Origin of the sequence: uncultured Rikenella sp. (genome assembly GCF_948810725.1) — a bacterium.
Lineage (GTDB): Bacteria > Bacteroidota > Bacteroidia > Bacteroidales > Rikenellaceae > Rikenella.
Genome location: NZ_CAQIVA010000011.1, coordinates 1 through 48,944 on the forward strand (window position 1 = coordinate 1; position 48,944 = coordinate 48,944).

The 48,944-nt window shown below is 56.6% G+C and carries 46 protein-coding genes; 12 read left to right on the top strand and 34 right to left on the bottom strand.

Annotation, left to right across the window (positions count from 1 at the left end):
• A partial coding sequence (locus tag Q9S52_RS05340; RefSeq protein ID WP_304708403.1) for a DUF1343 domain-containing protein occupies positions 1-1,083 on the top strand: 1,083 nt, incomplete at its 5' end.
• Between the two features lie 719 nt (positions 1,084-1,802).
• On the opposite strand, the gene Q9S52_RS05345 is transcribed toward Q9S52_RS05340, so the two are convergent.
• The 16 genes from Q9S52_RS05345 to Q9S52_RS05420 form a co-directional block, all read right to left on the bottom strand.
• Positions 1,803-2,561: a hypothetical protein gene (locus Q9S52_RS05345; RefSeq protein WP_304708404.1), complete on the bottom strand. Its 759-nt coding sequence runs from the start codon at positions 2,559-2,561 to the stop codon at positions 1,803-1,805.
• Positions 2,562-3,002: 441 nt separating this feature from the next.
• A complete protein-coding gene (locus Q9S52_RS05350) occupies positions 3,003-4,220 on the bottom strand; it encodes a class I SAM-dependent rRNA methyltransferase (RefSeq protein WP_304708405.1) in 1,218 nt (405 codons plus the stop codon).
• Positions 4,180-4,947, bottom strand: coding sequence for a 3'-5' exonuclease (locus Q9S52_RS05355; RefSeq protein ID WP_304708433.1), 768 nt, complete (start codon positions 4,945-4,947; stop codon positions 4,180-4,182). Before Q9S52_RS05355 ends, Q9S52_RS05350 begins: the two co-directional genes overlap by 41 nt.
• 168 nt (positions 4,948-5,115) lie before the next feature.
• Positions 5,116-6,174, bottom strand: coding sequence for a DUF2971 domain-containing protein (locus tag Q9S52_RS05360; RefSeq protein WP_304708406.1), 1,059 nt, complete (start codon positions 6,172-6,174; stop codon positions 5,116-5,118).
• A 226-nt stretch (positions 6,175-6,400) separates the two neighbouring features.
• Positions 6,401-7,918, bottom strand: coding sequence for a peptidase G2 autoproteolytic cleavage domain-containing protein (locus Q9S52_RS05365; protein WP_304708407.1), 1,518 nt, complete (start codon positions 7,916-7,918; stop codon positions 6,401-6,403).
• A gap of 20 nt (positions 7,919-7,938) precedes the next feature.
• Positions 7,939-10,584: a hypothetical protein gene (locus tag Q9S52_RS05370; protein ID WP_304708408.1), complete on the bottom strand. Its 2,646-nt coding sequence runs from the start codon at positions 10,582-10,584 to the stop codon at positions 7,939-7,941.
• A 58-nt stretch (positions 10,585-10,642) separates the two neighbouring features.
• A complete protein-coding gene (locus Q9S52_RS05375) occupies positions 10,643-11,620 on the bottom strand; it encodes a hypothetical protein (protein ID WP_304708409.1) in 978 nt (325 codons plus the stop codon).
• The gene (locus tag Q9S52_RS05380) at positions 11,610-16,466 is read right to left on the bottom strand and encodes a phage tail tape measure protein (protein WP_304774187.1); all 4,857 of its coding nucleotides are present in this window, start codon (positions 16,464-16,466) and stop codon (positions 11,610-11,612) included. Before Q9S52_RS05380 ends, Q9S52_RS05375 begins: the two co-directional genes overlap by 11 nt.
• A 9-nt stretch (positions 16,467-16,475) precedes the next feature.
• Complete coding sequence (locus Q9S52_RS05385; protein ID WP_304708410.1) at positions 16,476-16,640, bottom strand: hypothetical protein; 165 nt, start codon at positions 16,638-16,640, stop codon at positions 16,476-16,478.
• A 32-nt stretch (positions 16,641-16,672) separates the two neighbouring features.
• Positions 16,673-17,149: a hypothetical protein gene (locus Q9S52_RS05390; RefSeq protein ID WP_304708411.1), complete on the bottom strand. Its 477-nt coding sequence runs from the start codon at positions 17,147-17,149 to the stop codon at positions 16,673-16,675.
• Positions 17,150-17,151: 2 nt separating this feature from the next.
• Positions 17,152-17,757, bottom strand: coding sequence for a hypothetical protein (locus Q9S52_RS05395; RefSeq protein ID WP_297628694.1), 606 nt, complete (start codon positions 17,755-17,757; stop codon positions 17,152-17,154).
• Positions 17,758-17,759: 2 nt separating this feature from the next.
• On the bottom strand, positions 17,760-18,290 hold the full coding sequence (locus Q9S52_RS05400; RefSeq protein ID WP_304708412.1) for a hypothetical protein: 531 nt from the start codon (positions 18,288-18,290) through the stop codon (positions 17,760-17,762).
• Positions 18,287-18,694, bottom strand: a complete 408-nt coding sequence (locus Q9S52_RS05405) for a structural protein P5 (RefSeq protein WP_304708414.1) — start codon at positions 18,692-18,694, stop codon at positions 18,287-18,289. Before Q9S52_RS05405 ends, Q9S52_RS05400 begins: the two co-directional genes overlap by 4 nt.
• Positions 18,600-18,989 (bottom strand): hypothetical protein, encoded by a 390-nt coding sequence (locus tag Q9S52_RS05410; protein ID WP_297628700.1) that lies wholly within the window; start codon positions 18,987-18,989, stop codon positions 18,600-18,602. The genes Q9S52_RS05405 and Q9S52_RS05410 overlap by 95 nt, the downstream gene beginning before the upstream one ends.
• Before the next feature lies 1 nt (position 18,990).
• Positions 18,991-20,022, bottom strand: a complete 1,032-nt coding sequence (locus Q9S52_RS05415) for a phage capsid protein (RefSeq protein ID WP_300725905.1) — start codon at positions 20,020-20,022, stop codon at positions 18,991-18,993.
• 22 nt (positions 20,023-20,044) lie between these two features.
• On the bottom strand, positions 20,045-21,154 hold the full coding sequence (locus Q9S52_RS05420) for a head maturation protease, ClpP-related (RefSeq protein ID WP_304708415.1): 1,110 nt from the start codon (positions 21,152-21,154) through the stop codon (positions 20,045-20,047).
• A 118-nt stretch (positions 21,155-21,272) separates the two neighbouring features.
• Between Q9S52_RS05420 and Q9S52_RS05425 the strand changes: the two genes are divergently transcribed.
• The 6 genes from Q9S52_RS05425 to Q9S52_RS05450 all read left to right on the top strand — a co-directional run bounded on the left by Q9S52_RS05425 (position 21,273) and on the right by Q9S52_RS05450 (position 27,298).
• Complete coding sequence (locus Q9S52_RS05425; RefSeq protein ID WP_304708416.1) at positions 21,273-21,719, top strand: YfeC-like transcriptional regulator; 447 nt, start codon at positions 21,273-21,275, stop codon at positions 21,717-21,719.
• Entirely contained in the window at positions 21,716-23,242 is a 1,527-nt protein-coding gene (locus Q9S52_RS05430) for a hypothetical protein (RefSeq protein ID WP_304708417.1), read from the top strand. The genes Q9S52_RS05425 and Q9S52_RS05430 overlap by 4 nt, the downstream gene beginning before the upstream one ends.
• Positions 23,243-23,253: 11 nt before the next feature.
• Positions 23,254-23,667 carry a phage protein Gp36 family protein gene (locus Q9S52_RS05435; protein WP_297628710.1) on the top strand — a complete coding sequence of 138 codons (414 nt, stop codon included), beginning with the start codon at positions 23,254-23,256 and terminating at the stop codon, positions 23,665-23,667.
• A 9-nt stretch (positions 23,668-23,676) separates the two neighbouring features.
• Positions 23,677-26,172 carry a DUF935 family protein gene (locus tag Q9S52_RS05440; protein ID WP_297628712.1) on the top strand — a complete coding sequence of 832 codons (2,496 nt, stop codon included), beginning with the start codon at positions 23,677-23,679 and terminating at the stop codon, positions 26,170-26,172.
• Between the two features lie 140 nt (positions 26,173-26,312).
• Positions 26,313-26,831, top strand: coding sequence for a phage virion morphogenesis protein (locus Q9S52_RS05445; RefSeq protein WP_297628715.1), 519 nt, complete (start codon positions 26,313-26,315; stop codon positions 26,829-26,831).
• A gap of 23 nt (positions 26,832-26,854) precedes the next feature.
• Complete coding sequence (locus tag Q9S52_RS05450) at positions 26,855-27,298, top strand: hypothetical protein (RefSeq protein WP_297628716.1); 444 nt, start codon at positions 26,855-26,857, stop codon at positions 27,296-27,298.
• A 16-nt stretch (positions 27,299-27,314) separates the two neighbouring features.
• Here Q9S52_RS05450 and Q9S52_RS05455 read toward each other — a convergent pair whose 3' ends face one another.
• From Q9S52_RS05455 to Q9S52_RS05515, 13 genes are all read right to left on the bottom strand, one after another.
• Positions 27,315-27,617 carry a hypothetical protein gene (locus Q9S52_RS05455; RefSeq protein WP_297628718.1) on the bottom strand — a complete coding sequence of 101 codons (303 nt, stop codon included), beginning with the start codon at positions 27,615-27,617 and terminating at the stop codon, positions 27,315-27,317.
• A 31-nt stretch (positions 27,618-27,648) separates the two neighbouring features.
• Positions 27,649-27,873, bottom strand: a complete 225-nt coding sequence (locus Q9S52_RS05460) for a hypothetical protein (protein WP_297628720.1) — start codon at positions 27,871-27,873, stop codon at positions 27,649-27,651.
• 70 nt (positions 27,874-27,943) lie between these two features.
• Complete coding sequence (locus Q9S52_RS05465) at positions 27,944-28,171, bottom strand: hypothetical protein (protein ID WP_304708418.1); 228 nt, start codon at positions 28,169-28,171, stop codon at positions 27,944-27,946.
• 4 nt (positions 28,172-28,175) lie between these two features.
• Entirely contained in the window at positions 28,176-28,676 is a 501-nt protein-coding gene (locus Q9S52_RS05470; RefSeq protein ID WP_304708419.1) for a hypothetical protein, read from the bottom strand.
• Between the two features lie 10 nt (positions 28,677-28,686).
• A complete protein-coding gene (locus Q9S52_RS05475; RefSeq protein ID WP_304708420.1) occupies positions 28,687-29,106 on the bottom strand; it encodes a hypothetical protein in 420 nt (139 codons plus the stop codon).
• 2 nt (positions 29,107-29,108) lie between these two features.
• The gene (locus Q9S52_RS05480) at positions 29,109-29,321 is read right to left on the bottom strand and encodes a hypothetical protein (RefSeq protein WP_304708421.1); all 213 of its coding nucleotides are present in this window, start codon (positions 29,319-29,321) and stop codon (positions 29,109-29,111) included.
• Positions 29,318-30,427, bottom strand: coding sequence for a DNA cytosine methyltransferase (locus tag Q9S52_RS05485; protein ID WP_304708422.1), 1,110 nt, complete (start codon positions 30,425-30,427; stop codon positions 29,318-29,320). Before Q9S52_RS05485 ends, Q9S52_RS05480 begins: the two co-directional genes overlap by 4 nt.
• Positions 30,424-30,909 (bottom strand): DNA N-6-adenine-methyltransferase, encoded by a 486-nt coding sequence (locus tag Q9S52_RS05490; protein ID WP_304708423.1) that lies wholly within the window; start codon positions 30,907-30,909, stop codon positions 30,424-30,426. The genes Q9S52_RS05485 and Q9S52_RS05490 overlap by 4 nt, the downstream gene beginning before the upstream one ends.
• 117 nt (positions 30,910-31,026) lie before the next feature.
• Positions 31,027-31,419 (bottom strand): hypothetical protein, encoded by a 393-nt coding sequence (locus tag Q9S52_RS05495; protein WP_304708424.1) that lies wholly within the window; start codon positions 31,417-31,419, stop codon positions 31,027-31,029.
• 2 nt (positions 31,420-31,421) lie between these two features.
• On the bottom strand, positions 31,422-31,634 hold the full coding sequence (locus tag Q9S52_RS05500) for a hypothetical protein (protein ID WP_299457677.1): 213 nt from the start codon (positions 31,632-31,634) through the stop codon (positions 31,422-31,424).
• A 14-nt stretch (positions 31,635-31,648) separates the two neighbouring features.
• The gene (locus Q9S52_RS05505; protein WP_304708426.1) at positions 31,649-32,260 is read right to left on the bottom strand and encodes a hypothetical protein; all 612 of its coding nucleotides are present in this window, start codon (positions 32,258-32,260) and stop codon (positions 31,649-31,651) included.
• Positions 32,244-33,131 (bottom strand): ATP-binding protein, encoded by an 888-nt coding sequence (locus tag Q9S52_RS05510; protein WP_304708427.1) that lies wholly within the window; start codon positions 33,129-33,131, stop codon positions 32,244-32,246. Before Q9S52_RS05510 ends, Q9S52_RS05505 begins: the two co-directional genes overlap by 17 nt.
• A gap of 19 nt (positions 33,132-33,150) precedes the next feature.
• Positions 33,151-35,151 (bottom strand): Mu transposase C-terminal domain-containing protein, encoded by a 2,001-nt coding sequence (locus Q9S52_RS05515; RefSeq protein WP_304708428.1) that lies wholly within the window; start codon positions 35,149-35,151, stop codon positions 33,151-33,153.
• 47 nt (positions 35,152-35,198) lie between these two features.
• Here Q9S52_RS05515 and Q9S52_RS05520 point away from each other — a divergent pair, with 47 nt between their 5' ends.
• Positions 35,199-35,543, top strand: coding sequence for a hypothetical protein (locus Q9S52_RS05520; RefSeq protein WP_297628009.1), 345 nt, complete (start codon positions 35,199-35,201; stop codon positions 35,541-35,543).
• 179 nt (positions 35,544-35,722) lie between these two features.
• Here Q9S52_RS05520 and Q9S52_RS05525 read toward each other — a convergent pair whose 3' ends face one another.
• Together Q9S52_RS05525 and Q9S52_RS05530 are read right to left on the bottom strand one after the other, a co-directional pair.
• Positions 35,723-35,923, bottom strand: coding sequence for a hypothetical protein (locus Q9S52_RS05525; protein ID WP_297628007.1), 201 nt, complete (start codon positions 35,921-35,923; stop codon positions 35,723-35,725).
• Positions 35,924-35,936: 13 nt separating this feature from the next.
• Positions 35,937-36,149: a hypothetical protein gene (locus Q9S52_RS05530; RefSeq protein ID WP_297628005.1), complete on the bottom strand. Its 213-nt coding sequence runs from the start codon at positions 36,147-36,149 to the stop codon at positions 35,937-35,939.
• A 73-nt stretch (positions 36,150-36,222) separates the two neighbouring features.
• On the opposite strand from Q9S52_RS05530, the gene Q9S52_RS05535 reads away from it, so the two are divergent.
• From Q9S52_RS05535 to Q9S52_RS05545, 3 genes are all read left to right on the top strand, one after another.
• Positions 36,223-37,059, top strand: a complete 837-nt coding sequence (locus tag Q9S52_RS05535) for a S24 family peptidase (protein ID WP_297628003.1) — start codon at positions 36,223-36,225, stop codon at positions 37,057-37,059.
• A gap of 698 nt (positions 37,060-37,757) precedes the next feature.
• Positions 37,758-38,663, top strand: a complete 906-nt coding sequence (locus Q9S52_RS05540) for a GNAT family N-acetyltransferase (RefSeq protein WP_297626362.1) — start codon at positions 37,758-37,760, stop codon at positions 38,661-38,663.
• Between the two features lie 64 nt (positions 38,664-38,727).
• A complete protein-coding gene (locus Q9S52_RS05545) occupies positions 38,728-38,880 on the top strand; it encodes a hypothetical protein (RefSeq protein WP_304708429.1) in 153 nt (50 codons plus the stop codon).
• A gap of 670 nt (positions 38,881-39,550) precedes the next feature.
• Here the strand turns inward: Q9S52_RS05545 and Q9S52_RS05550 are convergent.
• On the bottom strand, positions 39,551-42,232 hold the full coding sequence (locus tag Q9S52_RS05550) for a valine--tRNA ligase (protein ID WP_304708431.1): 2,682 nt from the start codon (positions 42,230-42,232) through the stop codon (positions 39,551-39,553).
• Between the two features lie 208 nt (positions 42,233-42,440).
• On the opposite strand from Q9S52_RS05550, the gene lon reads away from it, so the two are divergent.
• Complete coding sequence (lon, locus tag Q9S52_RS05555) at positions 42,441-44,864, top strand: endopeptidase La (RefSeq protein WP_294594129.1); 2,424 nt, start codon at positions 42,441-42,443, stop codon at positions 44,862-44,864.
• Between the two features lie 1,797 nt (positions 44,865-46,661).
• On the opposite strand, the gene Q9S52_RS05560 is transcribed toward lon, so the two are convergent.
• A complete protein-coding gene (locus Q9S52_RS05560) occupies positions 46,662-47,546 on the bottom strand; it encodes a DNA/RNA non-specific endonuclease (protein ID WP_294594957.1) in 885 nt (294 codons plus the stop codon).
• A gap of 769 nt (positions 47,547-48,315) precedes the next feature.
• Positions 48,316-48,648, bottom strand: coding sequence for a hypothetical protein (locus Q9S52_RS05565; RefSeq protein ID WP_304708432.1), 333 nt, complete (start codon positions 48,646-48,648; stop codon positions 48,316-48,318).
• Positions 48,649-48,944: the final 296 nt, after the last annotated feature.

Consider the following 48,944-nt stretch of genomic DNA (forward strand, 5'->3'; position numbering starts at 1 on the left):
ATTTTGGACAGTGCGGCACGGAGGGGGATGTTCGAGCTGGCGGCGCTCTACGGGCCGGAGCATGGGGTGCGGGGGGATGCGGAGGCGGGGCAGGCGGTGGCGTCGGGGGTGGACAAGCGGACGGGGGTGAGGGTGTTCAGCCTGTACGGACGAACGACGAGGCCGACGAGGGAGATGCTGGAGGGGGTGGAGGTGCTGGTGTTCGACATTCAGGACATCGGGACGCGAAGCTACACGTACATCTCGACGATGGGACGGGTGATGGAGGGGGCGGCGGAGGCGGGGGTGCCGGTGGTGGTGCTCGACAGGCCGAATCCGCTGGGAGGATGCCGGGTCGAGGGGCGGGAGGAGATCGAGGCGGGATACGCATCGTTCGTGAGTGCGTATCCGATACCGTACATTCACGGGATGACGGTGGGCGAGCTGGCGAGGATGCTCGACGGGGAGGGGATGTTGCGGGGAGGGGCGCGGTGCGGGCTGACGGTGATTCCGATGGAGGGGTGGCGACGGGAGATGGGGTGGGAGGAGTGCGGGCTGCCGTGGGTGGCGACGTCGCCGCACATTCCGACGGCGGAGGGGGCGCTCTACTATCCGGCGACGGGGACGATCGGGGAGCTGGGGACGCTCCATATCGGGGTGGGATACACGTTGCCGTTCCGGACGGTGGCGGCGGGGTGGATCGGGGATGCGGAGGGGTTGGCGCGGAGGCTCAACGGGTTGCCGGAGCTGGCGGGGTGTCGCTTCCGACCGATTCACTACCGGCCGTTCTACGGGGCGGACAAGGGGACGATGATGCACGGGGTGGAGATTTTCCTGCCGAGGGAGGCGGGGGAGGCTGATTCTCTTCTCTTTACGCTGGTTCCTTTCTACATCCTACAGGAGCTGGCGGCGATGGCGCCGGGACACAAGCCGTTGGAAGAGGCGGCGGAGGGCCGGTTGGCGATGTTCGATAAGGTACTGGGAACGCGGCAGTTAAGACGGTTGTTTCTGGAGGCGGGGTGTCGGGTGACGCCGCAGATCAGGGGGTTCTGGAGGCCGTCGAGGGGGTTTCTCGAAAAACGGGGGAAGTATCTGATATACTGACCTTTATTATTATCCTGAATCTGGCCGCCCCGGGCTTCCGCGAGAGAGCCGATGGCGGGCTGAGCTACGTCGGCAGTCACGGGTTCAGTTATTCGTCGTTTGTGAACGGAATCAATGGGGTGTACTTGGATTTCTACGTGACGTACCTCAATCCCAGCTACGCGAGCAGCCGCGCCTACGGTCTTCAGTTGCGCTGCCTCTCGGAATAAACGGACGCACGGCGTCTTTTAATGGGCGCCTCTATCTCCATTCTCTGTTCGCGCGCCGGGGGAAATCTTGTCAAAACGTGCAAGCAAGTTTTGACGATTTCCCTCCTAAGGCGTGGCGCGCGGTCGAGCTTCGACCCGGATGAAACTGCCCTGCGCGGGCGGCGTCCGGTTAATAAGGCAAAGAGAACCCTAGCAAAACGCCCGATGGGCGCCCCGGCGGGACGGAGCGATACTGCGTATCGCTTAACCGCCTCAGCCCAACTCTTTGTTCGCGCGCCTGGGGAAATCTTGTCAAAACGCACAAGTGCATTTTGACGATTTCCCTCCTAAGGCGGGGCGCGCGATGATTTGAGGGTACTGTTCTTTTTCTGAAGAAAAAGAACCAAAAAGACTTCAGACGGATGCTGCGCATCCTAAAACTGCCGGCGGCGCAAATCTTTGTGAGGCGGTGACAAAGAACTCGGTTCTGACGCGAATAGCCAAACGAAAATCGATGGTTTTACACTCGTCCTATTGCAGGGTCACGGCGACTTCCAACGGGGGAAGGCTGTCGCGACGAGGCGGACGAGGGTGAGGAGGACGAAGTACCGGCAAGGACTGACGGTCGGGTTCGTACTTCGGACGCATGGTCGAACGGATGTTCTCGTCGGTAAAACCGGCCCACGCGGGGGTCTGGTTCCGATAACGACGCTCGGCTTCGGAGCGGGTCATCCCGTAACGCGGCTGTTCGCTCACGGCTTTGCCGTCGCGAATGGCTTGCTGTTGCTCGGAAATAGACTGCCGGGTATTGGCGTCGACGGACTCTTGGTGGAAACCCATCGAGGGGATATCGGTGGAGGTGCCGGGACGGCCGAAGGAGAAGACGACGGTGCGTTTCTTGGCCGATTTCGAGGCGCGGATCCGGCTCATATCGAAAGCGGGAATGCGACGCATCCCTTCTAAAACGGCGTCGCGAAGCCACATCTCGGTGCGGCTTTTCTCTTCGAAAAAACCGGTCCAGCCGTCGGTCTCGTTCTCGATCTCCAGCTGGCGAAGGGCGCCGTCGGGGGCGATCACGAAGGTGCAACGAACGGCGGCGTCGATGTCGCCGACGGTGCGGCCGTCGGGGATGGTCAGAACGAAGTACTGGGCCACGTGCAGCAGGATGGCGTTGTACTCTTTGTCGCCTTTGAGCACGGGACGGGCGCGGATCTGCTGGAGGGCCGAAACGGGCTGGGACAGCTGCTGTAACCCGATGAGGATCAGAAGGATCAAATAACGGCGTTTCATCTTGCTCGGGGCTTTCATGGTAAAACGTGGCGCGGGGGGCGTTTAGTATCTCGCGGTGGGGGTTTTTAGGGGTTGGAAATCAAAATTTTAGGGGGCCGAAAAAAGGCCGAAAAAAAGCGGAGGGAGGGTTCTCGGGCTCTGCTGGTCGCGGGGGAGGAGGGAGGGCTTCGGATGCCGGGAAAATCGGCAATCTATCACTCTATTTATCAGTCCGTTACACAAGTCGAAACGAAATGGGTCGGGGCGATTCCGTTGCTGCATTATGTTGCATTTTTACAACACAATATTTAAAAGTTACTACATTATATTTAAATTCGATTGAAACTTAAAAAGTGAAATCGCCTCTAAAAGTATCTGTAAGAGGGTTTCGATTTAAAAAATTACAATAAAATGTATAAAAACCGGTTGAAACACGCAAGGGGTGTGCCGAACAAAAAAGGGTCACTCGACGTAGAGGACGAGGCCTTTCAGGTATTCGCCTTCGGGGTGGTAGATGTTGACGGGGTGGTCGGCGGGCTGGGTCAGCTGGTGGAGGATGCGGACGCGGCGGCCGGCCTGGGCGGCGGCGCTGAAGACGGCTAAACGAAACTGTTCGCGCGAGACGGCTTGGGAGCAGCTGAAGGTGAAGAGGAGGCTGCCGGCGGGCATCTTCTCTAGGGCGGCGGCGTTGAGCCGTTTGTAGCCCTGGAGGGCGTTGGGGAGGGCTTTTTGGTGTTTGGCGAAGGCGGGAGGGTCGAGGATCACGAGGTCGTAGGCGTCGGGGGGCATCTGGCGGACGTAGGCGAGGGCGTCGGCGACGAGTTCGCGGTGGGGAACGGTGGGGGTGCTCAGGGCGATGTTCTCGGTGCAGAGGCGGATGGCTTTCTCGGAGCTGTCGACGGAGTCGACGGAGAGGGCGCCGCCGCGAAGGGCGTAGACGGAGAAGCCGCCGGTGTAGCAGAAGGTGTTCAGGACGCGGCGGCCGCGGGCGTAGTGGCCGACGAGGGCGCGGTTGTCGCGCTGGTCGAGGAAGAAGCCGGTCTTCTGGCCGCCTTCCCAGTCGGCGCGGAAGGGGTGGCTGTTCTCGAGCACGAGGCGGGGGTCGAGGGGATGAGGGGTGGGGTCGTCGGTGCGCCAGAGGTAGCTGTCGACGGGGTCGAGGCCGCTCTTGGGGGGAAGGGTGCCGGAGCTTTTGTCGTAGACGGCGTGCAGCCGCTCGGGGCCGTAAACGGTGCGGAGGGCGTGGGCGAGCTGGTGGCGGACGAGGTACATGCCGACGGAGTGGGCCTGGATGACGGCGGTGGTGCCGTAGATGTCGATGACGAGGCCGGGTAGGTTGTCGCCTTCGCCGTGGACGAGGCGGTAGCAGGTGGTGGAGGGGGTGTCGGTCAGGCGGAGGGTCTGGCGCAGGCGGTAGGCGGCCTGGAGCCGGCGGTGCCAGAAGTCGGGGTCGATGGTCTCGGCGGGGTCGAAGGTGAGGATGCGGACGGCGATGGAGCCGATGCCGCAGTGGCCGCGGGCGATGAAGTCGCCGGTGGAGGTGTAGAGGTCGACGAGGTCGCCTTCCTGGGGCTGGCGGTCGGCGCGGGAGATGGCGCCGGAGAAGACCCAGGGGTGGCGTCGCTGGAGGGATTGTTCTTTACCGGGTCGAAGGGTCAGACGGGGAAGGGGTTGTGTCATGGTTGTTGTCGGATGTGTTGTGGGTGGAGTGGGAACGGGGGCGGCGGCGAGGGCGGCGGGCGGGTTTACGCCCTACGGCTGCGGCGGCGGAGGGTTCGGGACAGATGGGCTGCTGACGGAGGTGCTGTTCCTGAAGGCGTTCCATCAGGCGGGGGTCGTCGGCGCGCAGGCGGAGGTAGATTTCGCGGCAGACCCAGGCGTCGAGGGCGGCGTAGTCTTGCTGGGCGGGGGTGAGGGGGTCGGCGTCCCAGTTGGTGAGGCGTTGGGCTTTGGAGATTTTGCGGCCCAGGACGATGGCGGCCATCTTCTTGACGCTGAGTTCCTGGATGCCCCAGTGGGGGACGAGGGTCTGGAGGTCGAGAAAGCCGGCGGGGAGGAGGTCGGCGACGCGGCGCATGCTGCGGAGGTCGTCGCGGAGGGCGGCGCCGATTTTCAGAACGTCGGGGGAGGAGAGGAGACGGCAGAGGGGGGCGGAGAGGGGCTGGAGGCGGACGCGGAACAGGAGGGCGGTGTCGGCGGTGGCGATCTGGATGAGGGAGAGGGGGTGGCGGATGCCTTTCTCGAAGGAGGGGCGGGTCTCGGTGTCGTAGCCGAGGAGGGTGGCGCCGGAGAGTATCCGTTCGGCTTCGAGGAGGGTCTCGGGGCTGTCTACGACGAGGATCCGGCCGGGAAAGTGGCAGAGGGGGCAGGTGTCGAGTTGGTCGGTGCTTATGGTGGGCTGGTACATCGGTACAAAGGTACGCTTATTTTTCGGGATGAGGTGCGGGGGTGGGTTTTCGCCGAAAGTTACGGGGGGGGTGGGGGCGATTTCTTTTGCGATATGTGATTTATCGTATAATCGGCAAAACGGAAAGTACCGACTTTGCAAAACGAAAAGTACGAAAAATTTTATATGCTATTTAATTGCTGTTATCCTTAAATCATATTTACGGCTTTCAGTGTCAATATCTACCTTATACTCCTCTAATCCCTTTTTAATGGCTATTTCATGCAAGACATCTCTATTCTCTTGAGTTATATCTGGGCCATAATATATTGCTGTTAGGCATCCAACGTCTGGTATTGACTCATAATCATGTTCGTTCTTGAGGTTGTAATAAAGCATTCTCCATTCACGCTCGTGTTCGTATTCGTTTTTATCTTTATAAAGATAAGATTTATACCAATGCAACTCATTAATTGACATACTGGATATCAGAGCGTTAAGCAGAGGATGCTTGTCGTCGATTTGTTTAAAATATTCATATGTATAGATAATCCCTTCATCTAATGTAACATCGGGTCTTAAGTCTGTATATATAACAGGAAATAAACATACATTTAATGCCTGTTGAACATATCTAAAGATGCAATCTTTCAAATTGTATTCCAATGCGAAACCCTTATATCCGTCAGCATATCTGTCCCACATATATTTGGATTGTACGCTTTCTGTGAAGCAAGCGATTTTGGCACTATTGCGGGGAGTACGAAAACGAGATTCTTGTTTTTTTACTGCGGCCTGAATGTGGTTGCAAAAACCAATATATTCATCTTTAAATATCTTGTCTACGATTTGATCATCCGTATATCCACATTCCTTGTAGTAACTGATTAAAGCTGCTTTTTCTGCCTTTATATTGGGCGATTTTTGTGCGATATGTGAGAGAACCATTTGCAATCCGTCTCTCAATGACCTTTCAAGGTCTTCACGTATTTTGTCTTGATTTACATATACATAGGAATCATATTTATCAGGAAACATTCCGGCATGACACAACGATAGGGTTCCGTTCTTAAAATCTTCAACAGAATAGTTATTCACGCCTCTATAGCGAAATAGTTTTTTCGGTATATTCGAAAGGACTGCCTTATGAATATCAATCCACACCTTTGATTTCGATTCTCGATCCATATTGGATGGGATATAAGTAGTTTCTATAATTTTCCGAAATTGCTTTCTAAAATCTGACATCTGTAGACGAGTGTTGTTTTACTTGACTGATTTCCCAACAGTCTTCCGTTTAAACCCAATAGGCCATCTCAAAGGTATATAATCTGAAACAGATTGCACTCCTAAAATTTTACAAGAAAAGAGCACATCTGCAATCGAGGGTTTAAAACCTCAAGTGCAGACATGCCCTTTTCTTGCAAATTGAGACTCTGTATAGAGGTCGGAGGGCTTTTCTCTGCCTACGAAGTTATTTGACAATGATCTTCGCTTGGGTATCGTTGATAACTTCCAGTACATAGTAGCCCGTTTGCGAGGTCGTTGAGAGGCCCTCTTGTCCCGGCGTGCAGAAGCCGCCAGCTTTCAGACTGCCGTCTTGTTGAATGAGTAGTTTACCGACCATTCCGACCGCATCCCATTCGGGACGCTTCAAGCGTGGCGTGTAGGTTTGTTTCGGATTGTAATCCGGATTCAGTTTGCGCACTTTGTCCATGCGGGTTTTCATAACCGGCTCCCCGTTTTCAATATCTTCATATTCGACCTCTACATCTTCATAGATAGGTCGGCCCCACTCATCATTCGCATACTTTCCTTGCCAAGCCAGCGGGTTGTCGCCGATGACGCTCGGCGCGCCCGATACCACACCGAGGATATAGGTGTCGTCCGGGGTTGCCAGTCGGATTTTAGAACCCTCCGGCACAACAAACCGACCTACGCGGTCTTCGTTGTTGGGATTTCCGTCGGCCCATTCGAAGAGTTCGGCGTAGTCGGCAGCCGGTGAAGTATAGGTGCCGTCGGCTTCGACGTTTCCGTTGAAGAAGACACGAAAGGCATCGCTTCGCTCTCCCTCGCTTTGTCCATTACCGATAGAGAAAGCTTTTTTATCAGCAGAATAGTAACTCAACGGCGGTGTAGACTCTTGTATATTATATATTCCAATAGCTGTTTGGCAGTAACAATCGGCTTTTGTAGAAAAACCTCCAGCATGAGAATAACGACCTTTAGCTTCTGAATATGCTCCTTCTGCATGAGAGATATAACCTGACGCCACTGTTACTTCACCTTCTGCATGAGAGATATAACCAGAAGCTATGGTGGTGTATCCTTCCGCGTGGCTGATGTTACCATTTGCGTGAGTACGTTGTCCTTCTGAGTGGCTATAATCACCAATCGAAAAACCTTGATACCCTTCTGCATGAGAAAACCTCCCCGCAGCTTTGGATCCTTGTCCTTCGGCATGGGAATAGATCCCTGAAGCAATCGTACCTCTCCCCTCTGCATGAGAATAATCTCCTTCGGCTTTATTGCTGGAGTAGTCGTTAAATATCTCTCCTGATGTAGTTCCAGGATATGCTTGTCCGACGCCTCCGCCGGTTCCGTCGCTGGCTGTAGCGGATAGCGTCCCGTCTTCAGCGATCTCCAGCCCCTCGCCTACCTTGACGCCGCCCAACTCCGTGGCCGTGGCCGGAGCCAGGGTGTAAGCGTTGGCCTCCTCTTCGATTCCGGAAAGTTTCTCGCGTTCTTCGGCGGTCATAACGACCTTTTCTTCCGTGTCGGTAATCATGTTGGCCGGATGGCTTTCAGGATGGGTGTAGGCATTAGCGCCCTCTTCGATGTCGGCCAGTTTTTCGCGTTCGGTATCGGTCATCAGACCGGCATGATCGGCGGCATCGACTTTCGAGGCTTCGAGTTGTTGAAAATTACGGTCGTAACCCTCGGCCACTGTAGCGGCCGAGTCGCCCTGGGCGGGTTTGTAAAATGCGGTCATCTCGTAAGATTTTTTAAGACTTAGTGCGTAATCAGGTTGATCAACCAACGATATCGTTGATAACCCTCTTGGTGATAGATATACAGGTGTGTCCAGCCTACGCCTCCAATAGCGTGGGAAGTGAACTCGCTGTTGCCTTTTCGAATCAGGGAACCGTCGGCGGTTTTCACATCGACGGCTCCGGAGTAGTTTCGACGAACGTAGATCATTTGCCCCGGGAAAGGGTCAATTGGCAGGGTGACGGTTATTTTTTCGGTGTTGTCGCATACGACAATACCGTCTTCTGTTATGGTGTAATCACATGAAATTGAACGTGATTTTATGCCGAAGTTTTGAATGCAACCGTATTGCATGAGTAGGTCACCTTCAACTTTCATAGTACTGAGGCCAGAGCCTCTGACCTCCAGAACAGGCCCCATGGCGTTGGGATTGATTCGGATATGTCCGTACGGGAGGACTATATCTCCTTCGGTTAGCCCTCCGGTCTCCCAATCGAGGCCGCCATCGATAATGTCGAATTTTCCGATTTTCGCACCGTTGTTTACGGCCAGTTGGCCGTCCCGGTTCCAAGTGATTTGGCCGCCGGCCAGCTGACCCGACCCGTCGTGTCGCAAGATGATTTTGGCAAGCGATTTCAAGGCAGCCTCATAGGTACCGCCGCCCCAAAGCAGGATATTATCCTGATTGGCGGCCAGACCGCCCGTCTCGATGCCGTCGGCTATCGTCTTAATGAGCGAGGTCAGTAGCAGGCCGCCGTCTGCAATGGTCTCGAAATGGTCGTCATTTTTGAACGTCACCGGCCCGGTAATCGTGCCGTTGTCGAGGTCGATCACCAGACGACGGGCCGCATCCTGTATTTTGCCGGTCGTCAGGCTGCCGCCGGCGATCTGGGTGAACCCATGTGTGGTGTTGAAAACCCGTGCCCCCTCGAACGGCGAGCTGATTACTCCGACCGGAAAGTGGTACCATCCCTCCAGGTCTTCGACCTCGATACGCTCGGTAGTCGCATAGAAGAATCCGTTATCGTTCGTTTTGCTGCACCGGGCATAGAGGTAATGTGCTTCGGGGGATTCGAGGACGATACGGGCACTCCCGAGTCGCCAAATACCATCGGTCGCCCCCTTATATACGGCGTGCTGTAACTTACCTTCGGTGGCTGTAAACCGGTCGGGGTCGTTGTCCGAATTGGCCGTAAAGGTAGCCCCGACGACGAATTGCCCGGCATGATTGCCGACCAGCAACAGCTCGGCGCGCAGAGATTCGAGCTTTGAGGCCAGCTCCTCGGCGTCGCGCCACGCCCGGCGCGAAAAGGCTCGTGCCTCGCGATAGACGGTATCGACCTCTTTCGTGACGTCCTGAATGTCTCCCTCGATCTTCTCGGCATAAGACGAATAGAGAATGGTATCGGACAGAACGAGGGAAAGACGGCGGGGGTCGTAGAGCGGATAAGTAAGCTCCGTGATGCGGATCGAGCTGCCGGCGGAAGTCGGCGTTTCGCAGACGACGACGCTGTCGCCGGGCCATAACCGGATGTGGTGACGGCGGATGTAGCGCGGGTCGATGTCGAGGGTGAAGGCGTAACGCTTCTCGCAACGCCGGTCGAGCTCTTTTTGGGTGGCCTCTTTCAATTCGGCCTCGGCGTCGTCCACATAGGACTGCGGCATAACGATGTGCAGCAGCACATAGGAGTCGCCGACCCGAGGGCGACGCGTCGCGGAGGGGAGCTTGTAACCGTTGCTCTCCGAGACGTTGAATTTCAGCATACCGGTCGCCGGGTCGTAGTGCGTTACCGTGAAGCCCTCGCCGGTCAGTTCGCCGTCGGTGAACTTGATCTGTGCATCCTCTTCGCCGAGGTGGTCGTTCAGGTCGAACGGCAGCGAGACTCGAACGCTCCATGAAGTGGCGGTCGCGAGGTCGGCCGGTTCGACGACCTCCGTAAGCCGGGCGTCGCGCAGGCGCGGGTAGATGTCGTCGAACGTCACTATCTCTTCGCGGACTCCGTAGCGGGCGACGTTCTTTTCCAGATAAAGCCCCTCGAAGACGAGTGTCTCCGGTCGCGGATTCTCCTCCTGTCGATAGTAGGACGGCAGGTTCTTGGAGCCGCCCCGGCCGTACAGCCGCGTAGCGACCCGGCTGTTGGTGATTCCCTTCTTCTCCAAGGCATAGAGGCCGTTGCCGCAACCGTAGGCGAAGCGATAGGAGGTGTCGAGTCCGATGCGTTTGCGGACGAGGATCGTCTTGTCGCGTATCTCCCATTCGACCTGGAACGCTTCGCAGATCTCGGTCAGGGCGTCGAGGCAGTAGGTGTCCGAAAATTCGAGGAGCTGAGTTCCATTTTCCTCTTCGGTCTCCAGTTCGAACGCCGGATCGACGGCCCGAATCGAGGTCAGCAAGGCGTTCAGATGCTCGCGCAGGCCTCCGATATAGGGAAAGATCGTTGCTCCCTCGTCTTTGTGCAGGATGTGGGATAGGAGATGATAAGGGGCGTAAAAGACGAGATTGTATGTATAAGCCCCGGCGGTCTGTTTGTAATCCGGCTCCTCGAACAGGCTGTATCGTACGTCTTGCCACTCAATATAGTCCCCGGCCCGCAGGTCGAGCGGTTCCGGAACGGTGACGTCGTAGCGAATGGTCAGTTCACCCATCAGTTTGGCCGAAAGTTCCATTTTTTGGCCCAAGGGCAGAGCACAGACCGGGGAATCGGCCCGGTGTACGGTTATCCGGTTATTCGTTTCCACACTCCAAGAGTTTGATTTTGAATTTTGCATAGGTTTTTTCGCGTTTCTGTATGCCGGTCAGCGTGAAGCCTTCGGTGGCGAAACAGTCGTACGTCCGTCCCTGATGTCGAAGTCGGCGCACTCCGGCGGAACCGAACAACCAGTACAGCGAACGCACCTTTCGTTCGAAATCGGCCATGTCGGCCGCCACCAACCAGCCCGAAAGGGTCAGCGACCCCGGTTCCTGTCCGCCCGGCACGTAGAGCGTCTCTCGGGCGGCCGGTTGGGTGATTTTGATCTCTCGTCGGGCGGGAATCGTGGCCACCTCGGCGACTTCCGAGAGGATCATGCCGAAACTCTCCCACAGCCAATCGTCTATGTCCGCTCGTGGATTGCCGTACCAGGCACCGTTCCGATCCCACACTCCGGCGGTGTTCCACAGCCCCGTCTCCAACAGCCAGACGCCGGTCTCCATCCGATCGTACCACAGCGCGTCGTCGATCCATACGCCGCGTTCGTTCCAAAAACGGGTGGCCAGAATCCATTGCGCCGGTGCAGTGCCGGACAAATCGGGAGCGAACTCGTGAAAGACGAGCGTAATGCGTGCCGCGCGCGATGCTTTCAGTTCGACGGTCGCTTTCGTCTTTCGACTCACCTGCCACTGGCCCCAGTCGCATCGCAACTCGAATGTTGGCGGAAGGGTCTGGATAAAGGCCCGGAATGCCTCCAATCGTTCACGAAACAGCGGGCGATTCTCGCTGAAGATGGAACCCGTCAGCCGGATTTCGCGCGGGCCGAAGAGCAGGTCTTCTTCCTCTACATAGGGCTCTATGCCCTTCTCCTCCTGCCAGGTGTGGTAACATTCGCCCGCTCGCTTGGGCATATCCCACGCGCCGGAGAGTGCCAGATTGCTCCCCGGCGCGTGACCCGGGATGAAGCCGAAAGCCGACAGGGCCTGTCCGTTCACGTAGTACTCACTTGGCATAGACTCCACCTCCCCGATTCAAGTCGGACAATGCCGTTAAAAGTTGTTCCAACCGGTCGCGTAGACCGTCGGTGTTATCTGCCGTGCGACGGGTGTTTTCCTCAATCAGAATTTCGCGTTCCAGAATCAGTTTCACGTCTGCAAAGCCGTTCCGGAGAGACTGCAACTGTTCGCCGGCCAACTGACGCAACTCGGCGACTTTATCGTATGTCACCCGAAACAGCCCCTCCAACCGGGTGGCGGTCTCTTCGGTGATGTTTTCCCGAATCTCGCCGCTCAACCCTCCGTCCGTACCCATGCCGGGAACCAGACCGGCAGCGGCATAGGCGGTGTCTCGTTTTTGAACTGCATCGCGATAAATCTCCTCGTACTCTTTTTGCAGATCGTCCAGTTCGGTGTTTGAGAGTTTTCCGTCTTCCAGATAGGTACTCATCTTTTCGTACCACTTCTTCAGCTTATCGTTCAGGCCGGATGCCACTACGCGGTTGATGGCGTGCATCATGGTGGTTTGGAAATTCTCGGCCACATCGTCGAACGTAGCGTCCATATCGTCTAGGAAGTCCAGCAACTCGTCCCGCGCATCGTCGAGCGTAAAACCGGATAAAGCTTCGTTGGTCGCTTCTCCGAGTTCTTCCATCTTATCGCCGCATTCGATAATTGTTTCCAAATATTTCCGTGTCTCTTCGTCGAGTTTGGCCCATACGATCGGAAGCTCCTTTTGCAAACGTTTCAACTCTTCAGAGGACAGATCGAACAAACCCTCCATCTTCCCGGTTCCTTTCAGAGCATACCAATCGAACCCGGCGGCCTCAATGTCTTTCCAGTAATCAATGAGTCTTTTTTCTGTCTTATAGCCGTAACTGTGGTTATTCCTTGCACGCGATTTGAGGTACGCTTTACCCAGTTCGCGAGTCGCCTCGATCTGCTTTTCGATCGTTTCGATCCCCTCTTTCGATGCCATCACAGCCTGAACGCCCGTCACGACCTCCAACAAGTCCTTTTGTCGATCGATGAGCTTGTCTGTCACATCCATATAGGCCTCGTAGGTCTTGATGGTCTCCTCGGACAGTTCGTGGTCTTTCGTAAACAGTTGCGCGATTTTCGTAGCCACCTGCAAGGCCGCACTGATGACAGCAAGAATGACCGATGCACTTTCCACTCCCTTGATAGCGGTCGAAGTGGCTTCCGACGTGCTTTGCACGGCCGTTGCACCACTGTCTGCTACTTGTAAAATACTGCCGATAAGCTGTGTCATGGCCGTGGCGATCTCACCTCCTAACTCGATCGCTTCGCCGGCCGTGCCGCCTATCGCCTCGCCGATTTCACCGAAAGAGTCGTATACGTCGTTCAGAACACGTTGTAATTCGGCCCATGTCTTCAACTCTTTCGAGGTCGGCGCGTTGGTTTGTCCGCCTTTTTTATTTCGTCGTTCCAGCTCTTTTTGTGCTGCATTCAGCCGTTTCTGCTGGGCGGCACGTTTGGCCGGATCACCCTCTTTGCCGAGCTTATCCAATTCGATTTGGGCCTCATGGATGATTGAGATCAGACTCTCCGTTCCGTAGTATACCAGGGAATCTACAAAAGAGACGAACCCCTCTTGCGTAATGCCTAATTCCTCGGTTAAGGTTTTGAGTTCAGAATCCCGAATCGATTTTCTCTGTTCAATCTCGTTTTCCGCTCCTCCGCCCGGACGCTCTTTTCGCAGCCGGGCTACATCCTCGTTGAACTGCTCCTCAATGCGCATCCGCTCTTCTGTATATCGACGGTAACGCTCGACTTCCAAATCGAATTTCTCTTTCTCTTCCGCACGGTCGATCTTTACGTTGATCTCCACGAACTCTCGGCCGCTGATATTTCCGGCTCGTACGTCGTCGAAGGCTTTCTTGCGTCGTTTGTTCGCCTCTTCTTCGACGGCCCGGGTCTTCCGCTCCTCTTCGGTCAGAAAAACTTCGCTCAACTCGCGATAGGTCTCCTGTGTCTCCTCGGCATATTGACGATTGACTTCCGTTTTGGCATAGACCATCTTGCGAAATGCCTCGGAGGCTTGACGGTCGAATCCGGTAAGTTGATCGCCTGTAGCTCCTTTTTGTTTGGCCTCCGCTTTCGATTTGTCGATTTTTGCCAGCGTTTGCTGATATTCGAGGTCGATTTCGGCCAGTCGTTTGTTTTTGCCATCACGCATGGCGGCAATCCGTTGGGCCTGCGTGTCCAGTTCGGCCTGCCGTACCGTTTGTCCGACCTCCTGTACTCGTTTGGCGGCAGAGACTCCTTCTTTCTCCGTAACCCCGGTATAAGTTGCCAGCTCTTCGCGCAGTTTTTTCAAATCTTCGCTCGCTTTGGTAATCTCTGCCTCAGTGGCAGTAGATTCGCCCGAACGCATTTTTTTCAACTCCTTTTCCCCTGCGGCAATCGCCTTGCGCAGAGCGGCTACGCGCGCCGCGACTGTCTCGACTTGTTTAGTCGCATTATCGTTCGCTTCGACTATATTAGACCGCCGAGTTATTTCATTATTCAGTTCCTGTATAGCTTTATCCACCTTGGCAATTTCCAATTCTGCGTCTTGAACCTTCTGTTTGGCTCTATCTACTTCATTGAAAGATGCGCGAGTCGAGATAACACCAGCCTCCCCGTATCCCATTTGCGAAACATTCTGAGGAATCCTGCTCTCTGCTAACTTTAGTTCATTTTGAGCCTTGCTTCGTTCTTTCTCTTGTAACCTCTTTTGCCTATATGCCTCCTCTAATTCTTCTTGCGCAGCTTTAAGGCGGATTGATTTTTCAAACTCTTTGAGATACTTCTGGAGGGATTCGGTATTGTTATTGATTAATTGTCCTTCCGAGGTTAATTCTGCATGATAAGAAGGAACGATTTCTTTCAACCGATTTAACGCTTTCCGTCTTTCTTCATACGAATTGTTTGCATTATTAACAACATCTTGCAATGCTTGCAGTTTCGAGATCTCAGTATCTATTTCCTCCGAGGATTTTTTATTTGCTCGGGCTAATCCAAGGGTATTTTCAGTTGCTTTTTCTGTGTCGTCGCCGAAGAGCGACATGGCTGTCGCCGCCGTCGTAACGAGGGTGATGATAGCACCTAACGGATTGGACATAAACGCCGCTTTTAGCGCTTTGAATGAACGTGCCAAGCGGGTCGTAGCGACGGTGAGGAGATTTTTCGAACGAGCCGCCGCCCTGTCCGTTGCCTCTGCCAGCCGGGTTTGCAACGTATTGACCGCTGTGGCGGCCGCGGCCGCTTTGGTACGAGATGCCGAGAGGTTATTGGCGGCTGTTTTTCGGGCGATCGCCGCTGCGTGTCGTTCTTCCTGTGCTGCCGCCAATGCGGCTTCGACAGCTTCGACTCGCGCAGCATCGCCGGCCAGTTTGGCTTGCGCGAGTTCTTCCTGCCGTTGGCGGACGAGCTCTTTGGAGGCGATCGAACGTTGCAGCGCCGCTCGCATCGCTTCGGTCGCAGCGGTTTTCTCAGCGGCAGCCAACCGGGCCGACGTTTGTAGAGCCCGAGCTTCGGCGGCAATCTTTTCGCGGACGGCAATCGCCTGTTCTTTGGTCAGCCGGGTCAGGTTCGTAATTCCCAGCGCGCGTTGTTGCTCTTTCGTCAGCAAACTGGCCAGCTGGCGTGCCTCTTCGTCGTAGCGGGCATTTTCCATGGCGCGTTTGGCCGCAGCCGTCAGCAATAGTTGTGTCCGATAGGTACCGTAGGCTACGACCAGTGTGCCGACGGTCGCGATCATCTTATCCATAGCCCCGGTGGCGAACGCTTCGTTGAGCACCTCGGCCAAGCCGCCGACAGCATCTAAAGCTGCGTCTCCCATTCCGTAAAAAGTGGCCAGCAGGTTGTTTTTCAACAGTTCGATCTGCTTATCGGCGTCTTTCATTTGTTGGTCGAACGCCTTTCGTGTCGCTCCGCCGGCCCGGGCCATCTCGTCGAGATGCGCGGCAGCCGTCTCGGCATTTATTCCCGTCAAACCGAGCACCCCATTCACAGCTTCGATTTCGGGTACCAGCGCACGCAGTTTCGATTCGCTTCCTCCGGCCATCGCCGCCACTTCGGCCAAGGCTTCCTGCAACGAGCGGTTGTCGAAAGCTCCGTCGCCCAGTACTTTCGAGGTGGCGACGATAGCCTGCCGGATACGCGTCACCGCCTGGGCGGTGGGTACGCCAGACTTGGTCAGGGTTGCAATGGCGGCTAACACCTGATCCATCTCGACCCCGTAGGCCGCGGCCGTCGGTGTTACCTGCGCGATATAGGCAGCCAACTCTCCGAAGGTCGTTTTACCCAATCGGACGGCGGCAAACATCATATCCGAAACGTTTTCCGCTTCCGACGCGCTCTTTTGGTAGGCATTGAGAATCGAGGTGATGCCGTCCGCTGCGGTGGCCGTCTCCGTCACCCCGGCCACTGCTGCCCGGGCGGCCGTTTCGAGAACCGTCATACCGTCCGCCCCGTCGTGGCCGGCCGAGACGATCTGGTACAAGGCCGAGGCCGATTCGGTCGCAGCCACTGGTACTGTGGCGCTGAGATCGATGATCTTCTCCTTATACCCATCTAAATGGGTCGAAACTTCATCCGAAATGGTCGTTACCTCGCGCATATGGCTTTCGAAATCGCGCGCAAAGCGGAATGCCTCGCGACCGGCTGCGGCCAGAGCCGTAGCAATGCCGATTTTACCGACCACTTTGCTCAGACGTTGAAAATCGCTCTCCATCTTGGCAGTCGCGGCAGAGGTCGTCTGCTCCGTACCGCGAATAGCGGCATCGATTCGGGCCGATTCGCGTGCAAACTCCTCCGAATTGAGTAAATACCGTATGTCTACCGATTCGTCGGCCATAGTCTATGATTAAAAAGAGTTTATCAGATCGCGCAGATCGTCGTCTGTCGCCTCCGGAATCGCTTCGCGGTCGGAAACGTAGTGCGGCGCGTCGGCCAGCATCATGCGGATATTGACCCATGCGACCTCATGGAGAATATATCGGTAAGTCCATCCGAATTTTTCGGCGAGCATCGCGACGATGCCCCACGGGCTATGCAGGCCGACTACTCGGCCTGTTGATTCGCCGTGACGTTCGGGCTCAGATTGTCCACCGTGGTCATCAATCTGATAGAGCCGATAAAATCCGAGACACCGGCCGTCAGCATGAAGACCATCCAAGCCTCGGCAAATGCCGCCGGAGTGAGGTGACGGCTAAGCCACCGGGCGAACCATCGCCGCGGCAAACCTCTCCGACGAGCGGCGATCGCCAATATCTGCAATGCTGCACGGCCATGTGCCTGGAGCAGGCCATAGGACTTTTCCAGCGTCAGGTGATCGAGGTCGTCGGGATTCAATTCCATGCCGACGACAATCTCGCTGATGCGGATCAGTTCCGCCAATGTCGGCTGGCGGAGCGTGATGGACAACTGGCGACAACCGAACAGACGTATAAGGAGGGGTGCGGATACGCACTGCACCCGCACCCCTCGCTCCAGTAGCGTCGCGGCGGCGCGACGCTTCGTGTGGGTGGTTTCGTTCATGGCTACGATTTAGCGGACGACGTGGTTTTCGTGCTTTGCGTCGAGGCGGGAGCCGATGCGGATTGCGTCGAGACTTCGCTTTGCGTCGGAGGTACGACGGCTTTCGACGTGTCGATGATCGTCATCTTCTTCACCCCGGCGGCTTTCGGAACCAGTACTGTCAGCGTGTGCTCCAGCAGCCCATAGCCGTCTTTCTTGATCGCCCAGTTGATGCGCGAGAAGATTTTGGCACGGGCGATCTCCATTCGGAGACCGGACTTGGTGGTGAACCGGACGGACACTTCGCGCGGGGCAATGGAGTCCGGTGCCTCCCATTTGCCGCCATTCTCGGAGAGTGTACCGCCGAACGCTTTGTGACAACTGGCCGGATCGAGATCGGAGGTCGAAAATTTGAGGGTCGTTTTCCCGGGGATGTAGGTCTCCTCTTCCGGGTCGTCGAGCTCCTCGCACTCGCAGGAGACCGTTTCTCCTTCGGCCGTTTCAAGGGTCGCCGTGTCTTTGTAGGTCTTCCCGAGCGAGAAGTAGTCCGACTCGGACGGAAGGGCATCGCCGGTCAGCGGAGCGAGCAGGATGCCCTCTTCCGTCAGGCCGATTGCTTTTTTACTCATGTTCAGAAAAGTTTTAACAGGTTTTTAAAGGTCATATTACGCCATCCGGAGGCGATTCGAAGGAGGGTACGGAACAGGTAGAAAACGCCGATCCAGCATAGCCACCGTTGCCAACAGCGCAGACGATACTCCGTCTTCACATGCTCGACTTCGTAAGGTACGGGCACCTCCTCGCGGAGGATTACGGTGTCCGATCGAATCACCTCCCGCCACCGTTCCTGCACCCGGGCCTGCGCTGCGACCTGGAGTCGGTTGTTCTGTAATTCCAGCATCTGACGAACCAGCTCTCCGTTCTCGGCTTCCATCCGAGCGATGCGCACCCGGCCGAGGCTGTCGCATTCGAGCAGAGCGGCCAACAGGGCGTTGTCGGTGTTCGTGCGGAAGGTATCGACAATGCGTTCGGTACGAATGTGGCTGCTGTCACGCGAGGCGGTCACGACTTTCACGGCGCGCGGCGAGCAGGAAAACATCAGTGCCAGAGCGGCCAGCACGGCATAGGCGGCTACCAATAGCCACGAATCGCATTTCATCATGGCCGGTATTGAATGAACAGTTTCCACCCGGCCTCCACGTCGGCCGCGACGGCCGGAACCCCGTTTTCGACGAAAGACATCGCCGAAACGATGGGTACCATGACTTCGCGGTTATCCGTCGAAATGCGACTGTCCGGCGCCACGTGGGAGCGGCTTGCCACGGTGTTGATATAGGCTACTGTGTTGTTCTCCACGGGGGGTGCATAGCGGTCGATCATCTGCCGAAGGGTGTCGCACCCGTGGCGGCGTTTGTAGGTATCGAGCAGCACGAACATGGCGCGATAGCCCCAGGCCATGCTCTCGAATGTTTTAAAGGCCGGGTCTCGGCTTGTCGTCTCCCCCTTGTAGGTCGTCGTGCTCCGGCGGATATTCCCCGGATTCCGGTTTCTCAATCCTCTGGACATCGTTATACTTTTGTTGGTTGAACTCATTTTGCTTGATCAGTACCGGACACTTTACCGAGGGGGTGCGGCACAAAAAGGCGGCCTGGATTATCGTACTTTTGCGATCGAGCGCGTCGTCTTTCGCTTCTAACTTCGCTTCGAGCCGTTCGACTTTTCGATCCAGCCGTTTGAGCTCCTCCTGCTGCATACCGACTAATTTGGAGGTCTCGTCGATGCGGCGACCGTTCTTTCCGAGTATCCAGCTGACCAGCGCGACGGCAATGGGCGCAATTACGTAGATAATCCAGGTCTCCATGTTACTCTACGACCTCCCATTTGGCCTCGTCGGTGGCGAAAGCGGCCGAGGCGGTGTGGTCTTCGACACAGATATAGAGCAGATCGCCGGAGGTTACGAAATCGCCCTCCTTATACGCTTTGCCCGTAGCCCATGTCTCGGACGGCATACCCTGCACGATAGCCAGCACCCCTTTGTTGTCGGCCCGGCGGATGCGGCCGCCCAGCCGGAGCAGGAACGAATAGATGTCGCCGTAATAGAGCGGATTGCCTTCGTCGTCGAACAATTTGACATCCCCTTTCGCTCCTTCGACGCTGTCTTTGTGCCAGCAGAGCGCAGCAGCGCAGGTGGCAGCGGCGAACTCTTCGGCTTTCTCGACGGCTCCCATTCCGAGATACGAAAGCACATAGGCACGACTCAAGAATGTGAAACCGTACAGTTTCCCGATCACGCCGTTTTTCTCGTCGTAGGCGCGAGAGAAGTCGCGGGCTTGGTTCTCGGTCAGGCTGTCGGTGAACTGGTCTTCCATATCGGCGTCGAGCATGATGTAGCGATCGGTCGTCGGGACACCGTCTTTGTTGAACTGTTTCTGCGCCCGTTTCAGGTCTTTGGTAGTGAACTTCAGACGCGAACCGATCCCCATATGGGCCGGCACGGCTTCGCCGCTGGTGCGGATAATCCGCGAGGCGGGCGGTGCCCAGTTGTACAGCATCAGATCGCCGGCCAACTCGTTCAGGGCATTCTGCGTTTCGGTCAGCACCGAGGCTCGTTTGTCATACGACAATTCGCACTGGTCGGCGTCCGGAATATGAACCGGATCGGTGGTGATCTCGTCCAGCGTATAAGTGATGTCGGTGTCCTTGCGTCGCACCACTTTGGCCGGGAGATCGGTTCGGTTTTTCACCGCCTTCGGCGCGGCGCCGGCCTGCGGAATGTGAACCACTTTCCCTTTCAGGACGTACTGGTCGGCGTTCACGCACTTGTCCATGTGGGGATTGGCGGCAAAGATGCCCCCGACCAGGTGCTCCTGCCAGATTTCTACTTGTAATGGCATAATTCGTTTTTCTGTTTTTCGGTTAGTCTTCGTTCGGGTGGAATCGGGCGTCGAACTTGGTCTTGTACTCGTCCGGGTATTTGGCCTTCAGCTCGCCCAGCCGACCGGATTTGTCGAGTTCGTCCCACGAGGCCTCCAGCAAGGCTTTGTCTTTCTCCGTTTTATTTTTCAACTGGCTGTGGATCGGCTCCCGTTCGGGGATCGCCTCGAAAGCCGCGACAGCGTTCTCGGGATTCGTGTCGTACATGGCCGAGAATGTGTCGATCCCTTTGGCGTCGATCTTGCCGGATTTCACGCCGGCTTCGAGCTGCGCCACAAAGGCGGCTTTTTTCTCGGCTCGAATGGCGGCTTTGTAGTCGTTCAACTCCTTTTCCGCGGCTGCACGGGCCTCTTCGGCTTCGATCTTGGCTTTTTCGGCCTCGGCCTTAGCGTTGTGCAGCGCTTCGATGGCAGCGGAGATCTCTACCTCCGGCGCTTCGGCCTTGATGCCGAGCATCCCCGCGGCTTTTTCTGTGATTCTTCCCATTTCGGTATCGTTTTTTGATTGGTTGCGTTCGTCAATGCGGGCGCGGAGTTCGTCCGGCGCGAGAGCCATCAGAGCTTTTTGCCGCGAGGCCACGATCACGTCGCACAACCCCGCTGCTTTGGCCTCTTTGGCGGAAAACCAAGTCTCCTCGCTCATCAGTCGATCCACTTCGGCTTCATCCTTACCCCGTCGGCTCAAAATGCGAATCAGAGATTCACGCGTCCGGGCCAGTTGTTTCTTCTGTTTGGGGGTCAGTTCATCCGCCCCGGCGAAATAAGGATCGTGGATCATCAACCGGGCGAAGTCGTACATATAGAGTCGGTCGCCACAAACGGCGATCACGGCCGCCATGCTGGCCGCCACGCCGTCCACGTGTACATGGATCGGGGTGGTCATCTCCAGCATCGCTCCCACGATGCTGAGCCCCTGCATCACCTCTCCGCCCGGGCTGTTGATTCGCAGGTGAATCAGTTCGCACTGATGATCGAGCGAGGCCAGCTCCTGGGCGAAGAGATCGCCGTCGATTTTCTCGCCGATGGTTCCGTACAGACGGATCGTCGCTTCTTGTTTCTCGCGGTCGATGATGTCGATGTAGCTTCGTGGCATTCGGTTCTTTTTTCGGCAAAAATCGACGGTAAAAGTTCTCGTAACAAAAAGAGCAAAAACGCTTTATATGATTTTTTCAGATTGGCGCCGGCCGACCCATTTTTGCAGAAAAAAGGGCATGGAGAAGCAGACGAGACAACAGCGAAAGGATTTCGCCAAAACACTCTACCTCTCGGAGCGAGAAATCACGCAGAAAGAGATTGCGGCGCGCGTCGGAGTTACCGAGGCCACGGTCAGCAAGTGGGTTCGCGAGGAGCAGTGGGAGCGACTGAAAATATCGGTCGTCGGCGGTCGCGAAGAGTTGTTGGGGTGGTTGCACGCACAGCTCAACGCAATTCGCGAGGCGGTCTCCGGACGGGAAAAAAACAACTTCGTATCGAGCCGAGAAGCGGACACGATTACCAAACTGACGAATGCCATCAAAAAGTTGGAGACCGAGACGAACATCGCTCACAAGGTCGAAGTTGCTCAACAGTTCCTTGTATGGCTGCGTGCGAACGATCCGGAGAAAGCGATGGAGTTTCTGCCCCTGTTCGATGCATTTATCAAAGAGAGCTTGCGATGACGGTGGAAGAGAAAAAAGCCTACGAGGCGTGGTATGCCTTTCAGCGGGCCTTTCATTCCGGTTTGGAGATCGACCCGACCGAGACCCCTGCGGCTCGTCGGCAGCGCGTCAGGATGCTGGAAAAGGATGAGGAGGCGTGGTTCAAGTATTACTTCGCGCGGTTTTGCACGGCCGAGCCGGCACCGTTCCACCGGGCTGCCTCGAACCGGGTGCTAAACCATCCGGAGTGGTACGAGGTGCGCGCCTGGTCGCGCGAACTCGCCAAGTCGGCCCGTACGATGATGGAGGTGTGCTATCTGGTTTTAACCGGGCGAAAAAAGACGGTTATTCTGACCTCTAACATACAGAACAACGCCGAACGGCTGCTGGCCCCATATCGGGCATTCTTCGAGGCTAACGAGCGGGTGATTCACGATTACGGATTGCAGCGTTCTCCCGGCGTGTGGACATCCGAAGAGTTCACCACTCGTGGCGGGGCGGCTTTCCGGGCCGTAGGTGCCGGTCAAAGCCCTCGCGGCTCGCGAAACAACGAACTGCGCCCCGATGTGTTGCTGGTGGACGACTTCGACACCGACGAGGAGTGTCGAAACCCGGAGGTGCTCCAAAAGAAGTGGGACTGGTTCGAACAGGCCTTGTACCCGACGCGCTCCATCTCGACGCCACTGTTAGTCGTTTTCTGCGGCAACATCATTGCCGAGGACTGCTGTATCCGCCGCGCTATCGAGAAAGCCGACCACACGGACGTCATCAACATCCGCGATCGGAACGGCCGCTCCACCTGGCCGACCAAAAATACGGAGGAGATGATCGACCGGGCGCTGTCGAAAATCTCCTACAAAGCCCAACAGGGCGAATATTTCAACAATCCGGTAACGGAAGGAAATACATTCGACGAATTGACGTGGGGTAAAGTCCCGTCTCTGAATCGGTTTTCCTTTTTAGTGGCCTATGCCGACCCCGCACCGTCGAACAACGTCAAAGGACGCTCCTCATCGACTAAATCGCTCGTTTTACTGGGGTTCTATCGGGGGTTGTATTATGTCATCAAAAGTTTCGTAGACCACGCCAGTACGGACACTTTCGTACAGTGGTTTTTCGATCTGCGCGACTGGATCGGCGGCCGGTGTCCGGCGGTCTACTGGTACATCGAGAACAACACCTTGCAAGACCCGTTCTATTCGCAGGTCTACGTACCCGCCTTTGCCGCACGGGGTCGCCGAACAGGCGCCTATATCGGCATTACGCCGGACACCCGCAAAAAGGGCGAGAAGTTCGCCCGCATCGAGTCGGCATTGGAACCGCTCGTACGGCTCGGTCAGCTGGTGTTCAACGTCGAGGAACAGGGCAATCCGCACATGCAACGGCTCGAAGAGCAGTTCCGACTCTTCGGCCCCAAACTGTCGGCTCCGGCCGATGGTGTGGATGCCGTTGAGGGCGGGGTGTACATCGTACGCCAGAAAATGGCAGTCGGGGGAAATAGCTACACGCACATCTCTCGACGTAAGAATCCGAATCGAATATAAAACGCCGAAATATGTTCATCACACAAGAAGAGATGCAGACTCACCTGCGCGCCGAACACGCCGAACTGATTGCCCGCGGGGACGATACGATTCTGGCTGCTGCCCTCGACGGAGCGATCGCGGAGGCATGCGGATACCTCGGACGGTTCGATACCGACCGGATATTTACCGCGACCGGCGGAGAACGAAATGCCTTGCTGGTGATCTTCGTCAAGGATATCGCCGTGTGGCACTTCATCAATCTGTGCGGTGCGGGGAACTATTACGAGAACCGGAAATTTCGGTACGAGCGTGCCGTAGCCTGGTTGCGAGGCGTACAGCGCGGGGAGATCACGCCGGATTTTCCCCGCCGCACCGACGACACCGGGAAGACATCGACACCGTTCCAAATCACAAGTAATGCGAAGCGAGGCACGCATTTTTAATTCTGAACGATGGAAAAAATAGTTGCAAAAGAGCAGGAAGCACCGAACCTGCTGATCAATCAGATTACGGTCAAACCGGTATCCCGAAAGACTTCGGACATCGATCGCTGGCGTTCGGCCCTAAAGGCAGCCGACAGGGGTAAACGTCAGCAGCTGTACGCCCTATACGACGACTTGCTGATCGACAACATCCTTTCCGATGCGATCGACCAGCGGATCGAGGCGATTACCAATGCCGATATCACTTTCACGCGCAACGACGGGCCGGAGGAGGAGATAGACAACCTGATCCGGTCGGCTGCGTTCGAACAGCTGCTGACCGAGATCATGCAGGCCAAATTCTGGGGGATATCGGTCGTAGAGTTCGAGTTTACGGATTCCGGTTTTGTCGTGCATTCGCTCCCGCGCCGACATCTTCGACCTCAGTTCGGCGAAGTAGCCGTTGAGGAGAACGACGAACGGGGAATCCCGTATCGGGGAGACAATTTTATTCTGGAGGTCGGGAACCGCGACGACTTGGGGTTGATTCTGAAAGCCGCTCCCTTCGTGATCTACAAACGCAACGATTTCGGCGACTGGGCACAGTATGCCGAAGTGTTCGGTATGCCGACGCAAGTGTTCGAATACGAGACTTTCGACGAAGCCGCCCGGGTCGAGCTGACCAAAGCAGCCGAGGAGTGCGGCGGTCGGCCCATCGTCGTCGTCCCGAAAGGTTCGGGATTCCATGTCGAACCCGGTGCCGCTTCCGGAGACGGGGAGGTATTCGACAAACTGAAAAAAGCCTGTAATGAGGAGATTCTGGTCGGCATTCTCGGCCAGACCCTAACCACCGTACAAGGCGACAAGGGGGCGCGATCGCTTGGAGAGGTGCACATGCAGGTCAAAGAGGCCAAACACAAGTCGGATCGCCGATTCGTCCAGCGCATCCTGAACACCCTCTTTGTTCCGATACTGGAAAAACGCGGTTTTCCCGTGTCGGGCGGGTCGTTCTCATTCCCCGAACAGGGCGAAACGCTCACCTCCGAAGACCGGATGAGTCTGGCCGAACGGGCTGCACGACTTTCGGTTCCGGTACCGCAAAGTCACATTTACGAAATCACCGGCATCCCTCAACCCGAACCGGGCGACGAAGTAGTAGAGCCGACCGAACCGGATTACCCTGATCCAGGCGAATCGGGTGGACGCAACTGGATGGAAAGGGTCTTCGGTTTTTTCGCCGAAGCCCCCGTTACGGGGGCGACCACTGGCGAGCGTAACGACCTCGCAGAGACGGGAAACGACGGATTCGATACCCGGCTTGCCAAGCGCGTGGCGCGCGGAGAGGCACGCTATTTCGACCGGGAGTTGTTCGACCACACAGTCTCCCGACTCCTGAACGCTTTTCATGCCGGATGGCGAAACGGACGCGTCGGGTTGCGGAATAGCATCGAGTACGGCACCGCGGACGACGTGGTGCTGACAGCTATGGAGACCAACCTCTATCACTTTTCCGCCGCCAAGACTCTGACCGAAATTCAGCAACTGAATCAAGCCTATCGGGCGAGCCGCAGTTTCGAGGAATACATGGAACGGGCGGCGAAAATCACGGACACGTTCAATCGGCACTGGGCTCGTACGGAGTACGACACGGCCGGACAGGTCGCCGAAAGTACCTCGACCTATTATCGACTGCTGGAACAAAATCGACTCTTTCCCTATTGGGAGTATCGAACCGTGGGTGACGATAAAGTGCGTGAGGAGCACGCGGCGCTGAACGGATTGATTCTGCCGGCCAACGATCCCCGATGGCGGAAGATATACCCACCCAATGGTTGGGGCTGTCGTTGCTATGTGGTTCCCCGTATGCGGCACGAAGTAGAAGATGTCGATCCGGCCGAAATGCAACAACGGGCGGATGCCTATTTCGAGACCGGGGAGTTCAAAACCGCCGCCGCGCAAGGTTTCGGCGTGAACCGGGCCGAGCTGCGCGAAATCTTCACGACGAACCAGCAGTATATCCGCAAGTTTCCGACAAAAGCAGCCAAATACCTGAACCGGTTGGGGGCAACGGATTACGATCTGCCGACCGTGGCTAAACGACAGGCGGAAACCGTGTCTGACCTGCCGCGATACATCGGCACGGCGGCGGATTGGTTCTCGGAACGGCAGCGAGACGGTTCGGTCGTGCTGACAGACCGGCTCGGACGACGGGTGGCGCTCTCCGAAAAGACTTTCCGGACGCACACGACCGGGAGTCACGCCGGACGGGTGGAGTATCTTCGGGCCATGACCGAGACGCTGTCCGACCCGGACGAGGTGTGGATCAATACGGAGAAAGGGAAAAGCGCCTACGACAACTATACATTGATTCGCTATTACCGGGATGAGGTAGTCGTAGTCTGTTGCAAGATAGCCGGCGGAAAAGTGAATGAAGTGAAAAGCTGGTTCCCGTTGGCTGTGAAGAAAACCGTACAGAAGCACCACCGTCGTGGACTCTTGATATACAATAAAAAAGCCTCCCGATAAAGGAGGCTCGAATGAGTTGATAATTCCCTACGCTGGATGTCCCAGCCGTTGCAGGCAGCCGTCCACTCATGAGGCCCGCGTGCACACTTACACCCGCAGGGAGATTACTTACCACAAAGATACGCAATATTCGTATAAATATGGGAGATTTCGCGACGTTACGCAAAAAAATCGCCGCCGCCTCGGAGCAGGTTCGTCTGAACGGGACGCGGGTGATCGCCGAAACGGCCACAGAATATTACAAACAGCGTTTCACGACCAAAGAGTGGGAGGGCGAACCGTGGCCCGCGGCGAAGAACCCGCCTTCCCGCGGGTCGCTGATGGTGCGTTCCGGCGCTCTGGTCTCCACCATTCGCCCGGCGAGGATCACTCCCTCCGAAGCGACCATCCGGGCCGGTAGTCCGCGAGTACCCTATGCACGTATCCACAACGAAGGGGGAACAATCGAGCAAAAGCCGACGCCGAAACAGCGGCGGTTCTTTTGGGCCAAAGCCCACGCAATGGGCGAAGCAGCCACCGAAAACAGACTCGGCCGTTGGGAACGTGCAGCGGTCGCCAAACAGCTGCACATCACAATCCCCCGTCGAAAATTCATCGGGAAATCGGTCGCTCTGAACCGGCTGATCGTTGCCCGGCTTCGGGCTCTAATCACACTTTAAAACGTATTTGAAACAAACTTGAAATGAAAGACTTTTTTCTAAGCATTTCTGCCAGGCTGGCGGATGCGGTACCGGAACTTCGACTGATCGACCTCGACAAGGGACAGACCGACGATCCGGACGCACGACAAGGATTGGAATACCCCGCAGCTCTGATCGACATCGAATTTCCGGCGTGCGAGGATACGGCCGGCCACGACCAGCAGTGCCGGGTTCAAGTAACCATGCGCGTCGTGTTCGAAGCCGTGGCGGACGAAACGAGTCACATCACGCCCGCCGTATGGCGCGAACGGTCGCTGGCTATATTGGATACCGTGCAGGCGGTCGTTCGTGCCTTGCAGGGATTCGACTGCGGTCTGTCGAGCAACCTGTCCCGCACTTCGCAAGGGTCGGAAATACGCGGCGACGGACTGAAAGTCTACCGGATCACCTTTTCTTCGACATTCGACGAAGAGTTCGAAGACTAAAGAGACCGGCGAGAAATTATATCTCTTCGCCGCTCTTACGATCCAGTGCGGCTATCAGTTTCCGGACAGCCTCTTCCTGCTCGGCATAATAAGCATGGCATTGTGCCCGAACCAAATACTCGCGCTCTTTCTCGATATTACCCAGAGCGTGTTCCTCTTTGGCAAGACTCGTATACCGGTAATATTCGCTGTCTCGATCCGCCAGGCGCGCTTTGATTTTTCGCACATCGCCGACCAGCTGGAAAAATGCGACCAACAGCACGACCCAAAGAACCAGGCTTCCTAAGGCCACTATCGAAATAAGAATATCACTCATCATAATCGTTTTTCGCAAATATAAGAAAAGCCCGCTATCTCAGCGAGCTTTTCTCTGTTTGCAATTGTTCGGCCTCCAGTGTCCGGAGCGCTCGCAAACTATTGATGTAGGTTTGGTAACAGACCCCGTAAATCGGCCGAATATGCGTGCGCCAGATCGCTTTCTTGCACTTGCGATGGTTTTCCGGTTCGTAGTACTGCTCTGTGATTTCGCGCATGCGCCGGGCACGATCGTAATATCCTCGTTTATTGTATCCCATATTCCCCGAATCTTTGTTATCTTTGTATTGAGTGGCCAAGCTCAACGCCTCGGATAACCTGTCCGGGGATTTATTTTTTCGCAGCGTCGTACTCGTCGAGTAAACGCCGCCCTTCACGAGAGAGCACTGCGCCGAAAATCGGCGTCCCCTTGAACGCCCCGATTTGCGAGGTAATGATGATCAGCCCCGGGGCCTCCTGTTCAATCTGCCGAATGATCCTGGCCTTGTGCTCGTTAGTAATGTTAGCTCCGTATCTCAGCGTGCGCAAGACGCTGATCTGTTGTGATGTGAGTTTCATATTTTCAGTTGATTATTCGGTTGTTATTCGGATTCGCCACCACGACCACCGCTGCGGGAGCGGCTGTCGGGCGCGGGGCGCAGTAGAACCAGCCGGAGGCGCGCATGGCGCGGAGCTTGCGGGCGAAGCGCTCCAGCTCTTCGTCAGTCAGCCGGCTCAGTGTGGCCCCGGCGTGGTGCTCGACAAAGCTGTTAAGCACCGCCCAGTCATTCGGCAGTCCGAGACCGCGCAATTTGATGTTCGCGGGGTCGGGACTCTTGGTCATCAACGCGAGGCACTGCGACCGCAGGCGGCGGGTCTCGTTCGACACCAGCCGCGGGGCGGCCTCCGGAACCGCCTCGCCGGCCAGCGACCCGATCAGGTGCCGCAATTGCGGCGCGGTGAGGTCGGCGGCGGTCTCGACGCCATACCCGGCGTACATCGCCCGTTTCGTCGCCTCGTCCACGCCCTGCTCTTTCAGCAGCAGGTGCAGCCGCCCCAACAGTTTATTTCGTTCGGTCTTCATGCTTCAATATTTAGAATCGTTTACCGCCATGCCTGTATGGCCGCAAGGCGTTGTATTTCATTTTCAGCTCCACGTGCCTTTCAATGTCAATCCCCATTGTCCGCGCAAAATCGAGGATGCGAATTATAGCATCCGCCAGTTCGTCTTCTAATGTGTCTTTGACGTGTCGTTCAAACAGCCGACGGAAGTCGTCGACGTGCCACATTGCCAGTTCGTCAATTGCCGACAGATCGGCCCGCCTTTCCTTTCGAACAGCTTCCAGCGCCTCCGATAATTCCGATTGAATCAGTGCTATTTGAGTTCCCTGCCACATATCCGCGAGGACATCGTGAAACGCTTTCGCGTCGCCACCGAGGCGTGGGTCGTCATGCCATCCATTCTCTTCTGCTATCGCATGCGCTTCGACTGCTAATTCATTCAGTGTCTTCATAATTATCGTCGATATGGATTATTTCGATGTACATAGTGTTCTGCCAGTCGGATGATGTTGCGGGCGAGGTCGGTATCCTGGCCCGCTTTGCCGTTCAGCACCGCCGAGACGATCGAGGGTGAGCAGCGCGCCTGCAACGCGATTCGTATCTGCTGACCGCGACGTAGGTACATCAGCAAGTGCGTCAGCCGCTGGCGGGGTTGCTGATTGCTCATATCTTGTCCCAAAAGCTCAAAATCCACTTGATGACCTCCACCGTCCAGCCGTTACCAAGAAGACGGTAGATTTGCGTGTCGCTGACCACCCATTCGTACCACGCCGGGATCGTCTGCAACTGCGCGCATTCGGTCGGTGTCAGGCGGCGGATGCTGCGATCTGTGAGTATTTTAGCTTGCAAATTTCCGCCTGTGCCGGCATTTAATGTCGGGCTCTTGCCCGCCGGGCTGTAAATCCGATTCTGCTGCCGCGGCTGGCTGCCGAACTCCCGGGCGGGGTTCAATTGAATAACCGCCGACAAGGCGCCTCCCATGCCGGCAGCCGACAGGGTCGGCGCCTTGTCGGTATGTGTTCCGCCTCGGTTGTAACCTCTCTGTCGTTGCACAAGAAACGTCTCCGTCCAGCTGTTGTTCGTTTTGGCCACCAAACAGGCCGACTTCCGGCTCCCGTCGTTTAAATCCGTGTATTTTCCAAGACGTTTCGGGTCGGTGATATAGCGCGCCATCTTTTCGCTGACGTTGTACTTATCCGATACGTTTTCTTCGAGGATGTCCCCAAGGACGATCCCCCGGTCGATCGGCTGCGGGATATCGGCGTACAGTTCCCCGGACAACCCATCGCGCCACGTTTTGATGTCCGTCCAGTACCATCTGTTGCGGTTCTGTGCGCTGACCAACGCCGAATTGATCCGGACGGGAGACACGCCGACGTGTTCCGAAATCACCCGCAGATACTCCCGTTTCATGTTCACATTTTCAAGCAGGAACCGAACATTCGGGTTCGCTTTACGCACGTGGGTCAGAATATCGGCGAAGACGAAGAACAACCGACTGCGGGGATCGTCGAACGCCAACTGCTTACCGGCGAAACTGAATCCCTGACAAGGCGACCCAGCCAGCACGAGGTCTATTCCCGCCCAATCGATCTCCCATTCCCTCCACCGCTCCACGTCGCCGAGCTGCACGGTCGCGGGGAAATTGTACTGCGTCTGCCGAATCGCATATTTGTCGATCTCGGAGGCGTAATAGACCTCCGGCTCCACACCGAGTTCCCGCAGGGCGATCTGCCCGCAGCTCATGCCGTCGAATAAACTCAGAACGTTCATCGTTGTACTCGTAATAGCGTGCCTTTCAGTCCACTATTCAATATTTTCTCGGTGTTATTCTCCCCGAATGCCACCAGTACCGAGCCGCAGCCAGGCGAACCTCCCCGCGTGCCGTCAGGGCGATAGAAACGTACCCGCTCGCGCAGAAAATATACTCCATCCGCACTGGGAAATATCACCTCGTGAAACATCTTGGTGTCGCAGCGATCGAAAAGCAATGCGATTCCATTCCCATGCTCTGCCAAACGCTTTACGAATTGAAATACCAACGGATGCGAATACGGAGGATTCAACCATACGCGTCCGGCCCACTCCTGTGACAATCCGTCGTTTTCTTTCGTGTAATGGTGCCGGGCAGTGTCCCATAAGCGGGTAGCCGGAGCGCACGGGTCTAAATCAAAAGCACCGAGAGCCTGTATCAATTCAATTGGTGTATACCATTCGTCCGTCGTGTTTTTCGACTTTTGAAACCGTGTATCCATCTTTTGCTTTTAGCCCCCGGCGAGGGAGTCGAACCCTCAGCCTGCCACCGCCGTCGGTTCCGGGGGGAGTCCCGCCGCGCACTATGGGTGCAGGCGCACGCAGCGGGATTTCTTTGTTTAGAGTACTACGAACCTGTCTTCGCGGACGATCTCGATTCCGCGAGCTTTGAGAATCTGCCGAACAGCCTTATCCTGGCTTTGGAAGAGTACGCCGAAATCGCACGCCACCTTGACGTAGGCCGCCGGCAATGCTGCGGCCAGCTCCGCGCGAGCAGCCGTCGAAAGCGGTTTGCCCTCCTTGACCGGTTTCGCGGTTCCCGCCTTGAGCGCAATGATCCCCGCGTCGAGAGCCAGCCGCCCGTCGGCAAACTCACCCAAGTGCTCAACACTGTAAGCCTCGACGACCGCCTCCGCATCTTTGATGCGCCCGGCCAGTTCCGAGGCCTGGATTTTCAACTGCCGCACCGTCTGTACTGCAGCCTCCGCCTGTTCTTTCGTTACTTTTTCCATCGTTAAAACATGTTTGAAAGGTTGTTAAATGTTCTCCGGCTTGCTTCCTCGTCGAGAGCGGCGATCTGTGCTTCGCAATCGGCGACAGCTGTCTTGTAGCCCGCCAACCGTGTGTCGCTCATATATCCGCCGCTTTCCCGAAGCGTCCGACGGTAGTCTTGTAGTCGTTCGAGACACCGCGATCGTTCCCGACCTATCTCTGTTAAGGTTTTCATAGTCGCGTCGTATTTTATTCCGGATTGATCCGGGCGGCCAGTTCCGGGCTAATGGTGTACGGGGTTCCTCCGCCATACCGGCTGATCGCATAGGCCGTGAATCCCGATACCCGGATTTTGATATTGGCGTTGAACTTGACCTGTGTGGCAATCCTCCCGGCTGGTTCCCGTCCGTCGGCGTGCGAGACGAAGACGAAGAGCTTTTTCGGAAACCGTTCGAGCAGCTCTTTGTAGGCCTCGAACGTCATTCCCGCGTACTGCAACGAATCGACGATGATGACATTCCGACTTTTGGGTCTTGCAAGCCGTTCGGTCAGTTCGGCGATCGGTTCGTTGTCCAGCAGCAAAACCCGACTCCCGACTTCGACCATTTCCTCCCGCACGCACGCCGTCCGTATCGACTCGGAGATTCCCTCCTCCAACGAGTCGTACAACACCGGCTCGTACTTCGAGAGTTCTTTGGCAAACTGGAGCGCGAACGAGGTTTTACCCTGCGCCGAATCGCCCCAGATTAGGACACTGCCTTTCAGTTGCGGCTGGCCGAGCAGCTCCCGCCACCGCCCTTCGAGCGGAATTCGCGGGAAACGCATCGTCAGCAGCTGTCGGATATTAACCGCGCGTGCCATGATCCAACTGGAGAGCTATGATCGAACGTTTGACCCGCCTCAGGTCGCCGTCCGCTTCGTTCGTAATCTCGGCTATTGCCACCGTATCCGCAATGCCGTTAGCCTGGCAGATCGCCCGCACATCTGCCGCATTGGCTCGGTGAATCTGCACGCATCGATTCCCGACCCGGGAAAAAATCTCGCGATACCCCCGACAACCCCGTTTTGCGCCGTTCGTCAGGCGCGTCTCCAGGTAGGCCGTCGCCATCAGCACGAGCGCGCACCGGTCTTCTAAATCGTTGAACAGGTCGATGAACTTCAGGAATACCTCGTTGTGGAGTTTGTCGGCCTCATCGATAATCAGAGCCGGTCGCGGCTTTCGTCGCAACGTCTCGACCACCACCGCATACATCGCCTCGTTGTCGTTGTCCGAAGCCGAAGCGCTTTTACCGAGTACCCGCAACACCTCTTTCAGAAATGCTTTCAGCTTCCATCCCTCTTTACAGGTGATGCAGAAGACCAGCCCGCCGTTTTCGGCCGCATACCTCCGCGCGGCGTAACTTTTTCCCGTTCCGGCGTCTGCGACGACCGCCATAGCCATCGACCTCCGGCGAGCATCCTCGAATGTCGTCATCAGGTCGTTGTACGGCCGGGTCGATACCCCGTGCCACGCCTCACTTTCGGTGGCGTCAGATGCAAAATCCCACAACTGGCCGCTGAGGTTCAGCCACATTTTGTCGGCAATCCGATCCCACTTGCCATTTACGATCTGCGAAATCGTCCCGGTGCTTACGCCGCTCAGAATCGCCGCCGCCTGGTTCTGTCCGCCGACCTGCTCCGTGTAATGCTCCAACCGGTCGCAGATTTCCTGTTTCTGTTCTTTCGTTAGCATGTTATTGGGTATTTGATGATTAATATTTTCGTCGAATCGACTGCTCGTCGATGTGGTCGTCGTTCAGCGCCAACCGATTCACGATTTCCGAAGCCCCGAACCGCGCCTCCTTGACCATCACCCCCGCCTGCAACAGGCTCTGCGCGTCGGTTCCGATCCGTTCCAGTACCGCCCGACGCGCCTCGCGGGCTGTCCGGTTTTCGTCGCGCAGTCGTTTCTTGCGCTCCAGTACGGCGTTCAATCGTTCTCGGTCGCCCGGCTTCATATCCGCCAGGGCCATCGGCAACGGCACGTTCTCTGTAGCGACGAAACGCAGCCGATCGCCCTCGACCAACACCCGCGACAGATCGCCCGGATCGTAAATCACCCGCACTTTCCGCCCCACCGCCTGCCGATACACCTCCTCCGGCACATCGTACGTCCGCTTCAGGTCGCCGATCGTAATCGTGATTCCCGAGTTGCGCACCGTATTTTCGTATTCATGCCGTCGGCCGAACCGTTGCAGGTAGACCTCCTCGGTAATCGGCTTCATCCGTTCGGCCTCCATGGCGCGGAAGCCGTCGAGCCACACCTGCTGCCGCGACCGTCCGCTCCCTTTCCATTCCAAAGTCCGCATCCGGGCAATGAACTGGGCAATCAGCGCCGGAGCCTCCTTGACTGTCGGCCTTCGCCGGAGATTCGTCTGCGCGAAGTCGCTGTTGTGCTTCTCTTTGGCCGTGATGTTGTGACCCGCATAGTTGTTGTAATGCTTCAGGGCGTTGTGCCACTCGACACCGAACGACCGTTCGATTACCTTCGACCGGGCCAATCCGGCGGCGGGCGGGGTGAACGTGGCTAACGAGTCGAAGAACCCGAGTAGGTTGTCTGACTGCAACCCCCACCGGTCGGCCACCGTCTGGTACCAGAGGTAGTACCCGCCGGTCAGCTCCCAGATGTGTCGCATCGCGTTGCGATAAGCCTCGCGGATCAGTTCGCCCGTCACCTGGTCGCCGAACGCATAGCCCAAAATGTAGTCGCAGTGAGCGTCCAACACGACGTACAGTTTGAACCGATAGTAATTGTCTTTGCCGTTTTTGAAATAGAGGTCGAGGTCGTTGTCGTCCGAATTGACCAGCAGCAGCGGAGCCGTAGGACGCAAGCGGTGCACGACCGGATCGAACGCGTCGGCCCACGCCTTGGAACCGCATCGCGCGGCGTCGATCTCCACGGCATGCGCGGTCAGGTAGTTTCGTACCGTGCGCGGCGTGATGGCCGGCGCCCGGTGCGACTCGGCCCAGAGGTTGTACGTCTCAGCCGCTACCGTAGCAGGCAGCTGATTCCCGTAGCTAAGGATATCAAGTAGAACAGCCTCGTCCACGGCATCTTTGACTTTAACCCGGTTCCGGTTGCCGAAACCGGCATGAATCAGAGCCGTGTAACCCTCGGCCTGGTAGCGTTGATATTTGCGCTTGAGGGTGATGGCCGTTTTCGGTAGATTGTTCGGGTAGTCGGTTCGGATACCGTCCACCAGCTCCAGCATCTTCTCCCACCGGCCGGCCATCGACAGTCGGGCCGACCGTCGCGCTGCCGTCATCACCTCCAGCGTCTCGCGCACGGCGTTCAGAATCATCGCGTCGTTGCAGTAGCTGACAATCGCCTCGTCCGGGAGCTTCCGCCCACCGTCGTAGGTGTAAGACGTGAAGACGTTGTAGGCATCGGCATCCTCGTGGAGCCGTTCGGCGAACGGGGCGAACTTCCGCCGGGCATGCGGATCGCCGTGGCGTGCCTCCCACGCCTCGCGGTACCGCGCCGGCAGGCTGTCGTATTCCACCAGCGCCGGACTGCCGTAACAGGCTCGACGCACGACGTTGATTTTCTTGCGAACAGTCAACTTCTTATAACAGGCTTCAGATATCACCCCATCCGGATTTTTATCCGACCGGATCAGCTCGCCGCCCGTAATGCAGAGTATGTTGCCCAAATATTCCATGAATCGTTCTGTGTTCCCGCCCCGGTCTCGCTCCGGGATGCCAGTCGTCATCTGTCCGCGGGATTTAGCTAACTTTGTGTGTCAAACTTCCGTTAGCTATGCTTTTTAAAACATTGCTTTATGGTTCTAAATATTGGCGTTATCGTATCTACGATATTGCCCTTGACCTTTTTGAGTACTCGGACTTTATTTCGTTCGACAGGCTGCAGCGTTTGGGGAATGAACTTCCTACTGATTTTCGGTCTGTCATGGATTTTCTTTCCGACCAGAAACTGGTCAAACAAACTGAATTGGGGTTTGAGATTACCGAGCTTGGGAAAAACCGCCGTCGATTCGGAGGCTTTGTCAGAAAGTTGCTTTGGGAACGCCTTCAATCGTTCGCGCTTATCGTGTCTGTTGTTGCTGGATTGATCTCTATTTTCTTCCTTTTCACAACGAATTAAGTCATTGACAAACAACCTCCACCGTTTCACATCTTTTTGTGTGTATGGTCGATTTTCAGTGTTTGCTCCATTTGTCATCATATCTTTATGCCATCGGTCCTTCGGCGACCTCTTTGTGCAATTGCCCGCCCCGGTCTCGCTCCGGGCGGCGGTCGTTAGCCGCTGCGGGATGCCTCTCATTAATCGAGCTCTATATCGATCACATCCAGCAGATTGCTCGTTCGCAGGCTGTTGACGGAAAGTTGAGCGTTTTTAATACCGTTCTCTCTCATCCACCGTTTCGCATGATTGACGGCTGTTGTTTTATTGCTTCCGTCGGGGATAGAGGCTCCCAAATCGTTATACCGCTTATCCATCAACTCATAATAGTATCGTCTCATCGTCGTATCGTGTTTAGTTAATCGCTCCTGTTTGTTCGGAGGCGGGTACCGCCTCGTACAATTGTCCGCCCCGTTCGAGGGCTGCCGCTCGCAGCCGTTTGGCTAAGTCCGAATGCCCCTCAAAATTCAACGCCTTGTAAACCATCCGTGGCGTTACCTCGAAATCGAGCGCCAACTGGAGGCGTCCGCCCAGCGGCATGATGATTCGTTGTCTCGCTTCTTTCATTGTTTGATTATTTGAGTATCTTTACACCGTTCCGGTGCGGAATCTGAATGCAAATATATAGAAATATTACTCGATGAAAAAGAAAGTCGAGAAAAAAATCTCACCCCCAAAAGAGCGCCTGTTGCAATACCTTGAATACAAAGGGATTAATAAGAATAAATTTTATATACAGACAGGGGTATCCAATGGAACTTTGGACAAATCAAGTGGCCTTACCTTGGAGACGGTTGAGAAATTTTACTCAATATATCCGGATATCAATATCGTGTGGCTCCTCACCGGCCAGGGTGAGATGCTGAAAAGCGACGTACCGGCATCGATGATTGTCCCGGAGCCTGTCAGTGTGCAGATAGAGCCTCCCGCAGAAAATCATACGGCCGTTCCGGTCGTCGATATTGAGGCGGCGGCAGGGTTCGGCGCACCGAATGCGGAGCACATAGACAAGTCGCAGATGATTTATCTCCCGAAAGGAATATTGCGGGGCAAGGTCGAACGGTTGTGTATTAAAGTCGTAGGGGATTCCATGGCGCCGACCTTATATAACAATAGCAGAGTGGTCGTGCGTCGTCTGCACGAGAGTGAGTGGGAGCATGTGCGCAGCCGTGAAATCTATGTCGTAACGAATCGCGAGGGGAGCACCTTTATAAAGAGGATCGAAAATAAATTGCACCAAGACGGTACGCTTACCTTGCTTTCCGACAATGCCGACCAACAGCTCTACAAACCGATTTCGCTGCCGGAAGAGGAGATTTTCGCCATCTGGGCGGTTGACCTTTTCCTCGTGCGGACGCTCGGCGAACCGTCCGATCCGATTGGCCTGGCAAACGAGATGCAAGCAATGAAAAAGCAGATTTCCGATCTTTCCGCCACCGTCGGCCAACTCGTTCAAAAAGTGAATAAGGAGAGCTAAAGCGGAGGTATCTTTGCCTTTGAAAATCATACAATGCGGTAAATCAATGATTTGCCGTATTTTTTACACCCGAAACCTTGCAAATAGGTGGCATTATCCCCCTCTCTATCCTCGAAAAACACCCTTTTGCTCTACTTATTTGGCATTATCCCCCTGTGAATCGGTGTTATTTTTATATTTTTTGTCCACCCATCTGTCCACCCAAGTGTCTACCCAACCCCATTTTCAGATAAAAACCGGACTGGAATCGGCGGGGTATCAAATGGGTTTCAAAGGGTGGTAAAATCGCCTGTTTTCAGGTCTTATTTTGGGCTGTTGAGACGGCAGTGGGAGTTCTTATTGAAAAGAGATGAAGAGCAAGGCTATCCCGTGCTCCTATTGCGGTTGTAGCATATACAGCGTCGCCGTGGCGCGCGTTTTTTGAGAGGGAATTATACTTTTGTCATGCTTTCGCCAGACCGGATTATAATCGCATGAAAAAAGCGGCCATTTTGCCGCTCCGAATGATACTGAAATTATACCGAATTATACTTTTCGTTTCAACCGTCCATCTTCTTGGATTTCTTGTAACTCTCTGTTTCTCTTTATACCTACCTCACATTTTCCCATTCCCTATTTTGTACTTTTCGTTTTTCCCCCCTTAATCGTTACTTTTGCGGCACTGAAAACTTATGTTGTAAATCTCTGAGATCATGACGATGGAGCCGATTATCGCCCCTGTGGCGCGGGAGTTGCTGGAGGCGGAGCTGACGCCGGAAAGGGTATGGAGAAAAACGAACAAGGGGGGGAATGTACTATACACGCTGAGGGCGGAGGAGTGTCCGAATGTGATGAGGGAGATCGGGCGGTTGCGGGAGTTGTCGTTCCGAGAGGGGGGCGGGGGAACGGGAAGGGGGCTGGATATTGATGAGTTGGATACGGTGCAGGGGGGGTATACGCAGTTGATTGCGTGGGACCCGGCGGCGAGGGAGATTATGGGGGGGTATCGGTATATCATTCCGAGGTCGAGGTATCCGAAGTTTCTGTCGACGGAGCACTATTTCGAGTTCAGCGAGAGGTTCAGGGAGAAGTATCTGCCGTATACGCTGGAGTTGGGGAGGTCGTTCGTGCAGCCGGCGTATCAGTCGAGGAACAATCCGAAGAGTCTCTTTGCGCTGGACAATCTGTGGGATGGGTTGGGGGCGATCGTGGTGAGGAATCCGGATGTGAAGTATTGTTTCGGGAAGGTGACGATGTATGGGGATTACAACAGGGAGGCGAGGAATATGTTGCTGTTTTTCCTCAAAAAGTATTTCCCGGATCGGGAAAATCTGATCCGGTCGAGGTTCCCGGTGGAGTTGGATATGGATCCGGAGAAGATGGAGGGGGTGTTCGCGGGGGGGGGGTATGCGGAGGATTACAAGATTCTGTCGAGGAAGATCAGGGAGGTCAATGAGACGATTCCGCCGCTGATCAATGCGTACATGAGTCTATCGCCGACGATGAAGGTGTTCGACACGGCGCTCAATCCGGATTTCGGTAATGTGGAGGAGACGGGGATTCTCATCACGCTGAGCGAGTTGTATGTCCAAAAGGTGGAACGACATCTGGCGAATATCGAGTAGGGGCGGAGTTATCGCGGGCGCGGTTCCCGACCCGGGCGCCCGCTTCCGCGGCCATATCTATGGGGTGCTGTACAATGTCTGTCTGGGCGGGGGTGGCTGGTCGTCTTCCACGAACGGCATTTACGGCTTGTTCTTGTACTTCCACACGCAAATCCTCAATCCGGGCAACTCGGATGGTCGCGCCTACGGTTTTCCGTTGCGCTGCCTCTCGGAATAGACAGGAGGGGTAACGCGTTTTGGGCTGCCTCTACCCTACTTTTGAGCGGAATCCTGCGGCTCGCAGAGCCGCCCGGGCCGGAGCCACCCCAGGCGTAGGCCTGCAACGTCGCGATGCTCGTTTTGCCCACGCTGGCTCCGACCCGCACCGTTTTCGCCCAAATCGTTGTTCCATTCTTTGTCCGCGCGCGGCCTCTACCCTATTCTCTTTTCGCATTCTCTGTTCGCGCGCCGGGGGAAATCTTGTCAAAACGTGCCTGCACATTTTGAAGATTTCCCTCTTAAGGCGGGGCGCGCGGATGGGCTTTGAACCGTCTTTTCTCACCTTTGTTCGCGCGCCTTACACGATTCATTCTATTTCGGCTCACCGCCAAAAGAAGCGATTCAGCGATTTTGGCGGCAGTGCGCGAGCAACTGGGAAGTAATAACGGCCGCGCGCCATGACGCGAACGCGTCGGCCAAGCGGGCCACACGTCCCGTGGAGGGGCGAAACTACGTTTCGCTATGACAGCCTCTACTCTATGCTCTGTCCTGAGCGGACGGCACATATCCTTACAAACGACATATATCACAGACGATATCCAAACAAGCTACGGCGACCTAAAAAGGTCGCCGTAGCTTGTTTGGCTGCGTAATACGCGCGGCTCTCTCTTCTCTCCCAAACCCTGGGATCAAGAGAGGGCGGATAATTGCGCTTCCAAGGTGCGGATCTTCGATTCGGCGTCGGACTGCTTGGCGCGCTCGTTGGCGATCACCTGCTCGGGGGCGTTCTGCACGAAACGCTCGTTCGACAGCTTCTTCTCGACGCTGGACAAAAAACCGCGCATATACTCCAACTCTTTCTCGATCCGCGCGCGCTCGGCGGTGGCGTCGACTTGTACCAAATCGCCTAAGGGCAGGAGGTATTCGGTGGTCTTCACGATAAAGGTCGCGGCGACGGCCGGTTTCTCGGTGCCGGGAGTCAGGGCGGTTACCGAGGAGAGGTTACCCATCTTCACGAGAATGGGCTCGAACTCGGCGGGATAGTTGTCGTCGGAGACGTAGAGCAGCTCCAGGGGCTCTTTCTGGGCGATGTTCTTCCCTTTCCGCGCGTTACGAATGCCGCCGACGATCTCTTTCACGAGTTCGAAGCGGTCGACGAGACGGGCGCCGGAGGGGGTAACAGACAACGGGGCGTAGCGGCTCACCATAATGGATTCCTGAGGCCCCCGTTCGGCGATGTAGTGCCAGATCTCTTCGGTAATGAACGGCATGTAGGGGTGGAGCTGCTGGAGGAGCTGCTCGAAGTAGCCGATGGTGGCGCGATAGGTGACGGCGTCCATCGGGGTGCCGTAGGCGGGTTTCACCATTTCGAGGTACCAGCCGGAGAAGTCGTCCCAGAAGAGTCGATAGAGGCTCATCAGGGCGTCCGAAATGCGGAACGCGGCAAAATGTTCGTCGATTTCGGCCACGGTGGCGGCGAGTTTCGCGCCGAACCACTCGACCGCCACGCGGGCCGATTCAGGCTGTGCCAAAGAGGCGCCCTCCGGGGTGTCCCACATCTTGATGAGGCGGAAGGAGTTCCAGATTTTGTTCCCGAAGTTCCGCCCTTGCTCGATCAGGGATTCGTCCCAAATAATGTCGTTCCCGGCCGAACTGCACAGCATCATGGCCACGCGCACGCTGTCGGCGCCGTACTTGGCGATCAGATCCAGGGGGTCGGGCGAGTTGCCGAGCGACTTGCTCATCTTCCGCCTTAACTTGTCTCGTACGATACCGGTCAGGTAGACGTTGCTGAAAGGCCGTTCGCCTTGATATTCGTAGCCGGCGATGATCATACGGGCGACCCAGAAGAATAGAATCTCCGGCGCAGTGACCAGGTCGTTGGTCGGGTAATAGTACGCAATCTCTTTGTTGTGCGGGTCGAGGATGCCGTCGAACACGGACTGGGGCCACAGCCACGAAGAGAACCAGGTATCCAGCACGTCGGGATCGCGGGTCAGGTCGGTTTCGGTCAAGGTGTCGTTCCCGCTCTTGGCACGGGCCAAAGCCACCGCCTCTGCCGCGGTCTCGGCGACGACAAAGCCGCCGCCAAGATGCTGCGGAATATAGTAAGCCGGAATCTGCTGACCCCACCACAGCTGCCGGCTGACGCACCAGTCCTTGACGTTCTCCATCCAGTGGCGATAGGTGTTCTTGAACTTGGCAGGAACCAACTTAATGACATCCTCCATCACTGCCCGCAACGCAGGTTGGGCGAGTTCGTCCATCCGAAGGAACCACTGCATGGAGAGTTTCGGCTCGATAACGGCGCCGCTCCGCTCGGAGGTGCCGACTTTGTTGGTGTAGGCTTCGACTTTTTCGAGCAGACCGGCCTCTTGCAAATCGGTCTCGATCTGCTGACGCACGGCGAAGCGATCCATCCCGACATAAAGCCCGGCGGCTTCGCTGAGGGTGCCGTTGTCGTTGAAGATGTCGATGCCGGGCAGGCCGTGCTTTTCGCCGAGCATGTAGTCGTTCACGTCATGCGCGGGGGTCACTTTCAAGCACCCTGTCCCGAATTCGATGTCGACGTACTCGTCTTCGATCACGGGAATCGACCGCCCGACGAGGGGCACGATCACTCGCCGCCCCTTGAGCCAGGCGTTTTTCGGGTCGTTGGGGTTGATGCACATGGCGGTGTCGCCCATAATGGTCTCGGGACGCGTGGTAGCAACAACGGCGTATTGGGGCGCGGAGGAATCCGAGTCCGGATTTTCGACCATATAGCGCAGGTAGTATAATTTCCCGTGCTCTTCCTTATAGATGACTTCTTCGTCGGAGATGGCGGTCAGAGCGGCGGGATCCCAGTTGACCATCCGAACGCCGCGGTAGATCTTCCCTTTATTATAGAGGTCGACGAAGACGTGGATGACGGCGTCGCTCAGCCGTTCGTCCATGGTGAATTTGGTGCGGGCCCAGTCGCAGGAGGCGCCGAGTTTCTTGAGCTGTTCGAGGATGATGCCGCCGTGTTTCTCTTTCCATTCCCAGGCGTGGCGAAGGAACTCTTCGCGGGTGAGGTCGCTCTTCTTGATCCCTTCGTTGGCGAGTTTCTGGACGACTTTGGCTTCGGTGGCGATGGAGGCGTGGTCGGTGCCGGGAACCCAGCAGGCGTTGAAGCCCTGCATCCGGGCGCGGCGCACGAGGACGTCCTGGATGGTGTTGTTCAGCATGTGGCCCATGTGCAGCACGCCGGTCACGTTGGGCGGCGGGATCACGATGGTATAGGGCTGGCGGGCGTCGGGTTCGGAGTGGAAGAAGCCGTTCGCCATCCAGTAGGCGTACCATTTGTCTTCTTTCTGGGCGGGGTCGTATTTGGCAGGTATCTCTGTCATTTTGTCCGGTTTTTTAGGGTTCCCTTCGTTTTGCATGCTTTTTGCAAAGCACGCAGAGGGACAAAATTACAAAACTGTTTCCGATTAACCGAACGCTTCGGGGAGGGGGTGGCAAAAAATAAAGCGGAGGGGTTCGGCGTTTTTTTAATATTTTTGCAGAATGCCTCGCTGCGCGGCAGTGGGCCAAATAGTACAGAAAGGTTTGATTATGAGCAAGAAACAAAATACGTGGATCGACCGGTTGTCGGGTATCTCGGATGTGTTGGACGGAAAGAGCCAGGTGATTCCGATCGTGGCGGCGGAGGATGACGAACCGCAGGGGGGGACGCTGCCGGAGTTGTTGCCGATTCTGACGCTGCGCAGTTCGGTGCTCTTCCCGGGGGCGATCACGCCGATTACGGTGGGGCGCGAAAAGTCGATGAAGCTGGTCAAGGAGGTAGAGGAGAACGGGGGGATGCTGGGGGCGTTGTTGCAGAAGGAGGCGGAGGTGGAGAATCCGGGGCCGGAGGATCTCTATGCGGTGGGGACGGCGGCACGGATACTGAAGGTGCTGGAGATGCCGAACGGAAACCTGACGGTGATTCTGCACGGGGTGGAAAAGTTCGAAATCAAGGAGTTCGTCAGCTCGGAGCCGTTCTTCAGGGCGAGTGTCAGGCCGCTGAAGGATGTCACGCCGGAGAAGGCGAATATCGAGCTGGATGCGCTGATCGAGTCGGTCAAGGAGGTGGCGCTCAGGATTATCGGGATGTCGTCGAATATTCCGCAGGAGGCGACGTTCGCGATCAAAAATATCGATAGCAGGAGGGGGTTGATCAATTTCATCAGCTCGAATATCGAGTTGCCGGATTCGGATCGGCAGGCGCTGCTGGAGGCGCCGGGGCTGGTGGCGAGGGCGAGGAAGCTGCTGGAGATTCTGGTGAGGGAGCAGCAGCTGATCGAGCTCAAAAACGAGATCCAAAGCAAGGTGAAGGAGGATATCGATCAGCAGCAGAGGGAGTATTTCCTGCAACAGCAGATTCGGACGATTCAGGACGAACTGGGGGGGAATCCGGCGGAAAGGGAGGTGGAGGAGTTGCGCGAAAAGGCGCAGACGAAAAAATGGAGCGAGGGGGTCAAGGAGGTGTTCTTCAAGGAGTTGGATAAGCTGGATCGGATGAATCCGGCGGTGGCGGAGTATTCGGTGCAGATGAATTACCTGCAGCTGATGCTGGAGCTGCCGTGGGAGGAGGTGACGAAGGATAATCTGGACTTGAAGCGGGCGAAGCGGCTGCTGGATGCGGATCATTTCGGGCTGGACGATGTGAAGGATCGGATCTTGGAGCACTTGGCGGTGCTGAAGCTGAAGGGGGATTTGAAGTCGCCGATTCTGTGTCTGTACGGGCCTCCGGGGGTGGGGAAAACGTCGCTCGGAAAGTCGGTGGCGGCGTCGCTCAAACGGAAGTTCGGGCGGATTTCGCTGGGGGGGATGCACGATGAGGCGGAGATCAGGGGGCACCGACGGACGTATATCGGGGCGATGCCGGGGCGGATTTTGCAGACGATCCGGCGGGCGGGGTCGTCGAATCCGGTGATTATTCTGGACGAGATCGATAAGGTGGGGCAGTCGAATCACGGGGATCCGGCGTCGGCGCTGCTGGAGGTGCTGGATCCGGAGCAGAACAGTACGTTCCACGACAATTACCTGGATACGGAGTACGATCTCTCGAAGGTGTTGTTCATCGCGACGGCGAACAACATAGGGAATATCTCGTCGGCGCTGCGCGACCGGATGGAGATGATCAATGTGTCGGGGTATCTGCTGGAGGAGAAGGTGGAGATCGTGAAGCGGCATCTGCTGCCGAAGCAGCTGGAGGCGCATGGGGTGACGGCGGAGCAGCTCAAGCTGGGCAAGCGGGCGATCGAGAAGATTGTATCGGAGTATACGCGGGAGTCGGGGGTGAGGACGCTGGACAAGCTGATTGCCAAGATTGTCCGCTACAGGGCGAAGGAGATCGGGATGGAGGAGCCGTTCGAGGCGACGGTCTCGCCGGAGGGGGTGGAGAAGATGCTGGGGGTGCCGAGGTTCCTGAACGAGATGTACGAGGGAAATCAGCATGTGGGGGTGGTGACGGGGCTGGCCTGGACGGAGGTGGGGGGGGATATCCTCTACATCGAGTCGTCGCTGAACCGGGGCAAGGGAAATCTGATTATCACGGGGAATCTGGGGGATGTGATGAAGGAGTCGGCGTCGATCGCGCTGGGATGGGTGAAGGCGCATGCGGAGCAGTTGGGGATACGGCAGGAGTTGTTCGAGGAGAACGATATTCACATCCATGTGCCGGAGGGGGCGATTCCGAAGGATGGGCCGTCGGCGGGGATCACGATGGTGACGGCGCTGGCGTCGGTCTTCTCGGGGCGGAAGGTGCAGGCGCGGTATGCGATGACGGGAGAAACGACGCTCCGGGGAAAGGTGTTGCCGGTGGGGGGGGTGAAGGAGAAGATTCTGGCGGCGAAGCGGGCGGGGATTACGGATATCATCCTCAGTGCGGAGAACCGGAAGGATATCGAGGAGATCAAGCCGGAGTATGTCAAGGGGCTGGCGTTCCACTATGTCACGACGCTGGAGGAGGTCTTGAAGCTGGCGCTGGTGTGAGGGGGTGTCTTCGAGGGGAAGGCTATTTGATCGGGAGGCTCTCTGGGGCCTCCTTTCTTTTTATAGGCTTTTTGAGTTTTTTGGGGCGGGAGGTTTTTGTTTGTGGGTGCCTTTTTGGGGGCCTTTGTTTGTGGCGCTCCATTTTTGGAGGCTGCCCCGGGCTACCGCGGTCAGCGGCACCAATGGCATGTACTTGAATTTCAACGTGACGAGCCTTCATCCCAGCAGCGCGTACGGCCGCGCCTACGGTTTTCAGTTGCGGTGCCTCTCGGAATAAACGGACGCACTGCGTCTTTTAATGACCGCCTCGGCCTAAATAACCGGCAGTCTCTACCCTAACTTGAATCCGAGGAGGCCAGTGGAAATGCGTAAGCATTTCCCGTCCACGGGACGTGGGGCCTGCCCGGCCCGAGGGCAGTACCCTCCCGTAGGACAGACGCGCGCTACGCCTTAAGAAGCGATTCAACTATTTCGGCTCACGCCGAAATGATTGAATCGCGCAAGGCGCGCGAACAAAGAATTGGGCCGCCGGTAGCTGGAGGATGCGTTAGCATCCGTCTAAAGTTTTTTTGGTTCCTTTTGTTCACAACCGACGCGGCCAGCGAGTGCAATGCAAACGTAGTTTGCAAATTGCCGAGCGGCGAGGAGGAACCGAGTAGCGTACCGAGGGCAGAGACCGTTTACGGGCTATGCCGAGGTAGCACGAGGAAGCCGAAGGCAACGCGAAGCCAAAAGGAACAGTACCAGCCGGGACAGTGCTTAGACCGCGCGCCCCGCCTAAAGAGGGAAATCGTCAAAACTTGCTGGCGCGTTTTGACAAGATTTCCCCGGCGCGCGAAAAAACGGCGGAGCGACAGCGGAGCCGCAGTGAAGCGGACACGGGGCGGAGAACTGGGCTGTGCTTTGGGCTGTGATTGTTCTTTGGACTCGAAAACCGTAGTCGGTTTTCGAGCCGCGCTGGGCCGAGCATGGGGCTGAGATTTGGGCGGTGAGTTGGGTCTTGCTTTGGGCCGAGCTTCTGCGGCTCTTTGAGCCGCGCAGTTCGCCGCCACCCCGCGCGGTGGGCTGCAACTCGTCGGAGCTCGTTGCTGCTCTCCGCTGGCGGCGAGCTGTATGTTGGGGTAGAGGCTGCCCAATCGGAGTGCCCGAAGGCACTGGCGCGTGGGGGGGCGCGCTGAGGACGAACCCGACAGAATCGGGGCGAACTGTTGACCGAGCTTTTGCGACCCTTTAGGGTCGCGCAGTCCGCCGCCACCCCATGCGGCGGGCTGCAACTCGACGGAGCTCGTTGCACTCACCGCTGGCGGCGAGCAGATATTAGGCTGAGAGCGAATCCGATACTTTTGGGCGGTGAATGGGTGCTGTGCTTTGAGGTGGGTCGGACGCCCGGGCGGAACGCAACTCTCGACGCAGAGCGGCGTGTTGCGGGCCTCCCGTGGGGAGACGTCCGGCCCGCGCGATTCTTCGAATCGCAGAGATTCAACCCAAATTAGGATAGAGACTGGCAACAAAAGACACTGTTCGTCCCCGTTTATTCCGAGAGGCAACGCAACGGAAAACCGAAAGCCCGATTGAGCGCGTTGCTGGAGCTGAGACTCGTTACGCTGAAAACCAAGTACTGTCCGTAGATACCGTTCGTGGCGGACGACCAACTGTAACCATAGCTGCCGACGTATCTGGCTGCACCTTCAGCACCACCTCGTCCATAGTCGCGGAAGCCCGGGGCGGTTTACTGGTCATCTCTAACCCAAAACGCACGACAGCCGCAGTGGCGGAGCAATAATCAACGTACACGCGTCACGGCTGGGGAAGAGAGGGAAAAAGATCGAGTCCGGACAAACGTTCCACACTATCGACGGAAACGGCGAACTCGGTATAATCACGACCGGTCAGCAAGGCGGCGTCGTTCGGCATCACGTACGCGGCCATCTCGAAAACGTCGGCGCGACGGAGGGCGATGGCTTTGAAAAAGAGCTCGGGAACGAAGACGCCACGGCCGATGGTCTCTGGATGAGCCGGCAGCACGGTGCCGACGACGATATAAAGGGTGTCGTAATCGGAGGTCTGGGCGCGGAGCTGCTCTTCGAGGCGTTTCCAGGGGCCGCGGTTCAGTCGAGGCTGCTGGGGGGCCATGTTGGAGTAAAGAAAGGTGGAACGATTCGAGGCTTCGGAATCGGTGCGATCGGCGGAGGGCAACAGGTGCCCGCGGTCGTAACCGCTGCCGCGGTAGTCGGCATGGGTCGCGGAGGGCCAGCCGTAGGTGCGCAGCCGGGGGTCGGGGGCAAAGGTGTCGCTACGGTCGACGGCGCCGGAGAGGTCGCTGCGGGTCAGTTTATAGGCGACCCAACGCGCGATCTTCCCGGACGGACGATAGGAAAAGGTGTAGCGGCCGGAGGTGTTGTAAATAAGGGTGTCGGCGGCGTCCAGGGCGGGCAGTTCGAGGTGGGCGGAAGGAACGAAGGAGGGCGAGGAAGGAGCTGCGTCCGACGCTCTGGAGGATGTCGAGGGCGACGGAGCGGGACGATGAGAAGCTGAGGGGGCAGACAAAGAGGGGGCTCGGCGAGGGGTCAGCCGGTGCGAACAGGCGATGGCGAGGATCGCCAGAAATAGCCAAAAGAGGCTCCAAAGCCAATACCGACGCGGAATCGAGCTGTTTTTCCTGTATTTTCTGCGTTTTTTCATCACAAATGTAGCATCTGAAAGAGGGGCGTTGCGCTGGGTAGGGGCGGCGGTCGATTGCCGGGGTTAGCTTTCGGGTGGAGGCCCCGTTGTTTGGGTTAGCTTTCGGGTAAAGGCGGCCTTGTATTTTGGGTAGAGCCTGTTTTCGGGTAGAGGCGGCCCGTTGTTCGGGTAGAGCCTGTTTTCGGGCAAGAAGACGCTGTGCGTCCGAGAGGCAACGCAACTGAAAACCGTAGGCGCGGTAGTACGCGCTGCTGGGACCGAGCCACGTCACGAAAAAATTCAAGTACATGCCATTGGTACCGCTGACCGTGGAAGACCAGCTGAACCCGTGGTTGCCGACGCTCACCGGTACGCCCGAGTGTGCGTGGCGGTAGCCCGGGGCGGTGCCGAATAGTATTCGAATTGCGAATCTAAAGGAAAATAGGCCTAAGCCCGGGTTCTAAGTTCCCAATCGGTTCTGTCGAAAGCTCTCAGTCCCCGTTTATTCCGAGAGGCAGCGCAACGGAAAACTGAAGGCGCGGCTGTTCGAGCTGCTGGTGCTGAGGCTCTGTGTGCTGAGCACCAGTCGCCTGGCGTACGTGCTGCCGTCAACCGCGGAAGCCGACCACACCGTACCTTCGTTGCAGATGTCACGCAGTGCGCCTGTGTCCCGATGGCGGTAGCCCGGGGCGGTGCCGAATAGTATTCGAATTGCGAATCTAAAGGAAAATAGGCCTAAGCCCGGGTTCTAAGTTCCCAATCGGTTCTGTCGAAAGCTCTCAGTCCCCGTTTATTCCGAGAGGCAACGCAACAGAAAACCGGCGCCGCGATAGTTCGCAGTCGAAGGATGCATGTACGCCGCATTGAACAACAAACGCCAGGCGTTCGTGCTGCCGTCGGGCACCGACGCAGACCAGACCGCACCCTCGTATCCGACGTTACGCTGCACGCCATCCGCATGACCGCGGTAGCCCGGGGCGGGGTACCAGGCGAGCGGGGTTCCCGCGGTGCCGTCGTCCGTTACCTTGTAGAGACGACCGTTGGTGGCTTTGTAGTTCCCTGCACCGTAAGATTCTCCGACAACCCCATCCGAGTAGTACGGGAAAGTCCCTTTTAATGGCACATCGGCGTCCCGCGTAAAGTCAGACCAAGGGGGCTTTGTGGGCCTGTCTATTGCGGGCTTAGGGCGGGCTTAGGCGGCGCGCCCTTGGGGTGTTTTATTGGCTGCCTCTACTCCCGTTCTTAGTCCGCGCGCCTGGGGAAATCCTGTCAAAACGCACAAGTGCATTTTGACGATTTCCCTCTTAAGGCGTGGCGCGCGGATGGGCTTTGAACCGTCTTTTCTCACCTTTGTTCGCGCGCCTTGCGCGATTCATTCTATTTCGGCTCACCGCCGAAATGATTGAATCGCTTCTTTAG

Excerpts from the sequence above, each read along its gene's own strand:
- Q9S52_RS05345 (WP_304708404.1), bottom strand. The coding sequence starts at position 2,561 with ATGAAACGCCGTTATTTGATCCTTCTGATCCTCATCGGGTTACAGCAG.
- Q9S52_RS05350 (WP_304708405.1), bottom strand. The coding sequence starts at position 4,220 with ATGACACAACCCCTTCCCCGTCTGACCCTTCGACCCGGTAAAGAACAA.
- Q9S52_RS05355 (WP_304708433.1), bottom strand. The coding sequence starts at position 4,947 with ATGTACCAGCCCACCATAAGCACCGACCAACTCGACACCTGCCCCCTC.
- Q9S52_RS05360 (WP_304708406.1), bottom strand. The coding sequence starts at position 6,174 with ATGTCAGATTTTAGAAAGCAATTTCGGAAAATTATAGAAACTACTTAT.
- Q9S52_RS05365 (WP_304708407.1), bottom strand. The coding sequence starts at position 7,918 with ATGACCGCATTTTACAAACCCGCCCAGGGCGACTCGGCCGCTACAGTG.
- Q9S52_RS05370 (WP_304708408.1), bottom strand. The coding sequence starts at position 10,584 with ATGGAACTTTCGGCCAAACTGATGGGTGAACTGACCATTCGCTACGAC.
- Q9S52_RS05375 (WP_304708409.1), bottom strand. The coding sequence starts at position 11,620 with ATGCCAAGTGAGTACTACGTGAACGGACAGGCCCTGTCGGCTTTCGGC.
- Q9S52_RS05380 (WP_304774187.1), bottom strand. The coding sequence starts at position 16,466 with ATGGCCGACGAATCGGTAGACATACGGTATTTACTCAATTCGGAGGAG.
- Q9S52_RS05385 (WP_304708410.1), bottom strand. The coding sequence starts at position 16,640 with ATGCTCGCCGAAAAATTCGGATGGACTTACCGATATATTCTCCATGAG.
- Q9S52_RS05390 (WP_304708411.1), bottom strand. The coding sequence starts at position 17,149 with ATGAACGAAACCACCCACACGAAGCGTCGCGCCGCCGCGACGCTACTG.
- Q9S52_RS05395 (WP_297628694.1), bottom strand. The coding sequence starts at position 17,757 with ATGAGTAAAAAAGCAATCGGCCTGACGGAAGAGGGCATCCTGCTCGCT.
- Q9S52_RS05400 (WP_304708412.1), bottom strand. The coding sequence starts at position 18,290 with ATGATGAAATGCGATTCGTGGCTATTGGTAGCCGCCTATGCCGTGCTG.
- Q9S52_RS05405 (WP_304708414.1), bottom strand. The coding sequence starts at position 18,694 with ATGTCCAGAGGATTGAGAAACCGGAATCCGGGGAATATCCGCCGGAGC.
- Q9S52_RS05410 (WP_297628700.1), bottom strand. The coding sequence starts at position 18,989 with ATGGAGACCTGGATTATCTACGTAATTGCGCCCATTGCCGTCGCGCTG.
- Q9S52_RS05415 (WP_300725905.1), bottom strand. The coding sequence starts at position 20,022 with ATGCCATTACAAGTAGAAATCTGGCAGGAGCACCTGGTCGGGGGCATC.
- Q9S52_RS05420 (WP_304708415.1), bottom strand. The coding sequence starts at position 21,154 with ATGCCACGAAGCTACATCGACATCATCGACCGCGAGAAACAAGAAGCG.
- Q9S52_RS05425 (WP_304708416.1), top strand. The coding sequence starts at position 21,273 with ATGGAGAAGCAGACGAGACAACAGCGAAAGGATTTCGCCAAAACACTC.
- Q9S52_RS05430 (WP_304708417.1), top strand. The coding sequence starts at position 21,716 with ATGACGGTGGAAGAGAAAAAAGCCTACGAGGCGTGGTATGCCTTTCAG.
- Q9S52_RS05435 (WP_297628710.1), top strand. The coding sequence starts at position 23,254 with ATGTTCATCACACAAGAAGAGATGCAGACTCACCTGCGCGCCGAACAC.
- Q9S52_RS05440 (WP_297628712.1), top strand. The coding sequence starts at position 23,677 with ATGGAAAAAATAGTTGCAAAAGAGCAGGAAGCACCGAACCTGCTGATC.
- Q9S52_RS05445 (WP_297628715.1), top strand. The coding sequence starts at position 26,313 with ATGGGAGATTTCGCGACGTTACGCAAAAAAATCGCCGCCGCCTCGGAG.
- Q9S52_RS05450 (WP_297628716.1), top strand. The coding sequence starts at position 26,855 with ATGAAAGACTTTTTTCTAAGCATTTCTGCCAGGCTGGCGGATGCGGTA.
- Q9S52_RS05455 (WP_297628718.1), bottom strand. The coding sequence starts at position 27,617 with ATGATGAGTGATATTCTTATTTCGATAGTGGCCTTAGGAAGCCTGGTT.
- Q9S52_RS05460 (WP_297628720.1), bottom strand. The coding sequence starts at position 27,873 with ATGGGATACAATAAACGAGGATATTACGATCGTGCCCGGCGCATGCGC.
- Q9S52_RS05465 (WP_304708418.1), bottom strand. The coding sequence starts at position 28,171 with ATGAAACTCACATCACAACAGATCAGCGTCTTGCGCACGCTGAGATAC.
- Q9S52_RS05470 (WP_304708419.1), bottom strand. The coding sequence starts at position 28,676 with ATGAAGACCGAACGAAATAAACTGTTGGGGCGGCTGCACCTGCTGCTG.
- Q9S52_RS05475 (WP_304708420.1), bottom strand. The coding sequence starts at position 29,106 with ATGAAGACACTGAATGAATTAGCAGTCGAAGCGCATGCGATAGCAGAA.
- Q9S52_RS05480 (WP_304708421.1), bottom strand. The coding sequence starts at position 29,321 with ATGAGCAATCAGCAACCCCGCCAGCGGCTGACGCACTTGCTGATGTAC.
- Q9S52_RS05485 (WP_304708422.1), bottom strand. The coding sequence starts at position 30,427 with ATGAACGTTCTGAGTTTATTCGACGGCATGAGCTGCGGGCAGATCGCC.
- Q9S52_RS05490 (WP_304708423.1), bottom strand. The coding sequence starts at position 30,909 with ATGGATACACGGTTTCAAAAGTCGAAAAACACGACGGACGAATGGTAT.
- Q9S52_RS05495 (WP_304708424.1), bottom strand. The coding sequence starts at position 31,419 with ATGGAAAAAGTAACGAAAGAACAGGCGGAGGCTGCAGTACAGACGGTG.
- Q9S52_RS05500 (WP_299457677.1), bottom strand. The coding sequence starts at position 31,634 with ATGAAAACCTTAACAGAGATAGGTCGGGAACGATCGCGGTGTCTCGAA.
- Q9S52_RS05505 (WP_304708426.1), bottom strand. The coding sequence starts at position 32,260 with ATGGCACGCGCGGTTAATATCCGACAGCTGCTGACGATGCGTTTCCCG.
- Q9S52_RS05510 (WP_304708427.1), bottom strand. The coding sequence starts at position 33,131 with ATGCTAACGAAAGAACAGAAACAGGAAATCTGCGACCGGTTGGAGCAT.
- Q9S52_RS05515 (WP_304708428.1), bottom strand. The coding sequence starts at position 35,151 with ATGACGACTGGCATCCCGGAGCGAGACCGGGGCGGGAACACAGAACGA.
- Q9S52_RS05520 (WP_297628009.1), top strand. The coding sequence starts at position 35,199 with ATGCTTTTTAAAACATTGCTTTATGGTTCTAAATATTGGCGTTATCGT.
- Q9S52_RS05525 (WP_297628007.1), bottom strand. The coding sequence starts at position 35,923 with ATGAGACGATACTATTATGAGTTGATGGATAAGCGGTATAACGATTTG.
- Q9S52_RS05530 (WP_297628005.1), bottom strand. The coding sequence starts at position 36,149 with ATGAAAGAAGCGAGACAACGAATCATCATGCCGCTGGGCGGACGCCTC.
- Q9S52_RS05535 (WP_297628003.1), top strand. The coding sequence starts at position 36,223 with ATGAAAAAGAAAGTCGAGAAAAAAATCTCACCCCCAAAAGAGCGCCTG.
- Q9S52_RS05540 (WP_297626362.1), top strand. The coding sequence starts at position 37,758 with ATGGAGCCGATTATCGCCCCTGTGGCGCGGGAGTTGCTGGAGGCGGAG.
- Q9S52_RS05550 (WP_304708431.1), bottom strand. The coding sequence starts at position 42,232 with ATGACAGAGATACCTGCCAAATACGACCCCGCCCAGAAAGAAGACAAA.
- lon (WP_294594129.1), top strand. The coding sequence starts at position 42,441 with ATGAGCAAGAAACAAAATACGTGGATCGACCGGTTGTCGGGTATCTCG.
- Q9S52_RS05560 (WP_294594957.1), bottom strand. The coding sequence starts at position 47,546 with ATGAAAAAACGCAGAAAATACAGGAAAAACAGCTCGATTCCGCGTCGG.